Below are 57236 nucleotides of genomic sequence, written 5' to 3' on the forward strand. Positions count from 1 at the left end.
CAGCTACTACCTGGACGCCTTCTGGACGACGATCAGGTTCAGCGCGCTGGTCACCGTCAGCGGCCTTGTTGCCTCGCTGTTTTTCGCCGCGCTGGTGGACTATGTGGTGCGCGGCAGCCGCCTGTATCAGACCCTGATGCTGCTGCCGTACGCCGTGGCACCCGCCGTCGCCGCCGTGCTGTGGATTTTCCTGTTTAACCCCGGTCGCGGGTTGATTACCCATTTCCTGGCAGAGTTCGGCTACGACTGGAACCACGCCCAGAACAGCGGTCAGGCCATGTTCCTGGTGGTATTCGCCTCGGTGTGGAAGCAGATCAGCTACAACTTCCTGTTCTTCTTTGCCGCGCTGCAGTCCATCCCGCGTTCGCTGGTGGAGGCCGCCGCCATTGACGGGGCAGGGCCGATTCGTCGCTTCTTCAGGCTGTCGCTGCCGCTGATCGCCCCGGTGAGCTTCTTCCTGCTGGTGGTTAACCTCGTCTACGCCTTCTTCGACACCTTCCCGGTGATCGATGCGGCCACCGCAGGTGGTCCGGTGCAGGCGACCACCACGCTTATCTATAAGATCTACCGCGAAGGCTTCGCCGGGCTGGATCTCTCGGCCTCCGCCGCGCAGTCGGTGGTGCTGATGTTCCTCGTCATCATCCTCACGGTGGTGCAGTTCCGCTATGTTGAAAGTAAGGTGCGCTACCAATGATTGAGAACCGTCGCGGGCTGACGATTTTCAGCCATACCATGCTGATTCTGGGGATTATCGTCATCCTCTTCCCGCTGTACGTGGCCTTTGTCGCCGCCACGCTGGACACCAAAGCGGTGTTCGATACGCCGATGACGCTGATCCCAGGCACGCATCTTTTCGAGAACATGAAGACCATCTGGACCCAGGGCGTGGGCGCCAACAGCGCGCCGTTCTGGCTGATGATGCTCAACAGCTTCATCATGGCGTTCGGCATTACGGTCGGCAAAATTACGGTGTCGATGCTCTCGGCCTTCGCCATCGTCTGGTTCCGCTTTCCGCTGCGCAACCTGTTTTTCTGGATGATTTTTATCACCCTGATGCTGCCGGTGGAGGTGCGTATCTTCCCGACGGTGGAAGTGATCGCCAACCTCAAGATGCTCGACAGCTACGCGGGCCTAACCCTGCCGCTGATGGCCTCGGCGACCGCCACCTTCCTGTTCCGCCAGTTCTTTATGACCCTGCCGGACGAGCTGATTGAAGCCGCGCGCATCGACGGCGCGTCGCCGATGCGCTTCTTCCGCGACATCGTGCTGCCGCTGTCGAAAACCAACCTTGCGGCGCTGTTTGTGATCACCTTTATCTACGGCTGGAACCAGTATCTGTGGCCGCTGCTGATTATTCAGGACGTCAACCTCGGCACCGCCGTGGCGGGCATCAAAGGCATGATTGCCACCGGCGAAGGCACCACCCTCTGGAACCAGGTGATGGCGGCGATGCTGCTCACCCTAATCCCACCCGTAGTCATTGTTTTAGCCATGCAGCGCGCGTTTGTCCGCGGCCTGGTCGATAGCGAGAAATAAGATGGCAGGTTTAAAACTTCAGGCAGTAACCAAAAGCTGGGACGGCAAAACCCAGGTGATTCAGCCGCTCACGCTCGACGTGGCGGACGGGGAGTTTATCGTGATGGTCGGCCCGTCCGGCTGCGGCAAATCTACGCTGCTGCGCATGGTGGCGGGGCTGGAGCGCGTAACGTCCGGGGATATCTGGATTGACCGCCAGCGCGTCACCGAGATGGAGCCGAAAGACAGGGGCATCGCGATGGTGTTCCAGAACTACGCTCTCTACCCGCACATGAGCGTGGAGGAGAACATGGCCTGGGGGCTGAAAATCCGCGGCATGGGCAAAGGCCATATTGAGGAGCGCGTGAAAGAAGCGGCGCGCATTCTGGAGCTGGACGGCCTGCTCAAGCGCCGCCCGCGCGAGCTCTCCGGCGGCCAGCGCCAGCGCGTGGCGATGGGGCGCGCCATCGTGCGCGATCCGGCGGTATTCCTCTTCGACGAGCCGCTCTCTAACCTCGACGCCAAGCTGCGCGTGCAGATGCGTCTTGAGCTGCAGCAGCTGCACCGTCGCCTGAAAACCACGTCACTGTACGTTACCCACGATCAGGTTGAGGCCATGACCCTCGCTCAGCGCGTGATGGTGATGAACAAAGGCGTTGCCGAGCAGATTGGTACCCCCGTGGAAGTCTACGAGAAACCGGCCACCCGCTTTGTGGCGAGCTTTATCGGCAGCCCGGCGATGAACCTGCTCGAAGGGCGCATCAGCAGCACGGGCACGCACTTTGAGCTGGAAAGCGGGATGGCATTGCCGATCAACTGGTACTATCGTGGCTACGCCGGGCGTAAGATGACGCTCGGTATCCGCCCGGAACATATCGGTTTAACCTCTCAGGCGGAAGGCGGCGTTCCGCTGGTGATGGACACGCTGGAGATGTTGGGTGCAGATAACCTGGCGCACGGGCGCTGGGGCGAGCAAAAGATGGTAGTGCGTCTGGCGCATCAGGAGCGCCCGAAAGCAGGCAGCACGCTGTGGCTGCACCTGCCGGAAAATCATCTGCACCTTTTTGACGGTGAAACAGGACAACGAGTATGAGCAACTGGCCTTATCCCCACGTCGTCGCCCACCGCGGCGGCGGTAAACTGGCGCCGGAGAACACCCTGGCGGCGATTGATGTTGGCGCGCGTTACGGCCACACCATGATCGAGTTCGACGCCAAGCTGTCGAAAGACGGCGAGATTTTCCTGCTGCATGACGATAACCTCGAACGCACCAGCAACGGCTGGGGCGTGGCGGGCGAGCTGCCGTGGCGCGATCTGCTGAAAGTCGACGCCGGAAGCTGGTACAGCGGCGAATTCAAAGGCGAACCGCTGCCGCTGCTGGCGGAAGTGGCCGATCGCTGTCGCCAGCACGGCATGATGGCCAATATCGAAATCAAACCGACCACCGGCACCGGGCCGCTGACCGGCAAAGTCATTGCCCTGGCCGCGCGCGAGCTGTGGGAAGGGATGACCGCGCCGCTGCTCTCCTCGTTTGAAATTGACGCCCTGGAGGCGGCGCAGGCGGCCGTGCCGGAATTGCCGCGCGGGCTATTGCTGGACGAGTGGCGCGAGGACTGGCGCGAGCTGACGACGCGCTTAGCGTGTGTCTCTATTCATCTTAATCACAAGCTGCTGGATGAGGCGCGGGTGAAGATGCTAAAAGACGCGGGACTGCATATTCTGGTTTACACCGTCAATAAACCCCAGCGTGCGGCCGAACTGCTGCGCTGGGGCGTGGACAGCATCTGTACCGATGCGATTGACCTGATCGGCCCGGACTTTAGTTCTGCGGATTAAGCATACTGCCATTCGACTGCGGCGGCAGCATATGCTGCTGTCCGCTGCCTGACGAGGTCATTCCACCTAACATTCCGCCGTTTCTGTTCGGCAGCGGCTGCTCGCGAACCTGCCCCTGCTGCACGCGCTGGGTGTTGGCGTTCATCTGATTTTGCAGGCTTTGCTGCTGCATCTGGGTCTGCGTTCTCAGCTGCTGATTCAGCATCCCTTTTTGCTGCTGTTGCTGGCTCATCATCTCGGTCTGCATACGCTGCTGGCTCGGGATAACGTAACCCTGCTGGTTAGGGTTATTCATCGTATTGAGTGGCTGTGCGAGCGCGGCAAACGGGATCAGCGCCGTAAGAATCAATAAGCGTTTCATTGTCATTTCCTCCTTTTGAGGTCTCTCTTAAGTTTACCCTGATTTCACCATGACGATGATTTTTTAGGAGTTGTGAACCAGGCTTAAGCGGGGAATATGGATCCCTTCACCTGGAGAACAATAATGATGAAACCAACGTTTTTGCGCTGGGTCGCCCTCGCCGCGCTGATGGCAGGCGGTACATTTAGCGTGGCGGCCAACCCGCCCGCGGCGCCTCCGGTCTCTTACGGCGTGGAGGAAGATGTCTTTCATCCCGTGCGGGCAACCCACGGCATGGTGGCATCCGTGGATGCGCTAGCGACCCGCGTGGGCGTCGATATTCTCAGGCAGGGCGGTAACGCGGTGGATGCGGCGGTCGCCGTCGGCTATGCGCTGGCGGTGACGCACCCGCAGGCGGGGAACCTGGGCGGCGGCGGCTTTATGATGCTGCGCACCAAAGACGGGAAAACCGCCGCCATCGACTTCCGTGAAATGGCGCCTTCTCAGGCGTCACGGGACATGTTCCTCGATGACCAGGGCAACCCGGACAGTAAAAAATCCCTGACCTCGCACCTGGCCTCCGGCACGCCGGGCACCGTTGCGGGCTTCTCGCTGGCGCTGGAAAAATACGGCACGATGCCGCTGAACAAGGTGGTGCAGCCTGCTATCAAGCTGGCGCGGGAGGGCTTTGTGGTGAATGACGCCCTGGCAGACGACCTCAAAACCTACGGCAGCGAAGTCATCCCGAATCACGAAAACAGTAAGGCGATCTTCTGGAAAGACGGTGAACCGCTGAAGAAGGGCGATAAGCTGGTGCAGAAGAATCTCGCCAAAAGCCTGGAGCTGATTGCGGAGCACGGTCCGGACGCTTTCTACAAAGGGGCGATTGCCGACCAGATTGCACAAGAGATGCAGAAGAACGGCGGGCTCATCACCAAAGCGGATCTGGCGGACTACAAGGCGGTGGAGCGCGAGCCGATTAGCGGCACCTACCGCGGGTACGAGGTCTTCTCCATGCCGCCGCCGTCTTCCGGGGGCATTCACATCGTGCAGATCCTCAACATTCTCGAAAACTTCGATATGCACAAGTTCGGCTTCGGCAGCGCGGATGCCATGCAGATAATGGCGGAAGCGGAAAAACGCGCCTACGCTGACCGCTCGGAATATCTCGGCGACCCGGACTTCGTGAAGGTGCCGTGGCAGGCGCTGACCAACAAGGCGTACGCCAAATCCATTGCCGATCAGATTGATATCAACAAGGCCAAGCCGTCGAGCGAGATCCGTCCCGGCAAGCTGGCACCGTATGAAAGCAACCAGACCACCCACTTCTCGGTGGTGGATAAAGACGGTAACGCGGTGGCGGTGACCTATACGCTCAACACCACCTTCGGCACCGGGATTGTGGCGGGCAATAGCGGCATTCTGCTGAACAACGAGATGGATGACTTCTCTGCCAAGCCGGGCGTGCCGAACGTCTACGGGCTGGTCGGCGGCGATGCGAACGCGGTAGGGCCGAAGAAACGTCCGCTGTCGTCCATGTCGCCCACCATCGTGGTAAAAGAGGGCAAAACCTGGCTGGTAACCGGTAGCCCGGGCGGCAGCCGGATTATCACCACCGTATTGCAGATGGTGGTGAACAGCATCGACTTTGGGATGAACGTCGCCGAAGCGACTAACGCCCCGCGTTTCCACCACCAGTGGCTGCCGGACGAGCTGCGCGTCGAGAAGGGCTTTAGCCCGGACACCATTAAACTGCTTGAGCAGCGTGGGCAGAAGGTGGCGGTGAAAGAGGCGATGGGCAGCACCCAGAGCATTATGGTGGGGCCGGACGGAGCGCTGTTTGGCGCATCAGACCCGCGTTCGGTGGATGATTTGACGGCGGGGTATTGATGTGTTGCCCGGTGGCGCTGCGCTTACCGGGCCTACAACTGCACGAACGTAGGCCGGATAAGGCGAAGCCGCCACCCGGCAAATCACTACTTCATTCTCGCCATATAATACGCGTCCACATATTCGCCGTTGCGCAGGGCAAATTTCTTGCCGGTCCCTTCGATTTCAAAACCAAAATTTTTATAGAGGGCAACAGCCGCGGGGTTATCGGCAAAGACCGTCAGTTCGATACGTTCAATGCGCAACCAGTTGTCACACAGGTTGATCATCTCGCTCATGAGCCTGCGGCCTACGCCGCGTCCCTGCATATCCGCAGCCACGCTGATGCCGAATGTGGCAACATGGCTGCGACGCGGGTTTTCCATCACGTCCAGCGCCATATGCCCGATAACGCGCTGGTCCAGACAGGCAACGAGATGGCGCCGGCCTGGTTTTGTCGCAACGCGTTCGTGCCACATTTCCATAGAAGGATGAGGGAGCTGTAGCGTGTCGTGATACACATCAGGATGCGACATGATGTCACGTAAAGCTTCTGCATCGCTGGGTTCGATGTGGCGTATCACTATCTCACTCATTCCTTGTTCCTCAGTCAGTTAAAAGGCCCTACCAACATCAATGACTTTAAAATTTGAGTCAACCGCTATTTTTTGCAAAAAGTATTGGACAAGTGCGAATGAGAATGATTATTATTGCTCTGCATTCAGGAAGACCGCTACGGGAACCTGAAAGCACGACATTGCTCACATTGCTTCCAGTATTACTTTAGCCAGCTTTTAGCTGGCTTTTTTTTTGTTATGGTTAGACTCAGTAACCTTCCAAAAGGACTGAGCCATGACACTACACTGTGCATTTATTGGATTTGGCAAAAGCACCACCCGCTATCACCTGCCGTATGTCCTCAACCGTAAAGATACCTGGCATGTGGCCCATATCTACCGCCGCCGCGCGAAGCCGGAGGAGCAGTCTCCGCAGTACTCCCACATCCATTTCACCAGCGATCTCGATGAGGTGCTTAACGATCCGCAGGTCACGCTGGTGGTTGTCTGCACCCACGCCGACAGCCATTTTGACTATGCGAAACGCGCGCTGGAAGCGGGCAAAAACGTGCTGGTAGAAAAGCCGTTCACCCCGACTATTGCCGAAGCGAAAGCGCTGTTCGCGCTGGCGAAAAGTAAAGGGTTGACCGTCACGCCGTATCAGAACCGTCGCTTTGACAGCTGCTTCCTGACGGCAAAAAAAGCGATTGAAAGCGGCAAGCTCGGCGACATTGTGGAGATAGAAAGCCACTTCGATTACTACCGCCCGGTGGCGGAAACGCAACCCGGACTGCCGCAGGATGGTTCATTCTATGGTCTGGGGGTGCATACCATGGACCAGATCATCTCCCTGTTTGGCCGCCCGGACCACGTGGCGTATGACATTCGCAGCCTGCGCAATAAAGCCAACCCGGACGATACCTTCGAAGCCCAGCTGTTCTACGGCGACCTGAAGGCCATCGTCAAAACCAGCCACCTGGTGAAGATCGATTACCCGAAATTTATCGTTCACGGCACTAAAGGTTCGTTTATCAAATACGGTATCGACCAGCAGGAGACCAGCCTGAAGGCCAATATCATGCCCGGTGAACCTGGCTTTGCGGAGGACGATTCCGTGGGCGTGCTGGAGTATGTGAACGACGAGGGCGTGACGGTCAAAGAAACGCTGAAGCCGGAAACCGGCGACTATGGCCGCGTCTATGATGCGCTATTTGAGACCCTCACAAACGGCACGGCGAATTACGTCAAGGAATCTGACGTTCTGACCAACCTCGAAATCCTTGAGCGGGCCTTCGAACAGGCTTCTCCTGCCACGGTAACCCTCGCGAAATAAGCAAAAACGGCTCCTCTGCACTTGTTCACAATTTTTGAACAGAGGAGTCAATTTTCACCCCCTATGATCCCAGGCCGTTTGCGTCCACACTTACTCCATCGAAACGAACTGAGGGTGAAAACAATGATCTACTTACGCAAAGCAAACGAACGTGGTCACGCGAATCATGGCTGGCTGGACTCATGGCATTCATTCTCGTTTGCCGACTACTACGACCCGAACTTCATGGGCTTCTCCGCACTGCGCGTGATTAACGACGACGTGATTGATGCAGGCCAGGGCTTTGGTACCCACCCGCACAAAGACATGGAAATCCTGACCTATGTGCTGGAAGGCGCGGTTGAGCACCAGGACAGCATGGGCAACAAAGAGCAGGTTCCGGCGGGCGAGTTCCAGATTATGAGCGCGGGTACCGGGGTGCGTCACTCCGAGTACAACCCAAGCAAAACGGAAAAACTGCACCTGTATCAAATCTGGATCATTCCAGAAGAGACCGGCATCACGCCGCGCTACGAGCAGCGCCGCTTCGACGCCAAACAGGGTAAACAGCTGGTGCTCTCCCCGGATGCGCGTGAAGGTTCCCTGAAAGTGCATCAGGATATGGAGCTGTACCGCTGGGCGCTGGCGAAAGATGAACAGTCCGTGCATCAGATTGCCGCTAACCGCCGCGTCTGGATCCAGGTGGTGAAAGGCGACGTGTCCATCAACGGCACCAAAGCGACAACCGCCGATGGTCTGGCTATCTGGGATGAGCAGGCGATCTCCGTGCATGCCGACAGCGAAAGCGAAATTCTGCTGTTTGACCTGCCGCCGGTGTAATAAAACATAAATAAATCCCCATCCTTCCCTTTGACAGGGGAAGGATGGGCTTTGTCCGTGGTAAACTGAGCAAATCTCTCACTTCAAGATTTCTCAGGACGATGAAAAAGAAACGCCCCGTACTTCAGGATGTCGCCGATCGCGTCGGTGTGACCAAAATGACGGTCAGCCGTTTTTTACGTAACCCGGAACAGGTTTCCGTGGCGTTACGTGGCAAGATTGCCGCTGCCCTTGATGAACTGGGTTATATCCCCAACCGTGCACCCGATATTCTCTCGAATGCGACCAGCCGCGCGGTGGGCGTTCTGCTTCCTTCTTTGACCAACCAGGTTTTCGCCGAAGTTTTGCGCGGCATTGAAAGCGTCACCGATGCGTTTGGCTACCAGACCATGCTCGCCCACTACGGGTACAAGCCGGAACTCGAAGAGGAACGTCTTGAATCGATGCTTTCCTGGAACATTGACGGCCTGATTTTAACCGAACGAACCCACACTGCCCGCACGCTCAAAATGATTGAAGTGGCCGGTATCCCAGTCGTGGAGCTGATGGACAGCCAGTCGCCGTGCCTCGACATCGCCGTGGGGTTTGATAACTTCGAAGCGGCGCGCCAGATGACGGCGGCCATTATCGCCCGCGGGCATCGTCATATCGCCTATCTGGGTGCGCGTCTTGATGAACGTACTATCATCAAACAGAAGGGATACGAGCAGGCGATGCTCGACGCGAACTTAACCCCGTACAGCGTGATGGTGGAGCAGTCCTCTTCCTATACGTCGGGTATTGAGCTGATGCGTCAGGCGCGACGCGAGTATCCGCAACTGGACGGTATTTTCTGTACCAACGATGACCTTGCGGTCGGCGCAGCGTTTGAGTGCCAGCGTCTGGGGCTGAAGATCCCTGATGATATGGCGATCGCCGGTTTCCACGGCCATGACATCGGTCAGGTGATGGAGCCGCGTCTGGCGAGCGTCCTGACGCCGCGTGAACGTATGGGCCGCATTGGCGCAGAACGCCTGCTGGCGCGCATTCGTGGCGAGACGGTTACGCCGAAAATGTTAGATTTAGGTTTCACCTTGTCACCGGGTGGATCTATTTGAACTGACAAATTTGAAGTAGCTCACACTTATTCACTTCGCGCACGTTTGGATATTGCTTCTCTTTTGCCCCGGCAGGACAATGTTACCGATAACTGTTACCCGTAACAATTGACTGAGGGACACCCTTTGAGCACGACTAATCACGATCACCACGTCTACGTCCTGATGGGCGTTTCCGGTAGCGGGAAATCAGCCGTGGCCAGCGAAGTGGCGCATCAACTCCAGGCTGCGTTTCTTGATGGCGACTTCCTCCATCCGCGCAGCAACATCATGAAAATGGCCTCCGGCGAGCCGCTGAACGACGACGACCGTAAACCGTGGTTGCAGGCGCTGAACGACGCCGCGTTCGCGATGCAGCGCACCAATAAAGTCTCCCTGATCGTCTGCTCCGCGCTGAAAAAAACCTACCGCGATCTGCTGCGTGACGGCAATCCGAACCTCTCTTTCATCTACCTGAAAGGGGATTTCGAGGTGATTGAAAGCCGCCTGAAGGCGCGTAAAGGTCACTTCTTCAAAACCCAGATGCTGGTGACGCAGTTTGAAGCGCTGCAGGAGCCGGGTGAAGACGAGAAAGACGTCTTAGTGGTTGATATCGATCAGTCACTGGAGGGTGTTGTTGCCAGCACCATCGAGGTCATTAATAAAAGGCAGTAAGTTTTGAGTACATTAACGCTAGTTTTGACAGCAGTGGGTTCGGTATTGCTGCTGCTGTTTTTAGTGATGAAGGCGCGCATGCACGCCTTTGTTGCTTTGATGGTGGTTTCTATTGGTGCTGGTCTCTTTTCCGGTATGCCGCTCGACAAGATCGCCGCGACGATGGAAAAAGGGATGGGCGGTACGCTGGGCTTCCTGGCGATTGTGGTCGCGCTGGGCGCGATGTTTGGCAAGATTTTGCACGAGACGGGCGCGGTCGACCAGATTGCCGTCAAGATGCTGAAGTCCTTCGGCCGCAGCCGTGCGCATTACGCGATTGGTCTGGCCGGTCTGATTTGCGCGCTGCCGCTGTTCTTCGAAGTGGCCGTTGTGCTGCTCATCAGCGTCGCGTTTTCTATGGCGCGCCATACCGGCACTAACCTCGTCAAGCTGGTCATTCCGCTGTTTGCGGGCGTGGCGGCAGCCGCAGCGTTTCTGCTGCCGGGGCCTGCCCCGATGCTGCTGGCCTCCCAGATGCACGCCGACTTTGGCTGGATGATCCTGATTGGCCTGTGCGCGGCAATCCCGGGGATGATTATTGCCGGTCCGCTGTGGGGCAACTTCATCAGCCGTTACGTTGAGCTGCACATTCCGGACGACATTACCGAGCCGCACCTGGGCGAGGGCAAAATGCCATCCTTCGGCTTCAGCCTGTCGCTGATCCTGCTGCCTCTGGTGCTGGTGGGCCTGAAAACCATCGCCGCGCGCTTTGTGCCGGTCGGTTCTACCGCCTACGAATGGTTTGAGTTCATTGGTCATCCGTTCACGGCGATCCTGGTGGCGTGCCTGGTGGCGATTTACGGCCTGGCGATGCGTCAGGGGATGCCAAAAGACCGGGTGATGGAGATCTGCGGTGCGGCGCTGCAGCCTGCGGGGATTATCCTGCTGGTGATCGGTGCAGGCGGCGTGTTCAAGCAGGTGCTGGTGGATTCCGGCGTGGGCCCGGCTCTGGGCGAAGCGCTGACCGGGATGGGCTTGCCGATTGCGGTCACCTGCTTTGTGCTGGCTGCGGCGGTGCGTATCATCCAGGGTTCCGCCACCGTGGCGTGTTTAACCGCCGTGGGTCTGGTGATGCCGGTGATTGAACAGCTGAACTACTCCGGTGCCCAGATGGCCGCGCTTTCTATTTGTATCGCGGGCGGTTCGATTGTGGTCTCTCACGTTAACGACGCCGGCTTCTGGCTGTTCGGTAAGTTTACCGGCGCCACCGAAGCGCAAACCCTGAAAACCTGGACGCTGATGGAAACTATCCTCGGCACGACGGGGGCTATTGTCGGGATGATTGCCTTTACGCTGCTCAGCTAAATGCAATGATTTAACAAGGCAAAAAAAGGCCCGGTAGCGTCAGCGCTTACCGGGCCTTTTTATTATCCAGGGCGTCAGGCCGGGCCATAACCCGGCATTGTGTTACTCGCCCTGCGTGGCGCTCTCAATCGTTAAGCGCACGTCCGAGGTAATCAGCTCTGCCAGCATCTGGTACACCTTCAACGTCTCTTCTGGCTCGGCATCACCCGTATCGCTGATGAAGCCTTCATCGCGCAGCGTCAGCACCAGAGAACTGAAGACCGCTTTGTCGAAGAATTCAGGGGCGTTAATGCCGTGCAGAACGGACAGGCGCTGGGCCAGCGTCCGGCTCTCTTTCTCCAGCGTACCGCGGTTGATGGACGGGTTCGCGCTCAGCAGCCAGAACGTGATGGCGTAGCGCTGCAGCGTTTCGCGCGCACCGGCCGCCAGCAGCTGCAGGGTGCGGGAGCGTGACGGATTGATGTGCAGCTCGTCGTTGTTCAGGGTAATCAGCCCCTGGCGACGCATCTCTTCCGTCATCTTATCCAGTTCTGTCGCCAGCTCATCCTTACTCCAGCGCAGGAACAGCTCCGCTTTCAGCATCGGATAGAGGGTCTCAAGATGGCGCAATAGCTCCTGACGGGAGATATGACGATGCTGGGTAATAATGGCGGCCATGAGCGACGGCAGCATCAGCATATGCGTGATGTTGTTGCGGTAGTAGGTCATCAGAACGGCCTGCTCGCGCGGCAGAATGATGATGTCGCCGATCGTGTCCTTCTCCACTTCAAACTTGTTCATCTGCAACGCGTGATCGATAAGTTCACTGGCGGTTGCAGAAGGCACGGTCGAGTCAACCGAATACGGCACGTTACGCATCATGTCCAGATAGCAATCCAGCTGCTCCGTAAGCTGTTCACGGGTCAGCGAGCGCTGACGCGAAGCCAGAAGTGCCGTACAGCACAGGTTCATGGCGTTAGCCGCACCGGCGTTGTTAATGCGCACCATCAGCTCGGATGCGATGCCGTTAACCGTTGGCGTCAGCCAGGCCGGACGCACCGCTTCGATAGGATCGATGGACTCGCGCCATTCCGGCACATGATGGTTCAGGTAGGTCATCAGCGGCATCGGCTCGCCGAAGTTCACGTAGCCCTGACCGAGATTACGCAGCTTGCTCAAGCCGCGCAGCATCTGCGGCAGGCTCTCTTTCTCTTTGGTCGCGCCACGCAGCTCTTTCGCGTACGTGCCCACTTCCATCACGTGCTCATAGCCAATGTAAATTGGCACCAGCGTGATCGGACGGGTACCGCCGCGCAGCATGGCCTGGATGGTCATCGACAGCGTGCCGGTCTTCGGATCGAGCAGACGACCGGTACGGGAACGACCGCCCTCCACGAAGTACTCCACGGAATAGCCGCGGCTGAACAGCTCGCCCAGATACTCGCGGAACACGGTGGAGTAGAGCTTGTTGCCCTTGAAGGTACGACGAATAAAGAACGCGCCCAGGCGGCGGAAAATCGGGCCCGCGGGCCAGAAGTTCAGGTTGATACCGGCTGCGATGTGCGGTGGCACCAGCCCCTGGTGATAGAGCACGTAGGAAAGGAGCAGGTAGTCCATGTGGCTGCGGTGGCAGGGGACATAGACAATCTCATGGCCATCGTGCGCCAGCTGACGCACGCGCTCGGCGTTATGGACGTTGATACCCTGATACAGGCGGTTCCAGGTAAAGCCGAGAATACGATCGGACAGGCGAATCATCTCGTAAGAGAAGTTCGCTGCGATCTCTTCCATCAGCGCAATGGCGTTCTGCTGAGCTTTCTCATGCGAAATTTTCTTGCTGCGCGCTTCATCTTCAACGGCGCGGGCAATCGCTTTTGAAGCCAATAGCTTGTTGAACAGGTCCTGACGCGCCGGGAGGCGTGGCCCTACGGCAGCCAGGCGCTGACGGGCGAAGTGCATACGCGCCACGCGCGCCAGTTTTTGCGCGATGATCTTGTCGGTGCCGTGCTCGTCCGCCATGCGACGCAGCGAAACGGACGGGGAGAAACGCACGAAGCTGTCGCGTCCCAGCCAGGAGACCGCGAAGAACTTCTGGATGCCGTTAAGCATGCGCAGCGGCGGATTCTCTTCGCCTTTTTCACGACCCGGACGACGACCAAACATCACCGATACCGGCACCATCTGCACATCCAGATCGGGGTTGCTGCGGTGCAGGTCGAGATAGTCATGGAACAGCTTGATGGACTCTTCTTTCGGCGTGTAATAGGTAAACACGCGCGGCCCGCCGTGGATGAAGACGTAGCGCGGCAGCAGCGTACCGTCAACTTCCAGCGGTTCAAGCGGGTCAGGTAAGTCATGCGCCAGACACTGGGCGCGAAGCGTCAGTAAGTCTGCCTTCGAGTTATAAGGCAAAACGTACATAATAGGGCGCGACGTATCGAGCCCCAGTTCCAGCGCGGGTTCTGCTGGGATAGACTTGCTTTTTACCAGGATGCTTAATGGTAAATTAAGTAATTTGTAGTAAATTCGTGGCCAGCCGGACATAAACGATGTAAAGCCTCTGGTTAATAATGCAATTGCGGCGCAAGGATAACAGAAAGCGCGCAAAATTTCTGTTGTTACCCGTCATACTTCAGGTTGTAGCGAAACGCGCTCCGCCTCATGTTAATGACGCTCTTTTTAAAAAAGGTTCTTTTAATGGCCAATAATACCACTGGGTTAACGCGTATCATCAAAGCCGCCGGCTATTCATGGAAAGGTTTCCGTGCCGCATGGGTCAACGAAGCCGCTTTTCGCCAGGAGGGCGTCGCCGCAATCATCGCGGTGATCGTCGCCTGTTTCCTTGATGTTGATGCGATTACCCGCGTACTGCTTATCGGTTCCGTACTTCTGGTGATGATAGTGGAAATTCTTAATAGCGCTATTGAGGCCGTTGTTGATCGCATTGGTTCCGATTTCCATGAGCTTTCTGGCCGTGCAAAAGACATGGGCTCTGCTGCCGTGTTGCTGGCGATTATCACTGCCGTTATCACCTGGGTCACCCTGCTTTGGTCACATTTCCGATGAGCCTCGAGGAATAATTAAGTCCCTGGTTTTTTGTGCAGTTTTTGGTTCCAAAATCGCCTTTGACTGTATATACTCACAGCATAACTGTATATACACCCAGGGGGCGGAATGAAAGCGTTAACGACCAGGCAGCAAGAGGTGTTTGATCTCATTCGGGATCATATCGGCCAGACGGGTATGCCACCCACGCGTGCGGAAATCGCGCAGCGTCTGGGCTTCCGTTCTCCGAATGCTGCCGAGGAACACCTGAAAGCGCTGGCGCGTAAGGGTGTGATTGAGATTGTGTCAGGCGCGTCGCGTGGTATCCGCCTGCTGGTGGAAGAAGAGACGGGCATTCCGCTGATAGGCCGCGTTGCTGCAGGTGAGCCGCTGCTGGCACAACAGCATATTGAAGGTCACTACCAGGTCGATCCCGGCATGTTCAAACCGAGCGCTGATTTCCTGCTGCGCGTCAGTGGCATGTCGATGAAAGACATCGGCATTCTTGATGGCGATCTGCTTGCGGTGCATAAAACCCAGGACGTGCGAAACGGCCAGGTCGTGGTCGCACGCATTGATGACGAAGTGACCGTTAAGCGTCTGAAAAAGCAGGGTAACACTGTTCAGTTGCTGCCCGAAAACAGCGAGTTCACCCCGATTGTGGTCGACCTCCGCGAACAGAGCTTCTCTATTGAAGGTCTGGCGGTAGGCGTGATTCGCAACGGTGAATGGCTGTAATCACTTCCTGACAGGCTACGCTTCTGCTGTAGCCTGCTTCATACTCCTTTCCCGGTATTTCGCATGTCACTGCTGACGGCATCAGATAAGGCATTGTGGCGTCTTGCCCTGCCGATGATTTTCTCCAATATTACCGTGCCCTTGCTGGGGCTGGTTGATACTGCCGTTATAGGCCATCTTGATTCACCGGTTTATCTTGGCGGCGTGGCGATTGGCGCGACGGCAACCAGCTTCCTGTTTATGCTGCTGCTCTTTTTGCGCATGAGTACCACCGGTCTTACCGCACAGGCTTATGGCGCGAAAGATCCGCTGCGTCTGGCGCGCGCACTGGTGCAGCCGCTGATCCTCGCGCTTGGCGCGGGTGCGTTAATCGTTGTATTGCGGGCCCCCCTGATCGATCTTGCGCTTCATATCGTCGGTGGCAGCGAAGCGGTACTGGCGCAGGCGCGACGGTTCCTGGAAATCCGCTGGCTCAGCGCACCCGCCTCGCTGGCAAACCTGGTTCTGCTGGGGTGGCTACTGGGCGTGCAGTACGCCCGCGCGCCCGTGATTTTGCTGGTGGTGGGTAATCTGCTCAACATTGTTCTGGACGTCTGGCTGGTCATGGGTCTGCATATGAACGTGCAGGGCGCGGCGCTGGCGACGGCGATTGCCGAATACGGGACCTTTATCATTGGCTTGTGGATGGTCCGGCGTGTGCTGGCCATGCGCGGGATCTCCCTGGCGCTGCTCAAAACCGCATGGCGCGGCAATATCCGTAAGCTGCTGGCGCTCAACCGTGACATCATGTTGCGCTCGCTTCTTCTTCAGCTCTGCTTTGGTGCGCTGACGGTTTTCGGGGCTCGACTGGGGCCGGAAATCGTTGCGGTGAATGCGGTATTGATGACGCTTCTGACCTTTACCGCCTATGCGCTGGACGGCTTTGCCTACGCGGTTGAAGCGCATTCCGGACAGGCGTACGGCGCGCGCGAAAGCGGGCAGCTACGGGAGGTGTGGCGGGCTGCCTGCCGTCAGTCGGGGCTGGTGGCGCTGGCCTTTGGTCTGGTTTACGCCTGCTTCGGTGAGCAGATCGTTGCATTGCTTACCTCTCTCCCTGCGCTGCGCGAGCTGGCGAGCCACTATCTGATCTGGCAAGTCGTCTTACCGGTGGTTGGCGTCTGGTGTTATCTGCTGGACGGCATGTTTATTGGGGCGACGCGCGGAGCCGAAATGCGCAACAGTATGGCTGTCGCGGCGGCCGGATTTGGCCTGACGCTGCTGACGCTCCCCTGGCTGGGTAATCATGGCCTGTGGCTGGCCCTGGCCGTCTTCCTCTCGCTGCGCGGGTTATCGCTGGCGTTTATCTGGCACCGGCACTGGCAAAACAATACCTGGTTTCCCTCGCGCTCCGATATATCGTGACGGTTAAAGATTCCGAATATGAAATTAACAACGGAATCCTTAACTACAATAATTATCACGTCCAGCAGAAAAGAACGTAACGGACGTTACGACCCGACGCTTAACGAAGAGGACACGATGATGAATAAAGACGAAATCGGCGGCAACTGGAAGCAGTTCAAAGGTAAAGCGAAAGAACAGTGGGGTAAGCTGACGGATGACGACATGACCGTCATCGAAGGTAAACGCGATCAGCTTGTCGGTAAAATCCAGGAGCGTTACGGCTACGCAAAAGACCAGGCGGAAAAAGAAGTGGGCGACTGGGAAAAACGCAACGACTACCGCTGGTAACCGGGCTACACCCGAAAGTACAAGGAAGTACACCCTGAGGGCGGCCATGAGCCGCCTTTTCTTTTGCCGCTAACGCGGCTTTTTCTTCACCAGGATAGAGTGGTCGTGCTGACACGCGTCCTGATGGCGACAGGCTTCCACCTCCACGCACGCGGAACAGAGCCCGTGCGCTTCAATCACGTTATGACGAAGGGCAAAGCCCATTTTCGCTGCCAGCGTATGCATAATATCTTCCACGCCTTCCGCAGCCTCTTCTTTCACCACGCCGCAGCGGTCACAGATAAACATCGCCGATGTGTGGGTGGGCTGATCGAACAGATGGCATAGCACATAGCTGTTGGTGGATTCCACCTTGTGCACGAACCCTTGTTCAAGCAGGAAATCCAGCGCGCGATAGACCGTCGGCGGCTTTGCCTGCGGCTCGCTTTCGCGGAGTAGATCCAGCAGATCGTAGGCGCTGATGGCACCCTGCTGCAGGCTCATCAGACGTAATACTTCAAGGCGCTGCGGAGTCAGGCGCACATTGCGTTGCGCACACAGCTTTTCGGCCTGCGCTAACAGCTCTTTTGTGGACTTATCCATGTAGCACCCCGGATGTTATAGGACGGAAAACCTTCACTTTATCATGTTCTGCTAAAAACACCGAGATCCGCCAGTCTGTGCTATACCTGACCCATCGAAAACCGGGAGAACCAGAATGAAAAGACCTGACTGCATTCGACACTGGCGCGACGTGGAAGGCGCGGATGACTCGACCTACCCCGACAGCGATGAGCTGTTTTCCATTGGTGCACCGCTGGCTCGCAAGCTTGGGCTCGGGCGTATTGGCATCCATCATGAGCGCCTGCCGCCTGGGCGCAGAACGTCCTATCCGCATGCGGAGAGCGACGAAGAAGAGTTTGTTTACGTGCTCGAAGGCTACCCTGAAGCCTGGATTAACGGCCACTTGTGGAAACTGGAGCCTGGCGACAGCGTAGGTTTTCCCGCCGGAACCGGCATCTGTCATACCTTTATCAACAACACGGACGATGAGGTTCGGCTCCTGGTCGTTGGCGAGGCCAACAAGAAGCACAACCGCATCTACTACCCGCTCAACCCCGTGTATGCCGCCACGCGGGAAGATCGCTGGGTAGATCATCCCCCGCAGTTTTTTGGACCGCATGATGGAAAACCTGGGAAAAAATAATTTCCTCTTCTATAAATATTGAGGGCCGTCACAAAATATAACAGGCCGTAAGGGAGTTTTACTTAGGGAAAGAAATAGCGGGTCTTTTACTACTTATTCACAGCAATAGTTCGTTCCTGTTTGGGTGATAACAGACAGGGGTTATTTCATAACAGACTATAACGGGCATACTGTGAAAAAAAATTTTAAATTTTCGGTGGTTAGCATTGCTGTCTCCTTGTTTATGGCAAATCAGGCGGGAGCAGCCAATACCTGGACAGAATCACGCAGCGACGCAATGGGTGGCACCGGCGTGGCTTCGGGAAGCTATGGTAGTGGGGCGTTAATCAACCCCGCGCTGCTGGCAAAGGCAAAACCGGACGATGATGTGACGGTCATATTGCCTTCGGTTGGCGCGCAAATCACGGATGAAGACAATCTTCAGGACGAGATTGATAACATCAACGACAAAATTAATCACTACAAGGATGTGGTTGATAATCTCACGCCACGAGAAATTATCACCAATCCATTAGGTTCCATTAATCAATTCCAGGGCGCGGCCAAAGATCTGGCCGATGAGCTGGACTATCTCAAAGGCAAAACCGCACGCGCAACGGCAGGGGCAGGGCTTGCGGTGAGTATCCCTAACGATGTCCTTTCGGTAGCCTTCATGGCGAAAGGCTATGCCCATGGCCGGGTGAGCTCGTCTATCGATCAGCAAGATATTGATTACCTTCGCCGTATTCAACGAAGCAATGTCGTGGCTGCCGGTGTCGCGCTGGACGCTGCGCTGAATGGTACGGATCAGATCACCAAAAACCTCAACTCAACGGCATCCGGCCGGGCGGCGATAGTCTCCGATTACGGTGTTGCTGTTGCCCGTCAGTTCGATCTGGGTGGCGTCCCGGTTTCCGTGGGGGTTACGCCAAAACTGCAAAAAACCTGGGTCTATAACTACACCACGTCAATCTACGATTACGACAGTAACAAGTGGAACGACAGCCGCTACCGCACTGACGATACGGGCTTCAACGTGGATGCCGGTATTGCGGCCGATTTCGGCGAACACTGGACCGTGGGCGTGAGCGGACAAAACCTGATGTCGCGTGATATCGACACCAAAGACATCCGTATCCGCAACGGCCGTACGGGAGAAGTGGTGAGCTATAAAGACACCTATCAGATCCGTCCGCTGGTGACCGCCGGTGCTGCCTGGCACAACGACCTGGTGACGCTGACCGCCGATGGCGATCTGACCGAAACCAAAGGCTTCAAGAGCGAAGATACGTCGCAGTACGTGGGTGTCGGTGCCGAGGTGACGCCGCTGAGCTGGCTGGCGGTGCGTGCGGGTTATCGTGCCGACGTGAAGGGTAACGACAGCAATGTCTTTACCGGCGGTGTCGGTTTCGCGCCGTTTAGCACCGTGCATGTTGACCTGATGGGCCTGTACGGTGAAGACGAAACCTGGGGCGCAGGGGCTCAGCTGAGCATGACGTTCTAAAGTCCACCGGAGGCGCTGCGCCTCCGGCTTTTCTTTGTGCTATAGTAGCGCCCCTTTTCCACCAGATGCTTAAAACTTCGCCATGTCGTCAGAATTACAGACCGCTTTCCCTGCACACCGTTTTTCCATTGCGCCAATGCTCGACTGGACGGACAGACACTGCCGCTATTTCCTGCGCCAGCTCTCCCGCCATACGCTGCTGTACACCGAAATGGTGACCACAGGCGCAATCATTCACGGCAAGGGCGACTATCTGGCCTATAGCGAAGAAGAGCATCCGGTTGCCCTGCAATTGGGCGGCAGCGATCCGGCCGCCCTGGCGCAGTGCGCGAAGCTGGCTGAAGCGCGCGGCTACGACGAGATCAACCTCAACGTTGGCTGCCCGTCCGATCGCGTGCAAAACGGTATGTTCGGTGCCTGCCTGATGGGAAATGCCCAGCTGGTGGCGGACTGTATCAAGGCGATGCGCGACGTCGTTTCCATTCCGGTGACGGTCAAAACCCGTATCGGGATTGACGACCAGGACAGCTACGAATTCCTGTGCGATTTCATCAATACGGTCTCCGGCAAGGGCGAATGCGAGATGTTCATCATCCATGCGCGAAAAGCCTGGCTCTCAGGCCTGAGCCCGAAAGAGAACCGTGAAATCCCGCCGCTGGACTACCCGCGCGTGTACCAGCTGAAGCGTGACTTCCCGCACCTGACCATGTCCATTAACGGCGGCATCAAGTCGCTGGAAGAGGCCAAAGCGCATCTTGAACATATGGATGGGGTGATGGTCGGGCGCGAGGCGTATCAGAACCCGGGCATTCTGGCGACGGTCGATCGCGAAATCTTTGGCATCGAAGGTGCAGACACCGATCCGGTTGGCGTCGTGCGTGCGATGTATCCTTACATTGAGCGCGAGCTGAGCAACGGTACGTATCTCGGCCATATCACTCGCCATATGCTTGGGCTGTTCCAGGGCATTCCGGGCGCGCGTCAGTGGCGTCGCTACCTGAGCGAAAACGCCCATAAAGCCGGGGCCGATATTGAGGTGCTGGAACATGCGTTGCGCCTGGTGGCGGACAAGCGATAACTTTCGCTAAAAGTTCGTCAAATTCACCACGCCCTGCGAATTCTCGCGGGGCGTTTTGCTTTAAGAACAACACGTTATGTCTGGCATGATTCTTGTAATGTTTGCTGCATCGTTCGGGAACTCGTGGGAGAGCACCATGCTGGAACTACTTTTTGTGATTGGCTTTTTTGTCATGCTTTTAGCAACGGGCATTTCGCTGCTCGGCATTCTGGCGGCTATCGTGGTGGCGACGGTCGTCATGTTTATTGGCGGATTGTTTGCCCTGACGATCAAACTGCTGCCGTGGTTACTGCTGGCCGTCGCGGCGGTGTGGGTGATACGGGCGATTAAATCGCCAAAAGTGCCCAGTTATCAGCGCAATAACCGCTTCCGTTACTAAGGTATTGAGGGGTTCGTCACAGAGTTGTAACTTTTCCGGCAGCCTGGCTTAGAACAGAATAGGATTTACTTATCGAATCTGTCACTATGACTGCCGTTAAAGAATTCATCGCGCTGTACCCTACATACAGCCGAACTAAAAAAAGAAAGGGCTTCCCACGGGAAGCCCAATTTCTTTTTGGGGCTCAGGGAATCAATAAACTCGACCCCTGCGTTGCCCGGCTCTCCAGCACCTCATGCGCACGCTGCGCATCGGCTAGCGGGTATTTCTGCGCTTCTGCCACATCCACCTTAATGACGCCGCTGGCGATCAGCGAGAACAGCTCGTTGCTGGCTTCCTCAAGTTCTTCCCGGTTGGTGATGTAGCCTTGCAGGGAAGGGCGCGTGACGTACAGCGAGCCTTTCTGGTTCAGGATGCCGAGATTCACGCCGGTGACAGCACCTGACGCATTCCCGAAGCTCACCATCAGCCCACGACGCTGCAGGCAGTCCAGCGACGCTTCCCAGGTGTCTTTCCCTACCGAGTCATACACCACGCGCACCTTTTTGCCGCTGGTGATCTCCTTCAGCCGTTCGACAATGCTCTCTTCACGGTAGTTAATCACCTGCCAGGCGCCCGCCTGCAGCGCGCGCTGGGCTTTTTGGGCATTGCCCACGGTGCCGATCAGTTTTGCGCCCAGCGCTTTTGCCCACTGACAGGCGATGAGCCCGACGCCACCCGCCGCGGCATGAAACAGAAACTGCTCGTCGGGTTTAATTTCATAGGTTTTGCGCAGCAGGTAGTAAACGGTTAAACCTTTCAGAAAGGAGGCCGCCGCCTGCTCAAAGGAGATGGCGTTGGGCAGCAGGGCGGCTTTATCCGCCGGGACGTTGTGGACGGAGCTGTAAGCGCCCAGCGGAGATTGCGCGTACACCACGCGGTCGCCTTCTTTAATATGCTTAACCGCGCTGCCCACTTTGACGACGACGCCGGCCGCCTCGGTGCCCAGTCCGCTCGGCATCGACGGAGGCGGGTAGAGCCCGCCGCGAATATAGGTGTCGATGTAGTTTATGCCGATGGCTTTGTTTTCAACCTGCACTTCGTTTTCGCCAGGCGCGGTGGGGGTGAACTCCACCGCGTTGAGTACGTCAGGGCCACCATGCTTGTGAAATTCAATACGTGTTGCCATGCTTCCTCCAGAATGTGGTAATCTTTCGACCCACTCTTTATCTCGGTAACTCCATTCACTATGGCAGGAAACAAACCCTTCAACAAACAGACTGAACCTCGCGAGCGTGATTTCCAGGTCGCAGGGTTAAAAGTCCCGCCGCACTCGATTGAAGCGGAACAGTCGGTGTTGGGCGGTTTAATGCTGGATAACGAGCGCTGGGACGACGTCGCCGAGCGCGTGGTGTCTGAGGATTTCTACACCCGTCCGCACCGTCATATCTTTACCGAAATGGCGCGCCTGCAGGAGTCGGGTAGCCCGATTGACCTGATCACGCTCGCGGAATCGCTGGAGCGTCAGGGACAGCTGGACAGCGTCGGCGGGTTTGCCTATCTGGCAGAACTGTCAAAAAACACGCCAAGTGCGGCGAACATCAGCGCTTATGCTGACATCGTGCGTGAACGCGCCGTTGTCCGCGAGATGATCTCGGTGGCGAATGAGATCGCCGAAGCGGGTTTTGATCCGCAGGGTCGCACCAGTGAAGACCTGCTCGACCTTGCCGAGTCCCGCGTCTTCAAAATCGCCGAAAGCCGCGCCAACAAAGACGAAGGCCCCAAAAATATCGCCGACGTCCTCGACGCCACCGTCGCCCGTATCGAACAGCTGTTCCAGCAGCCGCACGACGGTGTGACCGGGGTGAACACCGGCTATGACGATCTCAACAAAAAAACCGCCGGTCTGCAGCCGTCGGATTTGATTATCGTCGCCGCGCGTCCGTCGATGGGTAAAACGACATTTGCGATGAACCTCGTCGAAAATGCGGCGATGTTGCAGGATAAGCCGGTACTGATTTTCAGCCTTGAGATGCCCTCCGAGCAGATCATGATGCGTTCTCTGGCATCGCTGTCGCGCGTGGACCAGACCCGCATCCGTACCGGTCAGCTCGACGATGAGGACTGGGCGCGCATCTCCGGCACCATGGGCATTCTGCTGGAAAAACGTAACATCTATATTGATGACTCCTCCGGCCTGACGCCGACGGAAGTCCGTTCCCGCGCGCGTCGTATCGCCCGCGAACACGGCGGTATCGGCCTTATCATGATCGACTACCTTCAGCTGATGCGCGTCCCGTCGCTCTCCGACAACCGTACGCTGGAGATCGCCGAAATTTCCCGCTCGCTCAAGGCGTTAGCCAAAGAGCTGCACGTGCCGGTGGTGGCGCTGTCGCAGCTTAACCGCTCTCTGGAACAACGTGCCGACAAGCGCCCGGTCAACTCTGACCTGCGTGAATCCGGCTCCATCGAGCAGGATGCCGACTTAATCATGTTTATCTACCGTGATGAGGTTTATCACGAGAACAGCGACCTGAAAGGGATCGCCGAAATTATTATTGGTAAACAACGTAACGGCCCGATCGGGACGGTGCGTCTGACCTTTAACGGCCAGTGGTCGCGTTTCGACAACTATGCCGGTCCTCAATATGATGATGAGTAATTTCTAAGGAATTCAAATGCAAGCGGCAACTGTTGTCATTAACCGCCGCGCTCTGCGACACAACCTGCAACGTCTGCGTGAACTGGCACCCGCCAGCAAGCTCGTTGCAGTCGTGAAAGCGAACGCTTACGGACACGGTCTTCTTGAGACCGCGCGAACGCTCCCCGATGCCGACGCCTTTGGCGTCGCCCGTCTTGAAGAAGCCCTCCGCCTGCGCGCGGGGGGGATTACCCAGCCGATTCTGCTCCTCGAAGGCTTTTTCGAAGCCACCGATCTGCCAACCATCGCAGATCAGCATCTGCACACGGCGGTACACAACGAAGAACAGCTGGCCGCACTGGAAACCGCCGAGCTGAGCGAGCCGGTGACCGTGTGGATGAAGCTTGATACGGGCATGCACCGTCTGGGCGTGCGTCCGGAAAGCGCCGAAGCGTTTTATCAGCGTTTATGCCGGTGCAAAAACGTGCGCCAGCCGGTGAATATTGTCAGCCACTTCGCCCGTGCCGATGAGCCCGAGTGCGGTGCGACCGAGCGACAGCTGGATATCTTTAATACCTTCTGCGAAGGCAAGCCGGGGATGCGCTCGATCGCCGCATCCGGCGGTATTCTGCTGTGGCCGCAGTCGCATTTCGACTGGGCGCGACCGGGCATCATTCTTTACGGTGTGTCGCCGCTGGAGAATAAACCCTGGGGGCCGGACATGGGTTTCCAGCCAGTCATGTCTCTGGTGTCTACTCTGATTGCCGTGCGTGAACACAAAGCCGGTGAACCGGTGGGCTATGGTGGCACCTGGACCAGCGAGCGCGACACGCGTCTCGGCGTGGTGGCGATGGGCTACGGCGACGGCTATCCGCGCGCTGCACCAACGGGTACGCCGGTGCTGGTTAACGGTCGCGAGGTGAAGATCGTTGGCCGCGTGGCGATGGACATGATTTGCGTCGATCTGGGGCCAGAAGCGCAGGATAAACCCGGCGACGATGTGGTGATGTGGGGGGAAGGTTTACCCGTTGAACGTATTGCTGAAATCACTAAAGTGAGTGCTTACGAACTTATCACCCGCCTGACGTCGCGGGTGGCGATGAAGTACATCGACTAACATTTCATTCCAGGGAAGGATAATGTCCCCTTCAGAAATCGCTGCATGTCTGGCCTATGCTCTCTCCGTCTGGCTGGCCGCCAGAAACAATATCCATACGTGGTGGATAGGCATCATCGGTAGCGGGCTTTATGCCTGGGTCTTCTATTCTGTGCAGCTTTATGCTGACGTTACCCTTCAGTTCTTTTTCATCATAACGAGCATAACCGGCTGGCTGCATTGGCTTAAAGGCAATCATGGAGAGGTCTTGCCTGTTCGTCGTACCAGACCGGGTCATTTTTTTATGCTTTTAGCCTGCGCCGTAAGCGTAGCAGCGGCGTACGGGTGGATATTGCATCTCTATACCAATGCATGGGCCCCCTGGCTGGACTCCATCATTTTGACATTCAGCATTCTTGCTCAGTTTATGTTGATGGGACGGCGTCTGGAAAACTGGTACATCTGGCTTGCCGTTAACACGCTGGCAGTACCGCTGTACGCGACGAGAGAACTGTACCTGACCGCCGGTTTATATCTGGTGTTTTGGTTTAATGCGTGGCACGGACTGTATCAGTGGCGCAAGGAGATCCGTGCGCAATGACGCTGTATGCCAACGGCCTGGTGGTAGGCAAATTCGCACCATTACATGCAGGCCATGAAGCGCTTATCAATACGGCACTTGAGCAGTGCGAGACGGTCTGTATCATCAGCTATTCGTCGCCGGAAATACGCGGTTACGAACCTGAAAAGCGGCTTAACTGGTTAACAACGCGCTTTCCGCAATGTCGCCACCTCGTGCTTTCGCCGCATGTGTTGGCTGCATTTGGCCTTGCGCCACCGCCACCGAATGACGCTGATGACGATCTTCACCGGCATTATGTTGCAACGCTGTGTGAGGACATTTTGCACTGTCAGCCAGAGGCGGTATTTACTGCCGAAGACTATGGAGACGGGTTTGCCGCTGTCCTGAGCCAGCGTTTCGGACGACCGGTTGCGCACGTGCGTCTCCAGCGTCAACGGGGACCAGAGGCCCCTTCGGGAACGCTCATCCGTTCTGATGTTCATCGTTATCGTAAGATGATGTCCCCAGAGGTGTACCGCAGCTTTGTTTTTCGTATCTGCTTATTAGGTGGAGAATCGACGGGCAAAAGCACGCTAGCAAAGGCTCTGGCGCAGACGCTAAACGTTCCGTACGTTGCAGAGTATGGCCGTGAACACTGGGAAGCGAAGAACGGTATCCTGGATCGGGAGGATTTGCTGCATATTGCCCGCGAGCAAGTACGTCGGGAGGCATTAGCCTGCACGGCGCCTTATCTGGTCTGTGATACCTCACCTTTAACGACCCTGTTTTACGCACTCGATCAGTTTGGCAGCGCGCCGCAGGCGTTAAAGGAGTTAGCTGAACGAGACTATGCGCTGGTCGTACTTTGCGGAGATGAATTTCCGTTTGTGCAGGATGGCACCCGGCAGGGCGAGGCGTTTCGCCACCGACAGCAAGTATGGTATGAAGCAGAGCTGTCGGCACGAAATATTCCTTTTCTGCGCGTGCGGGGCTCACTGCCTGAGCGAATCGATCACATTTGCCGATATATCCAGGGACCGATCTGATATCGCTCTCGACCTTCATCTGCTTCCGGTTTATTGTTGAAATCCCTGCCTCATCGAATTCCGGAGAACCATCGCGTGTTTCAGAAAGTTGACGCCTATGCCGGCGACCCTATCCTCTCCTTAATGGAGCGTTTCAAAGAAGATCCTCGCAGCGACAAAGTGAACCTCAGCATCGGTCTGTATTACAACGAGGATGGCATTATTCCTCAATTAAAAGCCGTTGCCGAAGCCGAAGCGCGTCTGAACGCGGTTCCACACGGCGCGTCTCTTTATCTGCCGATGGAAGGGCTAAACGCTTATCGCAACACCATTGCACCGCTGCTGTTCGGCGCCGATCACGCTGTGCTCGCGCAAAAACGCGTGGCGACCATCCAGACGCTGGGCGGCTCGGGTGCGCTAAAAGTCGGCGCAGACTTTCTGAAAAAATATTTCCCGGATTCAGGCGTGTGGGTCAGCGACCCGACGTGGGAAAACCACGTTGCGATCTTCGAGGGCGCGGGCTTTAAGGTGGCGACCTATCCGTGGTTCGACAGCGAAACGAACGGCGTGCGCGTTGACGCGCTGCTGGAAAAGCTGAACACGCTGCCAGCGCGCAGTATTGTGCTGCTGCACCCATGCTGCCATAACCCAACCGGGGCGGATCTCACCAATGCCCAGTGGGATGCGGTGATCGAGGTGCTGAAGACCCGCGACCTGATTCCGTTCCTCGACATTGCCTACCAGGGCTTTGGCGCGGGTATGGAAGAAGACGCCTATGCCATCCGTGCCGCTGCCAGCGCCGGGCTGCCTGTACTGGTGAGTAACTCCTTCTCTAAGATCTTCTCCCTGTACGGTGAACGCGTTGGTGGCCTGTCCGTGGTGTGTGAAGACGCCGAAGCGGCGGGCCGCGTGCTGGGCCAGCTGAAAGCGACGGTGCGCCGTATCTACTCCAGCCCGCCAAACTTTGGTGCTCAGGTGGTGGCGACGGTTCTCGGTGACGAAACGCTGAAAGCCTCCTGGCTTGCCGAAGTGGAAGCGATGCGTAAGCGCATCCTGTCGATGCGTCAGGAGCTGGTTAACGTCCTGAAAGAGGCCGTGCCAGGGCATAACTTTGATTATCTGCTCAAGCAGCGCGGGATGTTCAGCTATACCGGACTGAGCGCGGCGCAGGTCGATCGCCTGCGCGAAGAGTTCGGCGTCTACCTGATCGCCAGCGGCCGTATGTGCGTGGCGGGCCTGAATGCCGGCAACGTTCATCGCGTGGCGCAGGCGTTTGCCTCCGTAATGTAAGTATTCACTTACTTGCATGCTATATGTAGGCCGGGTAAGGCGCAGCCGCCACCCGGCTTTTTTGTTCGCGCCGGTGCCAGTCATTGCCCGGTGGCGCTGCGCTTTGTGATCGTCTTCTTTTTATTCCGCTTCATAAGCAAAAACTCCTTCCCTTCACCTCCCGCTGGGGTTATGGTCGGATAGTTTTTTGACCATTCACTCAAAATAAAACGATAACAAGCTGAATATTCAGGGGAAAATATGCGCAAGATCACACTGGCGCTCAGCGCCGCCTGCTTATTGTTCTCACTTAACAGCGCCGTCGTCGCGCGAGCTTCCGCCCCGACGCCGCTTTACACCGGCACTACCGCCGCCATTCTCGCCGAGCAGGCGCCCATTCACTGGGTTTCCGTGGCCCAAATCGAAAACAGCCTGATGGGGCGCCCACCAATGGCCGTGGGCTTCGATATTGACGATACCGTGTTGTTCTCAAGCCCGGGATTCTGGCGCGGCAAAAAAATGTATTCTCCCGACAGCGAAGCGTATCTGAAGAACCCGGAGTTCTGGGAAAAGATGAATAACGGCTGGGACGAGTACAGCATTCCGAAAGAGGTCGCCCGGGCGGTAATTGCTATGCATGTTAAGCGTGGCGACAGTATTTATTTCGTCACCGGTCGTAGCCAGACCAAAACGGAAACCGTCTCCAGAACACTGCAGGACGATTTCCAGATCCCGGCTGCCAATATGAATCCGGTCATTTTTGCGGGTGACAAAGAGGGGCAAAACACCAAAATCCAGTGGCTGGAAAAGAAAAACATCAAAGTGTTTTATGGCGATTCGGATAACGACATTACCGCCGCGCAGGATGCTGGTGCCAGAGGGATCAGGGTGTTACGCGCGTCTAACTCGACCTATCGACCGCTGCCGATGGCCGGAAAGTTTGGTGAAGAGGTGATCGTCAACTCGGAGTATTAAGCCTCTGGCAGCGAGTTTGACTCTTTTTTAATCAAATCTCGCTGCTGCGGGTTTTACCTTTCGCCTTCTTGCTGCACACTTAGAAAGATTCATCTTTCATTACGGAGCAGCAGATGTGGTACCAACAGACCCTGACCTTAAGCGCAAAACCACGCGGTTTTCACCTGGTGACGGATGAAGTCATCGGGCAGCTCCGCGACCTGCCGCGGGTCAAAACGGGTTTGCTGCATCTGCTGCTTCAGCACACGTCAGCCTCTCTCACGCTGAATGAAAATTGCGATCCCACCGTCCGGTCTGACATGGAGCGTCATTTTCTGAAGAGCGTCCCGGACAACGCGCCCTACGAGCATGACTATGAGGGGGCGGACGATATGCCTTCGCATATCAAATCTTCCCTGCTGGGCGTATCGCTGATGCTGCCGGTCCACAACGGACGGCTGCTGTTGGGCACGTGGCAGGGGATCTGGCTGGGAGAGCATCGCATTCACGGTGGTTCGCGTAAAATTATCGCCACGCTACAAGGGGAATAAAGATGACAATTTCGGAGATACTTCAGTACTGCATGAGCAAGCCCGGCGCGGAGCAGAGCGTCCATAGCGACTGGAAAGCCACGCAGGTTAAGGTGGGGGATGTGCTGTTTGCGATGGTGAAAGAGGTGGAGGGCCGTCCGGCGGCGTCGCTGAAAACCAGCCCTGAACTGGCGGATTTACTGCGTCAGCAGCATGATGACGTGAGGCCGAGCCAGCACCTCAATAAGGCGCACTGGAGCACCGTCTATCTGGATGGATCGATTCCAGGCTCGCAAATTTACTACCTGGTGGACGCGTCCTATCAGCAGGCGGTTGAGCTGCTGCCGGAAACGACCCGACAGCAACTCTCCGTGTGACAATTACAGCAACGGTTTAAGGAAGCGCGCGGTGTGCGAGGCTTCGCACTCTGCAACGGTCTCTGGCGTACCGGAGACGAGGATTTCACCGCCGCCGCTGCCGCCTTCCGGGCCAAGATCGACAATCCAGTCCGCGGTTTTAATCACGTCCAGGTTATGCTCGATGACCACGATGGTGTTGCCCTGATCGCGCAGCTGATGCAGCACGTCCAGCAGCTGCTGGATGTCGGCAAAGTGCAGACCGGTGGTCGGCTCATCCAGGATATACAGCGTCTGGCCGGTGCCGCGTTTTGACAGCTCGCGCGCCAGCTTCACGCGCTGCGCTTCACCGCCGGACAGCGTCGTGGCGGACTGCCCCAGACGAATGTAGGTCAGGCCGACGTCCATCAGCGTCTGCAGCTTACGCGCCAGCGCAGGGACGGCATCAAAGAACTCACGCGCCTCTTCGATGGTCATATCCAGCACTTCGTGGATGGTCTTGCCCTTGTACTTAATCTCCAGCGTTTCGCGGTTATAGCGCTTGCCTTTGCACTGGTCGCACGGCACGTAGATATCCGGCAGGAAGTGCATCTCAACCTTGATCACGCCGTCGCCCTGGCACGCTTCACAGCGACCGCCGCGCACGTTAAAGCTGAAACGTCCCGGCGTGTAGCCGCGTGAACGCGCTTCCGGCACGCCGGCAAACAGTTCACGTACGGGCGTGAAAACACCGGTATAGGTTGCCGGGTTAGAGCGTGGCGTACGGCCAATCGGGCTCTGGTCGATATCGATAACCTTATCGAAATGTTCCAGCCCCTGAATGTCACGGTACGGTGCAGGTTCGGCCAGCGTCGCGCCGTTCAGCGCCGTCTGCGCAATCGGGAACAGCGTATCGTTGATCAGCGTCGACTTACCGGAACCGGACACGCCGGTAATGCAGGTAAACAGGCCCACCGGCAGCGTCAGGGTAACGTCTTTCAGGTTGTTGCCGCGCGCGCCGGTCAGCTTCAGCACTTTTCCCGGGTTCGCCGCCACGCGCTGTTTTGGTACTTCAATCTTGCGCTTGCCGCTCATGTACTGGCCGGTCAGCGACTCGGGCACCGCCATAATGTCCTTCAGCGTGCCTTCCGCCACCACCTGGCCGCCGTGCACGCCAGCGCCCGGGCCGATGTCGATCACGTGGTCTGCGGCGCGGATCGCGTCTTCGTCGTGCTCCACCACGATCACCGTGTTGCCGAGGTTACGCAGGTGAACCAGGGTGCCGAGCAGACGTTCGTTATCGCGCTGGTGCAGGCCGATGGACGGCTCATCGAGCACGTACATCACGCCCACCAGGCCCGCACCAATCTGGCTCGCCAGACGAATACGCTGGGCTTCACCGCCGGAGAGCGTTTCTGCCGAGCGTGAAAGCGTCAGGTAGTTCAGGCCGACGTTCACGAGGAACTTCAGGCGATCGCCAATCTCTTTCAAGACTTTTTCGGCAATTTTGGCGCGCTGGCCGGACAGCTTCAGGTTATTGAAGAAGTCCATCGCGTGGCCGATGCTCATGTCTGAGATGGTCGGCAGCGCCGTATTTTCCACAAACACGTGGCGCGCTTCGCGACGCAGGCGCGTGCCCTCGCAGGTGGCGCAGGAGCGGTTGCTGATGAACTTCGCCAGCTCCTCGCGCACCGCGCTGGATTCGGTCTCTTTGTAGCGGCGCTCCATATTGTGCAGCACCCCTTCGAACGGGTGGCGACGCACGGAGGTATCGCCGCGATCGTTCATATACTTGAACTCGATGTTCTCTTTGCCAGAACCGAACAGGATCACTTTGTGTACGTTCGGGCTCAGGCTCGCCCACGGCGCTTCCACGTCGAACTTGTAGTGCTCCGCCAGCGACTTCAGCATCTGGAAGTAATAGAAGTTACGCTTGTCCCAGCCGCGAATGGCGCCACCCGCCAGCGACAGCTCCGGATTCTGGATCACGCGGTCCGGGTCGAAATACTGCTGGACGCCCAGACCGTCACACGTCGGGCAGGCGCCCGCCGGGTTGTTAAACGAGAACAGGCGCGGTTCCAGCTCGCGCATGCTGTAGCCGCAAATCGGGCAGGCAAAGTTGGCGGAGAAGAGCAGCTCTTCCGCCTGCGGGTCGTCCATGTCGGAAACCACGGCCGTGCCGCCGGAGAGCTCCAGCGCCGTTTCAAACGATTCTGCGAGACGCGTGGCGAGATCGTCACGCACCTTAAAGCGGTCAATCACCACCTCGATGGTGTGCTTCTTCTGCAGTTCCAGCTTGGGCGGGTCGGACAGGTCACACACTTCGCCGTCAATACGGGCGCGGATATAGCCCTGGCTTGCCAGGTTTTCCAGCGTTTTGGTGTGCTCACCCTTACGCTCTTTAATGATTGGTGCCAGCAGCATCAGGCGTTTGCCTTCCGGCTGCGACAGCACGTTATCCACCATCTGGCTCACGGTCTGTGCCGCCAGCGGGACGTCGTGGTCCGGGCAGCGCGGCTCACCCACGCGGGCATACAGCAGACGCAGGTAGTCATGAATTTCAGTAATGGTACCGACCGTGGAGCGCGGGTTATGCGACGTGGACTTCTGCTCGATAGAGATAGCAGGAGACAACCCTTCAATGTGGTCGACATCCGGTTTTTCCATCAGCGACAGGAACTGACGCGCGTACGCCGAGAGCGATTCAACGTAACGACGCTGTCCTTCGGCATACAGAGTGTCGAAAGCCAGTGAGGATTTGCCAGACCCCGAAAGCCCGGTCACGACAATGAGTTTGTCGCGAGGGATTATGAGGTTGATATTCTTGAGATTGTGGGTGCGGGCGCCCCGAACTTCGATCTTATCCATTCACCTTTCCCGGTTGGAACACGGATTGCCTGGTTTGTTTGAAGGACAAACGGCTGTCAGAAACGGCTAATTATGACACAATTTGACCTGTTTGAATATACAGTATTGGAATGCATTTTCTGACGGACTGTGTAACAATGTTATGTTCGCACGAGAACTCTGGAATCCATCTCGCAGCTATCAAAATGCAGCGTGGAAATGGTACACTCGCGCGTTTACACTATTAAGAAACGTATTCAGGAGACACGAACATGGCCAGCAGAGGCGTAAACAAGGTGATTCTCGTCGGTAATCTGGGCCAGGACCCGGAAGTACGCTACATGCCGAGTGGTGGCGCAGTTGCCAACATTACGCTGGCTACTTCCGAATCCTGGCGTGATAAAGCGACCGGTGAGATGAAAGAGCAGACCGAATGGCACCGCGTTGTGCTGTTTGGCAAACTGGCAGAAGTGGCCGGTGAGTATCTGCGTAAAGGTTCTCAGGTCTATATCGAAGGCCAGCTGCGTACCCGCAAATGGACCGATCAGTCCGGTGCTGAGAAGTACACCACGGAAGTCGTGGTTAACGTCGGCGGCACCATGCAGATGCTGGGTGGCCGTCAGGGCGGTGGCGCACCAGCAGGTGGCGGCCAGCAGCAGGGCGGTTGGGGTCAGCCTCAGCAGCCACAGGGCGGCAACCAGTTCAGCGGCGGCGCGCAGTCTCGTCCGCAGCAGCAGTCTGCTCCGGCGCCGTCTAACGAACCGCCAATGGATTTCGACGACGACATTCCGTTCTGATTTGTACGTCCTTGAAACAAAAAACCCAGACATCGTCTGGGTTTTTTTATTCCATAAAGGGATCAGGTAATCACCATTGGCCAGTCTGGTGGCGTGTGGCTCATCGCTTCAACCATCACCACTTTGATATTTTCCCAGACGGCGGCGATATCCAGCAGGGTAATGCCAAGCAGCCCCGTTGCAAACCAACATGCTGCACCCAGCCCCAACAGCGTGCTGATGACAGCGAGACCCGCGTAGTCAGATTTGCGAAACTGAATGTTCAGCGTGCTGGCCAAAAACATCAGTACCGCACTCAACAAAGGCCAGCGCAGGAGAACCATGCTGGTAGTAATGGTTGCCATAAACCCATCCTCTACAAAACAGACGACCTGAATGAAACGGTGTTTCTCGTTACAGAATATGTGTGAACTATATCACATTTGTTGATTTATTCGCCAGTGTCTGTGCGATCAAAAAACGGTTTTTATTCCTCAGGTAAAGAGTGTGTGCAGGCTGGCCCTGCCTTCGGCGCGCGAGGAGGCGCCCCCCAGCGTGCCGGAAACGTCCATCGGGTTAGTGGTGATACCTCAAATTCGGTTTTTATAAGAGGGGGCTCAGTCGAATCATAAAATAGTGCGGCGAAGACTGATTATTTATAAATCAACGCACACAATGCCCCACAGTAAATAGCATAAAACGTCATGATAAAGGTGCGCTTTTTTCATGCTGCCAGAAGTTTGGCTTAATCAACGATCGTCTGTTGTGTTATCTTCCCTCCGCCCTCGAGGGCTGGATAATTATTTTCCTTAATTGAAACGGAACGAATACTTACAGTTTCACTTACGGGAAAATATTATCGTCATAACGAAATTTAAGATTTTTAATACGAAAAGTCAGTTGCTAACTTCGCATGATTCATGCAACGTAATCACCTGTTTAACACAGCATCCGGCCTTCATTACTACAGGCGTACAACATGCAGGGATATAGGGCGGGAAATGAATCGTAGCGCGCGGCGCAAGATGCTCAGGGTGGTAGGGATCATCATGGTAGTTATGCTGCCGGTGATGCTTGCGCTATGGTTTGCCCAGCTAAGAGCCGTGTCTGAAACAAGCGCCCAGCTACGGACATTTGCTGAACTGGCTTTAGACAAAACTGAGCTGGTTATACAACAGGTTGATCTGGCCCGGGACGAGGCAGAAAAATATCGGGGCGAGCTCTGTACCCCGGGACACCGTCAATATATGTTGAACGTTGTTCGTGGTCGCCTGTTTGTTGCCGATTTAATTTACGCTGAAGGTCAGAATTTTCTTTGTTCGACCGTTTTTACACCGGATCAACCCTACGCCATACCCGTCGCTAATTACACGCGAAAACCTGACGTCGCTATCTATTATTATCGCGACACCCCATTTTATACTGGCTATAAAATGACATATATGCAGCGCGGAAATTATGTAGTGGTCGTTAATCCACTTTCATACAGCGAAGTCATGTCCGCGGATCATTCTCTCTCGTGGGGGGTTTACGACACGGTAACCAATGCTTTCTTTTCCGTCAGTCAGAAAGCCAACGTTTCGTTATTAAATTCGCTGATTCGGGATAAGGAATCGGTATTTCAAAAAGATAACCGCTTTTATACGATCGTCACATCCTCTAAAAGACCGATTGCGGCCATCGTGTCGACATCGAATAAACGCTTTTATGAAACGCTTTATCATCAGGCGACATTAACGCTGCCGCTGGGCATGATCTGCAGCATTATTATTTTGTTGGTCTGGTCCCGTACTCATCGTGAGCTTAATTCGCCGGGGCGTTTACTGCACCGGGCGCTGAACAAACGCCAGCTTTGCGTGCACTATCAACCGATTATTGATATTAAGAACAACCGGTGTGTCGGCGCGGAGGCGTTGTTACGATGGCCGGGTTTTAACGGGCAGGTGATGAGCCCGGCTGAGTTTATTCCGCTGGCTGAAAATGAGGGGATGAGCGAGCGGATTACGGATTACGTCGTTGAGGAAGTGTTCAGCGATTTGGGCCATTTCCTGGCCGAGCATCCGCATCTCTATATTTCGATTAACCTGTCGGCCACGGATTTCCACTCCTCGCGGCTGATCGCCATGATTTCTGAGAAGGCTCGCCACTACGCCGTCCGCGCGCAGCAAATCAAAATTGAAGTGACGGAACGCGGTTTTATCGATGTGCCTAAAACCACGCCGGTGATTCAGGCTTTCCGTCAGGCGGGGTATGAAGTGGCGATCGATGATTTCGGTACCGGCTATTCGAACCTGCACAACCTCTACTCGCTGAACGTCGATATTCTGAAAATCGATAAATCGTTTATCGATACCTTAACGACCAACAGCACCAGCCACCTGATCGCCGAGCATATTATCGAGATGGCGCAAAGCCTGCGGCTGAAAACCATTGCGGAAGGGGTCGAGACGGCAGAGCAGGTGAGCTGGCTGTTGAAGCGCGGCGTCCAGTTTTGTCAGGGATGGCACTTCGCGAAAGCGATGCCGCCCCAGGAATTTATGACCTGGCAGCAGCAACCTTTGCACTGAGAGTAATTAATTCAACTGGTGGCGATAGTCGCTCGGCGTGCGGTCAAACTCGCGGCGAAACACGCGGGAAAAGGTTTGTTGCGACACATAGCCAAGATCCATCGCGATATCAAAAATCGGCCGCTGCGTTGAGCGTAGCGCCTGCGCCGCCAGCAGCAGCCTGCGCTGACGAATGTACTCACCCAGCGTCTGATGCATGACCGTGCGGAACATTCTCTGTAAATACCATTTCGAATAGCCCGACTTTTTCGCGACCACATCAATGTTCAACGGTTGGTCGATATGATCGTCAATCCATTCAATAAGCGTCTGAATAATCTGCTGATGCGACATAAGGTTGCCCCTCTGTAGATACAACTTTCTCGGTTGATTCGTCGTTTTCTCTGCGGGGGAGTATAATTCCTCAAGTTAACTTGAGGTAAAGAGGTTTTATGGAAAAGAGATTGCCGCGCATTAAAGCGCTGTTAACCCCCGGCGAAGTGGCAAAGCGAAGCGGCGTTGCGGTGTCGGCGCTCCACTTCTATGAAAGCAAAGGGTTAATTAAAAGCATCCGCAACGGCGGCAACCAGCGTCGCTATACCCGCGACGTGCTCCGCTACGTGGCGATTATCAAAATTGCGCAACGAATCGGCATTCCCCTGGCTACCATTGGCGAGGCATTTGGCGTGCTGCCGGAAGGGCATACGCTGAGCCCGAAAGAGTGGAAAGAGCTTTCATCCCAGTGGCGAGAAGAGCTGGACAGGCGTATCCATACGCTGGTCGCGCTGCGTGATGAGCTGGACGGTTGTATCGGCTGCGGCTGCCTGTCGCGCAGCGACTGCCCGTTGCGTAACCCCGGCGACAAACTGGGCGAACAGGGGACGGGGGCACGGCTGCTGGAAGAGGATTGAGATCGGTTTGCCGGGTGGCGGCTGCGCCTTACCCGGCCTACAAAACCGAGAACGTAGGCCGGGTAAGCGAAGCGCCACCCGGCAAAACCCCACATACATAAAGAACTAAAGCGCCACAAAGGGCGCTTTAGTTTTTCCCGGTCTTTGTCTTTCTCTCTATCCCGCTGGTTCACGGGAGGGTTTCCCCCGACGTCAGCACCCCTCATGTCGAGCTGGTTGGGGAGGTTCCGGATTGTGCTGACACTTTAATTCTATGCAAGACCCGTTTTTTCGCCAGCGTCGCTGACCGGTTTTTAGCCGAATTTTTTTCGCGGTGTTGTTCGATTTTCTATAGTTAAAAAGTATGAATAACAGGAGAAAACCATGCTCACGGTACACCACCTTAACCAGTCGCGCTCGCACCGCGTGATCTGGGCGCTGGAAGAACTCGGTCTGCCTTATGAGATCGTTCACTATCAGCGCGAAAAGAACATGCTGGCGCCGGAGGCTCTCAAAAAGGTGCATCCGTTGGGCAAATCGCCGGTCATTGAAGATAACGGGCTGATCCTCGCGGAGTCTGGCGCCATTCTGGAGTATCTGCAGGAAACATACGATGCCGAGTCGCGGCTTAAGCCTTTAGATCCGGCGCATAAGGTGCAGTATCGCTTCTGGCTGCACTACGCGGAAGGATCGCTGATGCCGCTGCTGCTAATGAAGCTGGTCTTCAGCAGTCTCGGCAAGCCGCCGGTGCCGTTTGGTATCCGAACCCTGGGCAAAGCGCTTGGGCAGGGGGTGCAGAAAGCGTACCTTAACCGCCAGCTGGAAACCCATGCGCGCTTTATTGAGTCGCACCTTGCTAAAAACAGCTGGTTTGCCGGGGATTCGCTCAGCATGGCCGACATTCAAATGAGCTTCCCGATCTTTGCCCTGCTGGCGCGCGGCGGTATCGACAACCTGCCGCATAGTCAGGCATGGAAAACGAAAGTTGAAAACAGCCCCGGCTGGCAACGAACCCTGGCACAAGGGGGACCGTTATCCATCCCGGGTGAGGATTGAAATGTAAACAAATTGCGCATAGACGATAACGTTTGCGCATCCTCTGTTTATTTCTTCAGCGTCATAAGGGAATTTTAGCGAAAAACGATAAAGTTCAGTTGAAAAGGGCGGGGATTAGGCTAGATAATCGTTTGCCTTAATTTGACCACCCGTTTGTAAGCGCGGAGCTAAACGTTTGCTTTTTCTGTGACGCCCTTTCGTCGCAAACGCAACACAAGGATTTGACGTTTAGCTGGCAGTGGCGTCTCCACCTCGCTTACGGACTTCCTAAAAAACTCTCAGGGGATGTTTTCTATGTCTACGCCATCTGCGCGTACTGGCGGTTCACTTGACGCCATGTTTAAAATTTCGGCCCGCGGCAGCACCGTGCGCCAGGAAATCGTTGCCGGTTTGACAACGTTTCTGGCGATGGTTTATTCCGTCATCGTTGTGCCGGGTATGCTGGGCAAAGCGGGCTTCCCGCCAGCGGCTGTCTTTGTGGCGACCTGCCTTGTGGCCGGCGTGGGCTCTATCGTGATGGGCCTGTGGGCGAACCTGCCGCTGGCGATTGGTTGCGCCATCTCTCTGACCGCGTTTACCGCGTTCAGCCTGGTACTGGGCCAGCACATCAGCGTACCGGTTGCGCTGGGCGCCGTGTTCCTGATGGGTGTGCTGTTTACCGTTATTTCAGCGACCGGCATCCGTAGCTGGATCTTGCGCAACCTGCCGCAGGGCGTGGCGCACGGTACCGGCATCGGCATCGGCCTGTTCCTGCTGCTGATCGCCGCCAATGGCGTCGGTCTGGTTATCAAGAACCCGCTGGACGGCCTGCCGGTTGCGCTGGGCCACTTCGCCAGCTTCCCGGTGATCATGTCGCTGATCGGCCTGGCGGTGATTATCGGTCTGGAAAAACTGAAAGTCCCGGGCGGCATTCTGCTGACTATTATCGGCGTGTCCATTGTGGGCCTGATTTTCGATCCGAACGTCCACTTCTCCGGCATTTTCGCCATGCCGTCGCTGAGCGATGACAAAGGCAACTCTCTGATTGGCAGCCTGGATATCGTTGGCGCGCTCAACCCGGTGATCCTGCCAAGCGTGCTGGCGCTGGTGATGACCGCCGTGTTTGACGCGACCGGTACCATTCGTGCGGTGGCCGGTCAGGCGAACCTGCTGGATAAAGACGGTCAGATTATTGACGGCGGCAAAGCGCTGACTACGGACTCCCTGAGCAGCGTCTTCTCGGGCCTGGTGGGCGCAGCGCCTGCGGCGGTGTACATCGAGTCCGCAGCGGGTACGGCGGCGGGCGGTAAAACCGGCCTGACGGCGATCACCGTGGGCGTGCTGTTCATGCTGATCCTGTTCCTCTCCCCGCTCTCCTATCTGGTTCCGGCGTACGCGACCGCGCCAGCGCTGATGTACGTTGGCCTGCTGATGCTGAGCAACGTGGCGAAAATCGACTTTGCGGATTTCGTTGACGCGATGTCTGGACTGATTACCGCGGTCTTCATCGTACTGACCTGCAACATCGTGACCGGCATTATGATCGGCTTCGCGTCGCTGGTGATTGGTCGTCTGGTCTCCGGTGAATGGCGCAAGCTGAACGTTGGCACCGTTGTGATTGCCGTTGCGCTGGTGGCGTTTTACGCGGGCGGCTGGGCAATCTGAGTTGTCCTTTGATGCGAAAACGGGTGGCTCAGGCCGCCCGTTTTTATTTTCAGGACTCATCCTGTTGCCTTTTGCGTTACTCTGGGGAAGATAGAATAAAAGGCACGACGCCTTCCGGAGTACATAAGCAACACAGCAAACAGGGAACGCATGGAAATCTTCTTCACAATACTCATCATGACCCTTGTGGTCTCGCTATCCGGGGTGGTTACACGCGTACTGCCCTTTCAGGTCCCCCTGCCATTAATGCAAATTGCCATCGGCGCGCTGCTGGCGTGGCCGACGTTTGGCCTGCACGTGGAATTTGACCCCGAACTGTTCCTCGTGCTGTTCATCCCGCCACTGCTGTTTGCCGATGGCTGGAAAACGCCCACGCGCGAGTTCCTTGAGCACGGGCGAGAGATCTTCGGCCTGGCGCTTGCGCTGGTGGTGGTTACCGTCGTCGGGATTGGTTTCCTGATCTACTGGACGGTACCGGGTATCCCGTTAATTCCTGCCTTTGCGCTGGCCGCCGTGCTGTCGCCAACCGATGCCGTGGCGCTGTCCGGCATTGTGGGCGAAGGCCGCATTCCGAAGAAAATCATGGGGATTTTACAGGGTGAGGCGCTGATGAATGACGCCTCCGGCCTGGTTGCCCTGAAGTTTGCCGTGGCCGTTGCGATGGGCACGATGGTCTTTACCGTCGGCGGCGCGACGCTGGAGTTCTTTAAGGTAGCCATCGGCGGTATTCTCGCGGGCTTCGTGGTGAGCTGGCTGTACGGCCGCTCATTGCGCTTCCTCAGCCGCTGGGGCGGCGATGAACCCGCGACGCAGATCGTGCTGCTGTTCCTGCTGCCGTTCGCCTCTTATCTGATTGCCGAACATATCGGCGTGTCGGGCATTCTGGCCGCGGTCGCGGCAGGGATGACCATCACCCGCTCCGGCGTGATGCGCCGCGCGCCGCTGGCGATGCGCCTGCGTGCCAACAGCACCTGGGCGATGCTGGAGTTTGTCTTTAACGGCATGGTGTTCCTGCTGTTGGGCCTGCAGCTGCCGGGCATTATGGAATCCTCGCTGGTGGCGGCGGAGGCCGATCCGAACGTTGAAGTCTGGATGCTGTTTACCGACATCGTGCTGATCTACCTGGCGCTGATGCTGGTGCGTTTCGGCTGGCTGTGGACGATGAAAAACTTCAGCGTCCGCTTCCTGAAGAAAAAGCCGATGGAGTTTGGTTCGTGGACAACGCGTGAACTGCTGATTGCCTCTTTTGCGGGCGTACGCGGGGCGATCACCCTTGCCGGTGTCCTCTCCATTCCGCTGCTGCTGCCGACGGGCGATGTCTTCCCGGCGCGTTACGAACTGGTGTTCCTGGCGGCGGGGGTGATTCTGTTCTCCCTGTTCGTCGGCGTGATTACGCTGCCGATTTTGCTCCAGCATATTGATGTTGGCGATTCGACCCAGCAGCACAAGGAAGAGCGTATTGCGCGTGCTGCGACCGCCGAAGTGGCGATTGTCGCCATCCAGAAAATGGAAGAGCGCCTGGCCGCGGATGCGGAAGAGAACATCGACAATCAGCTGCTGACGGAGGTGAGTTCCCGCGTAATTGGTAACCTGCGTCGCCGCGCGGACGGGCGTAACGATGTAGAAAGCTCGCTGCAGGAGGAGAACCTGGAACGCCGGTTCCGTCTGGCCGCGCTGCGCTCAGAGCGTGCCGAACTGTATCACCTGCGCGCCACGCGCCAGATCAGCAACGAGACGCTGCAAAAGCTACTGCACGATCTGGACCTGCTGGAAGCGCTGTTGATAGAGAATCAGTAGCGCTGTTTTGCCGGGTGGCGGCTTCGCCTTACCCGGCCTACGGTTCGAACGTAGGCCCGGTAAGCGCAGCGCCACCGGGCACTATTCAGACCGCACCCAAAACCCCTCACAACACTGCAGCCACGCCTGCGCGCTCTGCGACAAATAGACCCCTTCACGCCAGATCATCCCTAACTGCCAGTGCAGATCGCTCTCCAGCGGGATCCAGCGCAGCGTGTTTTTATCCAGACGCTCGCAAATCGGCTGCGGCAGAATGGCAATCCCCACGCCCGCCTGCACCATCGCGGCCAGGAAATCCCACTGACCGCTGCGCACCGCAATGCGTGGCTTGACGTTATGTTGGTTAAACAGCGTCATCAGCTGGCGGCTTAAGGCGAAGTCTTCGTTGTAGATCAGCAGAGGGTGTTCGCCGAGCAGCTCAGGCTTCACCGCGTCCCTTTTCAGCCAGTCGCCGGAGCGGGGAACCAGCACGCACAGCGGGTGGCTAAAGAGCGGAAGCGTCGCCAGGCCGCTCTCTTCCTCAACGGGGAGGGCGGTCATGGCCACGTCGAGCTCGCCGTTAGTGACGGCCTGCTGGACGGTTAAGCCACCAAACTCCGAAATCTTTAGCTCTACGCCAGGATAGCGCTGGCGAAACAGGCCGATCGGCCCGGCCATCATCATCCCCACCATCGGTGGAATGCCGAGGCGAAGCACCCCTTTGGTCAGATGATTAATATCGTCCAGCTCCGCTTCCAGCTGGCGGAACTCCGCCAGAATGGCCAGCCCGCGTTCGAACACCACGCGTCCGGTGTCGGTCAGCAGCAGCTTGCGACCATCGCGGATCAGCAGGGTACAGTTAAGTTCATCTTCGAGGTTTTTCAGCATCTTGCTGATGGTGGGCTGGGTAACAAACAACTTCTCCGCTGCGCGGGTAAAACTTTGCTGGCGAACCACTTCGACAAAATAGCGCAGCGTTCTTATGTCCATGATTATTCCTCGAAACTATACCTGTGATGATTTTAATTCATTTCAGTCCATACCGTGCGCTCACTATACTGGCGCCTCGTCTCATTTTTGAGGAAAACCCCCATGGCCGTGGCGTTAAGCCGTGTTACGCCTGCCGTTGTGCGACGACTCCAGGTCCCGGTTCAGGTACTGCTTTACGCGGGACTGTTTGTTTTCGCCGAATATCTTGTCGGCTGGCTGCACCTGCCGCTGCCTGCCAACCTGGTGGGGATGCTGCTGATGTTGACGCTCATCCTCTGTCGCGTGATCCCCCTTAACTGGGTGCGTGCCGGGGCGCGCTGGCTGCTGGCTGAGATGCTGCTGTTCTTTGTTCCTGCCGTGGTGGCGGTGGTGAACTATGCGCAGCTGTTGATGGTGGATGGCTGGCGCATCTTCGCGGTGATCGCGCTGAGTACGCTGATGGTGCTGGGAGCGACCGCCTGGGTGGTGGATAAAGTGTATCGCTTTGAAATCAGCAGGCACAAACATGACTAACTTTCAGATCAGCGTCTTGTGCCTGATCGCGACGCTGGCGATCTACTTTGCCAACAAGCGGCTGTATCGCCGGTTTCATGCGCTGCCGCTGATGCCGCTGGTCTTCACGCCGATCCTGCTGGTGCTGATGCTGGTCTTCGGCCATATCTCCTGGCAGAACTACATTGGTGAATCCCACTGGCTGCTGTGGCTGCTCGGCCCGGCGACCATCGCCTTTGCCGTGCCCGTTTACGACAACCTGGCGATTATCAGGCGCCACTGGATGTCGCTCAGCGCAGGCGTGATCACCGCTACGGTGGTCGCGGTCTGTAGCTCCGTCTGGCTGGCGAGACTGTTTACGCTGCCCGATGAAATTCAGCGCAGCCTGGCCGTGCGCTCGGTGACCACGCCGTTTGCGCTCGCGGCGGCGAAACCCCTCGGCGGACAGCCGGACCTGGTGGCGCTGTTTGTGGTGGTGACGGGCGTCTTTGGGATGGCGGTGGGCGATATGCTCTTTCTGCGGCTTTCTATTCGGGAAGGGATGGCCAAAGGCGCGGGGTTTGGCGCGGCGTCGCACGGCGCGGGCACGGCACGTTCCTATGAGCTGGGCCAGCAGGAGGGGGTTGTCGCGAGCCTGGTGATGATGCTGTCGGGCGTGGTGATGGTGCTGATTGCGCCGCTGGTGGCGTGGGTGATGTTTTAAGCTCCCCGGCCAGAATGGCCGGGGAGAAAGGTTTAGTGCGCGCGGCCCTGCTCAACGCCAAGACCGGTTTGTGAACGAATAAACTGGGCGCGGAATTTCTCGCGCTCCAGGTTACCCTCCGGCGAATTGTCGGTAGCCGAGAAGACCCAGATACCGATAAACGCCACGGCAATGGAGAACAGCGCCGGATATTCATACGGGAAGATGGCGCTTGCGTGACCGAGGATCTGCACCCAAATCGTCGGGCCCAGAATCATCAGGATCACCGCCGTCAGCAGCCCCAGCCAGCCGCCAATCATCGCGCCACGGGTGGTCAGCTTCGACCAGTACATGGAGAGCAGGATGATCGGGAAGTTACAGCTTGCCGCGATGGAGAAGGCCAGCCCCACCATAAAGGCGATGTTTTGCTTCTCGAACAGAATGCCCAGCAGGATCGCCACGACGCCCAGCACCAGCACGGTGATTTTAGAAACCTTCAGCTCATCGCGCTCGCTCGCGCCTTTGCGGAAGACGTTGGCGTAGAGGTCATGCGAAACCGCCGACGCCCCGGCCAGCGTTAAACCCGCAACCACCGCAAGAATGGTGGCGAAGGCCACGGCTGAGATAAAGCCGAGGAACAGGTTGCCGCCAACCGCGTCGGCCAGATGCACCGCCGCCATGTTGTTACCGCCAATCAGCGCGCCTGCCGCATCTTTAAACGCCGGGTTCGCCCCCACCAGCATGATCGCGCCAAAGCCGATAATAAAGGTCAGGATATAGAAGTAACCCATGAAGCCGGTCGCGTAGAAGACGCTCTTGCGCGCTTCACGCGCGTCGCTCACGGTGAAGAAGCGCATCAGGATGTGCGGTAAGCCTGCGGTACCAAACATCAGGCCCAGACCGAGCGACAGGGCCGATATCGGGTCTTTCACCAGCCCGCCCGGGCTCATGATGGCTTCCCCTTTCGGGTGGACCGCCATGGCTTCGGTAAACAGGTTATTGAAGCTGAACCCGACGTGCTTCATCACCATAAAGGCCATAAAGCTGGCGCCGAACAGCAGCAGCACGGCTTTGATGATCTGCACCCAGGTCGTCGCCAGCATGCCGCCGAACAGCACGTACATCACCATTAGTACGCCCACCAGCACCACCGCGATGTGGTAGTTCAGGCCGAACAGCAGTTGGATCAATTTACCCGCGCCCACCATCTGCGCAATCAGATACAGCGCCACCACCACCAGCGAACCGCAGGCGGAGAGGGTGCGAATCGGTCCCTGCTTCAGGCGATACGAGGCCACGTCGGCGAAGGTGTAGCGGCCCAGATTGCGCAGGCGCTCGGCAATCAGGAACAGAATGATCGGCCAGCCGACGAGGAAGCCGAGGGAGTAAATCAGGCCGTCATAGCCGGAGGTGTAGACCAGCGCGGAGATCCCGAGGAACGAGGCGGCGGACATAAAGTCACCCGCAATCGCCAGCCCGTTCTGGAAGCCGGTAATGTTGCCGCCGGCGGTGTAGTAATCGTTACGGGAGCGCACGCGTTTCGACGCCCAGTAAGTGATGTACAGCGTCAGCACCACGAAAATCAGGAACATCACAATCGCCTGCCAGTTGGTTGGCTGGCGCTGTACCTCGCCGGTAATCGCATCTGCCGCGTGGGCGGCAAAGGGAAGCGTGGCGGCGAGCGCCGTCAGAATTCTCTTCATGATGCTTTTACCTCTTGCAGTACCGCTTTATTAAGGCGATCGAATTCACCGTTCGCGCGCCAGACGTAGACGCCGGTCAGCACAAATGAAATCACGATGACGCCAATGCCAATCGGAATACCGCGCGTCACGCTGGTGCCCTCGTGCAGCGGGGTGCCCAGCCAGTGCGGCGCAAAGGCGATCAGCAGAATAAAGCCGACATAGATAATCAGCATGATGATGGAAAGGGTGAAGGCAAACCGTTGCCGCTTATCGACGAGCTCCCTGTAGTGCGCACTATTCTCTATCTGCTGACAAATATGGTCATTCATCACAGAGTCTCCAAAGGTAAGGTTGGTTTGTTTTTATCCCCTCTCCCCTATGGGGAGAGGGTGAGGGGAGAGGGAGAAAACACTAGGAAGGCATTGCGATGGCCTGCTTCTCTTCGAGCAGTTTTTCCACCACGCCAGGATCCGCGAGCGTTGAGGTATCACCGAGGTTGCTGGTGTCCCCTGCCGCGATTTTGCGCAAGATACGGCGCATGATTTTGCCGGAGCGGGTTTTCGGCAGCGAGTCGGTCCAGTGCAGCACGTCTGGCGTCGCCAGCGGGCCAATCTCTTTACGCACCCAGTTGCGCACCTCAGCATAGAGCTCTGGCGACGGCTCTTCCCCGTGGTTCAGGGTGACGTAAGCGTAAATTGCCTGGCCCTTGATGTTGTGCGGAATGCCGACAACGGCGGCTTCGGCAATCTTCGGATGCGACACCAGCGCCGATTCAATCTCCGCGGTGCCCAGACGGTGGCCGGAGACGTTCAGCACGTCGTCCACGCGTCCGGTGATCCAGTAATAGCCATCTTCATCACGACGCGCGCCGTCGCCGCTGAAGTACATGTTTTTAAAGGTCGAGAAGTAGGTCTGCTCGAAGCGATCGTGATCGCCGAACAGGGTACGTGCCTGACCCGGCCACGAGTCCGTGATCACCAGGTTGCCTTCGGTGGCCCCTTCCAGCGGGTTGCCTTCGTTATCCACCAGCGCAGGCTGTACGCCGAAGAACGGACGCGTTGCCGAGCCCGCTTTCAGCTGCGTGGCGCCCGGCATCGGGGTGATCATAAAGCCGCCGGTTTCGGTCTGCCACCAGGTGTCCATGACCGGGCATTTCTCGTTGCCGATTTTCTTCCAGTACCACTCCCAGGCTTCCGGGTTAATGGGCTCACCCACGGAACCGAGAATGCGCAATGAAGAGCGGTCGGTGCCTTCGATGGCTTTGTCGCCTTCCGCCATTAACGCGCGGATGGCCGTTGGTGCGGTGTAGAGAATGTTGACCTGGTGTTTGTCGACCACCTGGCACATACGCGCCGGGGTCGGCCAGTTTGGCACGCCTTCAAACATCAGCGTTGTTGCGCCGCAGGCCAGCGGACCGTACAGCAGGTAGCTGTGCCCGGTGACCCAGCCCACGTCGGCGGTACACCAGTAGATGTCGCCCGGGTGGTAGTCGAAGACGTATTTGAAGGTAGTGGCCGCGTAGACCAGATAACCGCCGGTGGTGTGCAGCACGCCTTTCGGTTTGCCGGTTGAGCCAGAGGTATAAAGAATGAAGAGCGGATCTTCCGCGTTCATCTCTTCCGGCTGATGCTGGTCGCTCGCCTTTTCAATCAGGTCGCTCCACCACAGGTCGCGCCCCTCGTGCCAGTCGATTTTGCCGCCGGTACGCTTAAGGACGATGACGTTGCTGACCGTGTTGACGTTCGGGTTTTTCAGCGCTTCGTCGACGTTTTTCTTCAGGGGGATACTGCGTCCTGCGCGCACGCCTTCATCGGCGGTGATCACCAGTTTTGAGCTTGAATCGACAATACGACCCGCAACCGCCTCTGGCGAGAACCCACCGAAAATAACGGAATGAATCGCGCCGATACGCGCACAGGCCAGCATGGCCACCGCCGCTTCCGGCACCATCGGCATATAGATAGCGACCACGTCGCCTTTTTTAATGCCTTTATCCAGCAGGACGTTGGCAAAGCGGCACACGTCGCGGTGCAGTTCTTTATAGGTAATGTGTTTGCTCTGCGAGGCATCATCGCCTTCCCAGATAATCGCCGTCTCGTTCCCGCGCGCGGCAAGGTGACGGTCCAGACAGTTTGCCGCCAGGTTCAGCGTGCCATCTTCATACCATTTAATGGAGACGTTACCGGGCGCAAAGGAGGTGTTCTTTACCTTCTGATAAGGTTTGATCCAGTCAAGGATATGGCCCTGCTCACCCCAGAAGGTGTCCGGGGCGGTAATAGATTGCTGATATTTCTCGTGGTACTGCTCCGGGTTGATCAGGCAACGGTCCGCAATGTTTGCGGGAATGTCATGTTTGTGTATTTGGCTCATGGCTTTTTTTCTCCTTGTAAGATGTTAATAATATGTCGCAAAAACGTTAATAGTAGGGGCTTTACAAGCTTTGTTTATTATTTGGGCGACAGATCACGCATTGTTTGAACAGGTTGAAAAATGAGCGAATGAAACTTTGAAGGAAAATAATTTATGCTGACGATTATTCACATTTATGTTTAAAAAAGGTTTTTTATAACAAAAGGTTATTTATTAGAATCAGGAGAAACTCCCGTCACAGACGCTTTTACGAGTGAAATGCGTCGTTCTTTAAGGCTTGCGCAACAGGCCGCGCAAATGATACTCATACGCCGCGTTAAAAAATCCCATAAATCGACGCAACACAATTCATACCCTTTCAGTATGTCCCCATATTCATGCAGTTTAAGTGAATAAGGCGCTTCATTGAGGAAGTCAGTTTCTATGAAAAACGTTAAAGTCAGCCTGGCCTGGCAGATCTTAATCGCCCTTGTGCTGGGCATCCTGCTGGGCAGTTACCTCCACTATCACAGCGACAGCCGCGACTGGCTGATTGCGAACCTGCTTTCACCGGCAGGGGATATCTTTATTCACCTGATCAAGATGATCGTAGTACCGATTGTGATCTCGACGCTGGTGGTGGGTATTGCAGGCGTCGGCGATGCGAAGCAGTTAGGCCGTATTGGTGCGAAAACCATTATCTATTTCGAAGTGATCACTACGGTTGCGATCATTCTCGGTATCACCCTGGCGAACGTTTTCCAGCCGGGTTCCGGGATTGATATGTCGCAGCTGGCGACGGTGGATATTTCGAAATACCAAAGTACGACCGCTGACGTGCAAAGCCATGCACACGGCCTGATGGGCACGATCCTTTCTCTGGTGCCGACCAACATCGTGGCGTCGATGGCGAAGGGCGAGATGCTGCCTATTATCTTCTTCTCGGTCCTGTTTGGTCTGGGGCTCTCTTCACTGCCCGCGACGCACCGCGAACCGCTGGTGACCGTGTTCCGCTCGATCTCCGAAACCATGTTTAAAGTGACCCACATGGTGATGCGTTACGCGCCGGTAGGGGTGTTTGCGCTTATCGCCGTCACCGTGGCGAACTTCGGTTTTGCCTCCCTCTGGCCGCTGGCGAAGCTGGTGCTCCTGGTGCACTTTGCCATCCTGTTCTTTGCGCTGGTGGTGCTGGGAATTGTGGCGCGTCTGTGTGGGCTGAGTATCTGGATCCTGATTCGTATCCTGAAAGATGAGCTGATTCTGGCCTACTCCACGGCAAGCTCTGAGAGCGTGCTGCCGCGTATTATTGAGAAGATGGAAGCCTACGGCGCGCCAGCGTCGATCACCAGCTTCGTGGTGCCGACGGGTTACTCCTTTAACCTGGATGGTTCCACGCTGTACCAGAGTATCGCCGCTATCTTTATTGCGCAGCTGTATGGCATTGACCTGTCGCTGTGGCAGGAGATCGTCCTGGTGCTGACCCTGATGGTGACGTCTAAAGGCATCGCAGGCGTACCGGGCGTTTCGTTCGTGGTACTGCTGGCGACGCTGGGCAGCGTAGGCATTCCGCTGGAAGGCCTGGCCTTTATCGCGGGTGTGGACCGTATCCTCGACATGGCGCGTACGGCGCTGAACGTGGTGGGGAATGCGCTGGCGGTGCTGGTTATCGCCAAGTGGGAACACAAATTCGATCGTAAAAAGGCGCTGGCGTATGAACGCGAGGTGCTGGGTCGTTTTGATAAGACGGCTGACCAGTGATGTAAAAAGCCGGGTGGCGGCTTCGCCTTACCCGGCCTACACAAGCCGTAGGCCCGGTAAGCGCAGCGCCACCGGGCAATGGTTTACTCCCCGCTCAACGCATCAAACTCTTCGCACCCCGTATCAAACCCTTCCGTACAGCTCAGGTTTAACCAGTACAGCGCTTTCTGTTTATTGGGCGCGATAAAGCCTTTCTCACCCTGCCTGAACAACATCCCAGCCCAGTACTCGGCGTAGCCGGTGCGCGAAAGGGCTGAACTCCGCTTGAACCACGAGGCGGCCTGCACGTCATCCTGCGCTACCTCGACGCCGTTGGCATAAATCAGCCCCAGCAGCAGCTGTGCATCGACCGCAGAGTCGCTGTCGATATCTTCGGTTGCCGTGTGCAGCAGTCTGATGGCCTGGGGATAGTCCGTTTTTCCCGCCTGAGTATTCACCAGAATGCGCGCCAGCATGATCGCGCCGCGTTTGCTGCCAGCAATGTTTGCCTGTTGGGCCAGGGCTTTGGCCTGTGTGTAATCGCCCTGCGTAAAGAGGATTTGCGAGAGCAACCCCATGGCGTCGACATCGCCGCCTTTCGCGGCTTTCTCGGCCCACAGCGCGGCCTGCTTGCTGTCGCCGGAGCTGAAGTACGTATCGGCAAGATAATACTGGGCACGCGCATCACCGGCTTCCGCCTGTTTCCGATACTGGCTGCCTATCTCATCGGCGCGGGCGAAGGACGTTAAAAACACTAACAACAGAAAAATGGCTTTCATGGATTCTTATCATCTGGGTACACGCCGCGCAGTATAATCGCGGGCGCAAAAGAAAAAAATGGGTGCATTAAGACCTCAGCATCCTACAAGCCGGGCGGAACCGTTGTTCCGCCCGTAGAGGTTAGCCTGGGTTGCAGGCTAATTTAGCCGCCACCTCCTGATGCTCACTCTTTATTGAAAACTCGCAGAGCCTGCCGCGAGTAATAAAGGTAAAGATCACTATCGTCAGGCAAACAATAAAGACGATGCCTAACGCAGTTTTTAATGGCGTCATGCCTTTTACTCCTTGTGTAAAAAAGAATAAGAGGCTACTCTCAACCTGTTGGGTGTTGAGGGGTCGCCTCGGGTGAATGCAAATTTCCCGGGGCTTTCCACTTTCTGTCCCTCAACAATGCTCAAGACAGAAAGTCTTAAGCACCCGCCGCACATCTTATCCCTCTGAATTAAAATGCAAAGATGTAATTCCTTTTCGCGAAAATTACATTATTTCTGCGAGCCGCTTTCCAGAATGATAATTTCTATTTCTTATGAATTAATAGAAAATAAAAAGGGAGTGAATATTTCACTCCCTTTATTCAACGATAAATTAACGGTTTCAACCCATTGCGCTTTCGCGCAGTCGGGCTTTCAGCTTGTTATATTCGTCGATCACGTACTGTTCCGCTGCGTGCTGATCCGCAATCGGCTCAACGTTGACGGCGCAGTATTTATACTCCGGCGTTTTGGTTATCGGGCTTAAGTTCTCCGTTACCAGCTCGTTGCAGGCACCAATCCACCACTGATAGGTCATATAGACCGCCCCTTTGTTTGGACGATCGCTGACCTGCGCACGGGTGATGATCCGCCCTTTGCGCGAATTCACCCACACCAGCGCCTCGTCCTCAATACCAAGGCGTTCCGCATCGGCGGTGTTGATTTGCGCATAGCCGGGCTCGTCCGCCAGCGCCGCCAGCGCGGCGCAGTTTCCGGTCATCGAACGACAGGAGTAATGGCCCACTTCGCGTACGGTGGAGAGCACCATCGGATACTCATCGGTGAGTTTATCGATCGGCGCGACCCAGTCGCAGGTGAAGAACTGCGCCAGCCCGTTCGGGGTGTCGAATTTCTCCTTAAAGAGATAGGACGTCCCCTGATCGGCCTCCGACTCGTCCCGGCACGGCCACTGGATGTATCCCAGCTCACCCATTTTTTCATAGGTGGCGCCGTAGAAGTCCGGACACAGGCTGCGCAACTCATCCCAGATCTCCTGGGTGTTGTTGTAGTGCATCGGGTAGCCCATGCGGGTGGCGATTTCACTGATGATCTGCCAGTCCGTTTTCAGATCCCACTTCGGCTCGACCGCCTTGAAGAAGCGCTGGAAGCCGCGGTCGGCCGCCGTGTAGACGCCTTCATGCTCGCCCCAGGAGGTCGACGGTAAAATGACATCCGCCGCCGCCGCGGTTTTGGTCATGAAGATATCCTGGACAATCACCAGCTCCAGATCCTCAAACCCTTTACGCACTGCAGAGAGCTCGGCGTCGGTCTGAAGCGGATCTTCACCCATGATATAGGCCGCACGCACTTCGCCATGCGCCGCGCGGTGCGGCAGCTCGCTGATGCGATACCCGGTATGTTCCGGCAGGCTTTCCACGCCCCACGCCTTCGCGAACTTGGCGCGGTTTTCCGGGAACTTCACGTACTGGTAGCCCGGATAAGTATCCGGCAGCGCGCCCATATCGCAGGCGCCCTGCACGTTATTCTGACCACGCACCGGGTTCACGCCAACGTGGGCTTTACCCAGATTACCGGTCAGCATCGCGAGGCTGGTGAGCGAGCGCACGGTTTCCACGCCCTGGTAGAACTGGGTCACGCCCATACCCCAGAGAATGGCGGCGGTTTTTGCCCCGGCATACATTCTGGCCGCCTGACGAATCTCCTGCGCGCTGACGCCGGTTATCGCTTCGACGGATTCAGGCGTATAGCCCTCGACTATTTTCTTATACTCTTCAAAGCCTTCTGTACGGGTCGCGACAAACGCCTGGTCGTACAGGTTCTCCTCAATAATGACGTGCCCCATTGCGTTCAACAGCGCGATGTTTGAACCGTTTTTCAATGCAATGTGCATATCCGCAATGCGCGCGGTTTCAATTTTGCGCGGATCGCAGACGATGATTTTCGCCCCATTCTGTTTAGCGCGAATAACGTGGTTCGCGACGATAGGGTGAGAATCCGCCGGGTTATAACCAAAGATGAAAACGAGATCGGTATTATCTATCTCGTTGATGGCATTACTCATTGCGCCGTTACCGACCGACTGGTGCAGACCTGCAACCGATGGGCCGTGTCAGACGCGAGCGCAGCAGTCGACGTTATTGGTACCAATAACGGCGCGCGCGAATTTTTGCATCACATAGTTGGTTTCATTTCCCGTCCCGCGGGAAGAGCCGGTGGTCTGGATGGCATCCGGGCCATACTTGGCCTTAATGGCACTCAGGCGCGTGGCGACATAATCCAGCGCCTCGTTCCAGGTGACGGCTTCCAGCTTGCCGCCGCGCTCGCGGCGGATCATAGGGGTTTTCAGGCGCGGGGTAAGAATTTGGGTATCGTTAATAAAATCCCAGCCGTAGTAACCTTTCAGGCACAGCGTGCCCTGGTTGGTTTTCCCCTGCGCGGCCTCCGCCCGGACGATTTTGCCGTTATCGACCACCAGGTGGATCTTGCAACCTGAGGCACAATAAGGGCAAACCGTGACGACTTTTTTCATCAGTCTGCTCCAGTTAATCGAATCGTTCGCACCCACTATGCAGCTTCTATGCCATGTTTTTTGTATGGGTATCCCCTGACTTTACGGCCCATCCGGGGTGAAAACCCTGACAAAAAGCAGTCAATCGTCAAAATTGACGTGTCGACAGGGCAGCGGATGTGACATGGGTTGAATTTCCGTCACTGAAAAAACCTTTTGACTGGAGCCGACGGCAGAATAGTTCAGACTTAACATAATCCCCTGACGGAAGCATACGATGAAACCGGCGATTCTGGTGGTTGATGACGATACGGCAGTCTGCGAACTGCTTCAGGACGTGCTGAGCGAGCACGTCTTTAGCGTGCTTGTCTGCCATAACGGCCAGGATGCGCTGCGCCAGGTTCAGCAGGAGCCGAATATCGCGCTTGTGCTGCTGGATATGATGCTGCCGGATATCAACGGCCTGCAGGTTCTGCTGCAGCTGCAAAAGCAGCGTCCGGCGCTACCGGTTGTGATGTTAACCGGCCTGGGCAGTGAGTCAGACGTGGTGGTGGGGCTGGAGATGGGGGCCGACGATTATATTGGCAAACCGTTCAACCCGCGCGTGGTGGTCGCCCGGGTGAAAGCGGTGTTGCGCCGAACGGGCGCGCTGGCGGCAGAAGCCCCCGCAGCGCCCGTCGCGGGCATTGCGTTTAACGGATGGACGCTTGATACCACCCGCTGTGAGCTGATTGATCCGCAGCGTAATACCGTGCCCTTAACCCAGGGCGAGTACGGCCTGCTGCTGGCGCTCACGCAAAATGCCCGCCGGGTGCTGAGCCGCGATCGGCTGCTTGAGCTGACCCACAGCGAAAGCGCCGACGTGTTCGACCGCACGATTGACGTGCTGATCATGCGCCTGCGCCGGAAAATAGAGGCTAACCCGCATCAGCCTGCGCTCATCAAAACCATCCGCGGGTTGGGTTATGTGTTTGCCACTGACGTGAGCCGGCCCGAACAGGCGGCATAAGGCTTACGTTATCGCCGGAACAATGATGGCGGCAAAAATCGCAATGATGCACAAATACTTGAGGGCGTAATAGGCCTTACGGTTCCTTTTTTTCAGGCGCTGCCCCCGTTCGCGGCCCGCATGAACGTATTTAAAAATGCGGTTAATGCCGCCGGTGCTGTCATTCTCGTCATTCGGTGAGCTGGCCGCAGACATCAGCGTGGTTCCCACCCAATGGTTAACCGCCTGCGCCCAGCGCCATTTCATCGGACGCTCGATATCGCAGAAGAGAATAATGCGCGTTTGATCCGATTTATTTTCTGCCCAGTGGACGTAGGTCTCATCAAAAATAACGGCTTCACCATCCCGCCAGCTGTGGCGCTGCCCGTCGACTTCAATAAAGCAGCGATCGTCATTCGGGGTGAATAAGCCCAGATGGTAACGAACCGAGCCCGCATACGGATCCCGGTGCTTGCCAAGCTTTGCCCCCGCCGGCAGCTCGGCAAACATGGCCGCCTTCACCGAAGGGATTTCACTCACCAGCCGGGTCGTCACCGGGCATAAAGACTGCGCGGAGGGATGGGCATCGGCATACCACTTCAGATAAAAACGTTTCCAGCCGCGTTTAAAAAAGGTGTTAAAGCCGGCGTCGTTATTATTTTCCGCTGCCTTAATATGATGCTGCAAACGCAGCGCCTCTTCGCGAATAACCAGCCAGTTTTCCGTCAGCTTATTTAATTCCGAGAAGCGCTCTGTTTCAAAGAAAGGCTGCCTGGCGGGCAGGGAAGAAAACGCCGTCATAAACATATTGATGGGCGCCATAAACGTCGAATGGTCGAAGAGCTGACGGGAAAGCGTCTGTTTTTCTTTGCCGCGGGAATGCGCATAAATAACGCTGATAATGAAAATACCGATGATGATGACTGCGAACATTTTTCCCTTGTCCTCTTTCTATCTCATTTCGGAAAAGCGTGCGGACAGAGTGCTGCCCACGCCGAATATGCCAGATGGAAAGAGTGTAGTTCGGGAATATAAAATTCATAGAACTGTAATGAAAAATCGCAATTATTGTTAAATTAAATGCTCTCGCGAATAAACGCCTGCAGCTCGGCCAGCGTTTTTGCGCCGTCAATCGCATTGGCGGCCAGCAGGCTTGCCCGCGCGCAGGCGTGCGCCAGATAAATACTCTCTGTTAGCGGGAGCGATTCATGGCAGCCGTATAAAAAGCCCGCGCAAAAGGCATCGCCCGCGCCGACGCTGCCGATAATCTCTTCCTGCTCCAGCATCCATGACGGGATCCAGCGACCCTCTTCACCGCGAGCTTCTCCCCATGCGCCTTCCGGACAGTGGATCACCACCCGCTGGCGTACGCCGGCCGCCAGCAGCTGCGCCGCGGCGTCCGCGATATGGGCAATGTGCGGGGCGTCGTTTTCGTCACGCATTGTCAGGCCGCTAAACTCACCGGCCTCCAGCTCGTTAATCACCAGATAGTCGAGATGGCGAAGGGCAGGGAGCACCAGCGGCTGATAGCGCGGGTCGCCCTTACGGGAAACCAGATCGAGCGAGGTTTCATACCCCTGGTCACGCATCTGCGCCAGCAGCCGCGCGCTGCGGGTGCCAAATTCGTCATCGGGCATATCCAGGCTGTCGAGCAGCAGGAGATAGCCGAGATGGAAGATCTTCATCGATCCGTCTAAGCGATCGAAGGCGGGAAGATCCAGCAGGCGGTTGGCCCCCGGCGAGTGGAAAAAGGTGCGCTGTCCGCTGGGGTCGGTCATCACCTGCGACATGGAGGTTGGCGCAAAGGTGGTGCGCTGTACGCGCTGGCGGTTGACGTGGTACTGGTCGAGCATCGCCAGAATGTAGTCCCCGTCGCCGTCTTCGCCAATCAGCCCCACCGCCTGCAGCGGCAGGCCAACGTGCATTTTTGCCAGCGTCAGCAGGACGTTGAGCGGCGCGCCGCCGGTTGAGCGTTCGCTGTGGGTGATTTCCGCCAGCCAGCCGCGCTCCGGCCACTGCACGATCTGGTGGACGTGGTCCACCAGCATATTGCCTGCGGCGATGATGCCTTTGCGTTCCATCATGCCTGCCCCGCGCTGCCGAAGATGCGCATCTGTTCGGCGACCGTATCGGTAATCGCTTCTTCAATGCCGAGCAGTAGTTCGGCAAACTCGTCGTACAGCGGCTGGCGGTTCGCCATGCGCTGCTCCACGGCGGCGAGCGCGGCCTGCGACATGCCGGTATAGAAATTGATTTTATGAATGCCCAGCTCGATGGCGCGGCGGAAGTCGGCATCGCTAATCCCGGAGCCGCCGTGTAAAACCAGCGGCAGCCCCGTCTGCTGACGAATGGCGTCCAGACGCGGGAAATCGAGCTTCGGCTCGCCTTTATACTTGCCGTGTGCGTTGCCGATGGCGACGGCCAGCGCGTCGATGCCGGTTGAATCAACAAATTCGCGCGCCAGCTGCGGATCGGTGAAGAAGGCTTCATCCGCATGTCCGTAAAGCGCGCCCCCTTCATCCCCCCCGACCGCGCCCAGCTCTGCCTCCACGGAGACGCCCACCGCATGGCACATCTTCACCACTTCCCGCGTCTGGCGAACATTTTCCTCATAGCTCAGCGTAGAGCCATCGAACATCACGGAGCTGAACCCTAAGCGCAGGGCGCGCACGACGGCGTCAAAATGCAGGCCGTGGTCAAGGTTAAGCACCACGGGAATAGCGTGACGGGCGGCTTCGAACTTCACCGCTTCGACAAGGGAATCCAGTGACACGTACTTAAAATGCACTTCCGCGATGTTGATGATAAACGGCGAGCGTTCCTGCTTTGCGGCGGCGAATAGCGCGCGCAGGAAGTGGGAGTCGAGCACGTTAAACGCGCCCAGCGCATAGCGGTGTTGTCTGGCGTGCGCAAGACCGTCGGCAAGAGAAATCAATGGCATCATTCACCCCTTATATCCGAAACAGGTTGTACTCGTTGCACAGCACCAGCAGCGCCGGTTCGTCTTCTTCGATGTTGTTATAGCGGGCAACGGGCTGCAAAAAGTGGTTGTCGTGTTCATCGTCATTAACCGAGGAGACTTCGCCCACCAGCACGTCGCCGAAGCCGCGTTCGCCCCAGAAACTGTGGTAAAGAGTGGGCGTCAGGCAGATGCTTTCCCCTGGCGTGAGGCGCAGCTGGCTGCCGGGGGCGTGGGTCTGGCGGCAGCCGTCGACGGTGACGGTCACGTCGGTGTTTTCCGTCTCTTCATGCGCTCCCGCATTCCATAACTCAATGATCAGATTCCCGCCGCCCCGGTTGATGATGTCTTCGCGCTTGCGCCAGTGAAAATGCATCGGCGTCACCTGGCCGTCGCGCACGTGCATGATTTTTTCGGCATAGCTTTTTTCATAAGGCACGCCGTTGGGCGAGCCGTTGCGCAGGGTGAACAGCGTCAGGCCCTCAGCGGCAAAGTTGTTGTCGCCGAACGCCGTCACGTCCCAGCCGAGCTTGAGGTCGAACACTTCCTGCCATGCGGCCTGGTCTAGCTGCTGCCATTTCGTTGGCGGAAAGCTGGCAAAAGGCGGGAGATGAACGTCGTGCATGGAGAAAAACTGCCGCGTGTGGCCGAGGATTTCATTGATGTCGGAGCGTTTCATGGGGACTCCTTGAAAACAGTTCCCTCTCCCTGCGGGAGAGGGAAAAGGATCATTTAACCGTCCAACCCTTATAGGTACCGACGTTCTTTTTATCGATCATCGTCACCGGGATCAGCACGGGCGCTTTCGGCGCAGGTTTGCCCTGAAGAATGTCATAGCCAATCTCCACCGCTTTTGCCGCCATGACCTGCGGATCCTGCGCCGGGGTTGCGACAAACAGCGAGTTTTCACGCTTCAGCGCTTCCTCACCGTCCGGCGATCCATC

56 protein-coding genes (2 of these 56 cut by a window edge) are annotated in these 57236 nt (G+C 56.8%); 36 read left to right on the plus strand and 20 right to left on the minus strand.

Annotation, left to right across the window (positions count from 1 at the left end; all coding sequences use genetic code 11):
* The 4 genes in view from ugpA to ugpQ are tightly spaced (at most 1 nt apart) and all read left to right on the plus strand, a layout consistent with a single transcriptional unit that may run on beyond the window.
* Positions 1-694 carry the 3' portion of a sn-glycerol-3-phosphate ABC transporter permease UgpA gene (ugpA, locus tag LLF79_RS20045; protein WP_008503352.1) on the plus strand. Its footprint begins 194 nt before the window's first position, so only the last 694 of its 888 coding nucleotides appear in the window; its start codon lies beyond the left edge, outside the window; it ends in the stop codon at positions 692-694.
* Positions 691-1536 carry a sn-glycerol-3-phosphate ABC transporter permease UgpE gene (gene ugpE, locus LLF79_RS20050; RefSeq protein ID WP_013099125.1) on the plus strand — a complete coding sequence of 282 codons (846 nt, stop codon included), beginning with the start codon at positions 691-693 and terminating at the stop codon, positions 1534-1536. The genes ugpA and ugpE overlap by 4 nt, the downstream gene beginning before the upstream one ends.
* 1 nt (position 1537) lies before the next feature.
* Positions 1538-2608 (plus strand): sn-glycerol-3-phosphate import ATP-binding protein UgpC, encoded by a 1071-nt coding sequence (locus LLF79_RS20055; RefSeq protein WP_008503354.1) that lies wholly within the window; start codon positions 1538-1540, stop codon positions 2606-2608.
* Entirely contained in the window at positions 2605-3351 is a 747-nt protein-coding gene (ugpQ, locus tag LLF79_RS20060) for a glycerophosphodiester phosphodiesterase (protein ID WP_021242741.1), read from the plus strand. Before LLF79_RS20055 ends, ugpQ begins: the two co-directional genes overlap by 4 nt.
* Here ugpQ and LLF79_RS20065 read toward each other — a convergent pair.
* Complete coding sequence (locus tag LLF79_RS20065; protein WP_021242742.1) at positions 3335-3712, minus strand: DUF2756 family protein; 378 nt, start codon at positions 3710-3712, stop codon at positions 3335-3337. The genes ugpQ and LLF79_RS20065 overlap by 17 nt on opposite strands.
* A gap of 123 nt (positions 3713-3835) precedes the next feature.
* Here LLF79_RS20065 and ggt point away from each other — a divergent pair, with 123 nt between their 5' ends.
* Complete coding sequence (gene ggt, locus LLF79_RS20070; protein ID WP_227880258.1) at positions 3836-5581, plus strand: gamma-glutamyltransferase; 1746 nt, start codon at positions 3836-3838, stop codon at positions 5579-5581.
* Positions 5582-5667: 86 nt separating this feature from the next.
* Here the strand turns inward: ggt and yhhY are convergent, their stop codons facing one another.
* Positions 5668-6156: an N-acetyltransferase gene (gene yhhY, locus LLF79_RS20075; RefSeq protein ID WP_021242744.1), complete on the minus strand. Its 489-nt coding sequence runs from the start codon at positions 6154-6156 to the stop codon at positions 5668-5670.
* Between the two features lie 256 nt (positions 6157-6412).
* On the opposite strand from yhhY, the gene LLF79_RS20080 reads away from it, so the two are divergent.
* The 5 genes from LLF79_RS20080 (at position 6413) to gntU (ending at position 11364) form a co-directional block, all read left to right on the plus strand.
* Positions 6413-7450, plus strand: a complete 1038-nt coding sequence (locus LLF79_RS20080; protein WP_227880262.1) for an oxidoreductase — start codon at positions 6413-6415, stop codon at positions 7448-7450.
* Positions 7451-7573: 123 nt separating this feature from the next.
* Positions 7574-8269, plus strand: a complete 696-nt coding sequence (locus LLF79_RS20085) for a pirin family protein (protein WP_021242746.1) — start codon at positions 7574-7576, stop codon at positions 8267-8269.
* A 101-nt stretch (positions 8270-8370) separates the two neighbouring features.
* Positions 8371-9366: a gluconate operon transcriptional repressor GntR gene (gene gntR / locus LLF79_RS20090; protein ID WP_021242747.1), complete on the plus strand. Its 996-nt coding sequence runs from the start codon at positions 8371-8373 to the stop codon at positions 9364-9366.
* Between the two features lie 126 nt (positions 9367-9492).
* Positions 9493-10020, plus strand: coding sequence for a gluconokinase (gene gntK, locus LLF79_RS20095; RefSeq protein ID WP_008503362.1), 528 nt, complete (start codon positions 9493-9495; stop codon positions 10018-10020).
* 3 nt (positions 10021-10023) lie between these two features.
* The gene (gntU, locus tag LLF79_RS20100; RefSeq protein WP_227880263.1) at positions 10024-11364 is read left to right on the plus strand and encodes a gluconate transporter; all 1341 of its coding nucleotides are present in this window, start codon (positions 10024-10026) and stop codon (positions 11362-11364) included.
* A gap of 102 nt (positions 11365-11466) precedes the next feature.
* On the opposite strand, the gene plsB is transcribed toward gntU, so the two are convergent.
* Positions 11467-13887: a glycerol-3-phosphate 1-O-acyltransferase PlsB gene (plsB, locus tag LLF79_RS20105; RefSeq protein ID WP_032675776.1), complete on the minus strand. Its 2421-nt coding sequence runs from the start codon at positions 13885-13887 to the stop codon at positions 11467-11469.
* 153 nt (positions 13888-14040) lie between these two features.
* On the opposite strand from plsB, the gene LLF79_RS20110 reads away from it, so the two are divergent.
* The 4 genes from LLF79_RS20110 (at position 14041) to LLF79_RS20125 (ending at position 16857) form a co-directional block, all read left to right on the plus strand.
* Positions 14041-14409, plus strand: a complete 369-nt coding sequence (locus LLF79_RS20110) for a diacylglycerol kinase (RefSeq protein ID WP_021242750.1) — start codon at positions 14041-14043, stop codon at positions 14407-14409.
* A gap of 108 nt (positions 14410-14517) precedes the next feature.
* Positions 14518-15126 carry a transcriptional repressor LexA gene (gene lexA, locus LLF79_RS20115; RefSeq protein WP_008503366.1) on the plus strand — a complete coding sequence of 203 codons (609 nt, stop codon included), beginning with the start codon at positions 14518-14520 and terminating at the stop codon, positions 15124-15126.
* A gap of 63 nt (positions 15127-15189) precedes the next feature.
* A complete protein-coding gene (dinF, locus tag LLF79_RS20120; RefSeq protein WP_021242751.1) occupies positions 15190-16527 on the plus strand; it encodes an MATE family efflux transporter DinF in 1338 nt (445 codons plus the stop codon).
* Between the two features lie 120 nt (positions 16528-16647).
* Positions 16648-16857: a CsbD family protein gene (locus LLF79_RS20125; RefSeq protein WP_014830284.1), complete on the plus strand. Its 210-nt coding sequence runs from the start codon at positions 16648-16650 to the stop codon at positions 16855-16857.
* A gap of 69 nt (positions 16858-16926) precedes the next feature.
* Here the strand turns inward: LLF79_RS20125 and zur are convergent, their stop codons facing one another.
* The gene (gene zur / locus LLF79_RS20130; RefSeq protein WP_008503369.1) at positions 16927-17439 is read right to left on the minus strand and encodes a zinc uptake transcriptional repressor Zur; all 513 of its coding nucleotides are present in this window, start codon (positions 17437-17439) and stop codon (positions 16927-16929) included.
* A 115-nt stretch (positions 17440-17554) separates the two neighbouring features.
* On the opposite strand from zur, the gene LLF79_RS20135 reads away from it, so the two are divergent.
* From LLF79_RS20135 to pspG, 4 genes are all read left to right on the plus strand, one after another.
* The gene (locus LLF79_RS20135; protein ID WP_023293524.1) at positions 17555-18043 is read left to right on the plus strand and encodes a cupin domain-containing protein; all 489 of its coding nucleotides are present in this window, start codon (positions 17555-17557) and stop codon (positions 18041-18043) included.
* Positions 18044-18215: 172 nt separating this feature from the next.
* A complete protein-coding gene (locus LLF79_RS20140; protein ID WP_021242754.1) occupies positions 18216-19526 on the plus strand; it encodes a conjugal transfer protein TraF in 1311 nt (436 codons plus the stop codon).
* A gap of 82 nt (positions 19527-19608) precedes the next feature.
* Positions 19609-20604, plus strand: coding sequence for a tRNA dihydrouridine(20/20a) synthase DusA (gene dusA / locus LLF79_RS20145; RefSeq protein WP_023293522.1), 996 nt, complete (start codon positions 19609-19611; stop codon positions 20602-20604).
* 136 nt (positions 20605-20740) lie between these two features.
* Positions 20741-20983 carry an envelope stress response protein PspG gene (gene pspG / locus LLF79_RS20150; RefSeq protein ID WP_023293521.1) on the plus strand — a complete coding sequence of 81 codons (243 nt, stop codon included), beginning with the start codon at positions 20741-20743 and terminating at the stop codon, positions 20981-20983.
* Positions 20984-21167: 184 nt separating this feature from the next.
* Here the strand turns inward: pspG and LLF79_RS20155 are convergent, their stop codons facing one another.
* Positions 21168-22151 carry a quinone oxidoreductase gene (locus LLF79_RS20155; RefSeq protein ID WP_008503374.1) on the minus strand — a complete coding sequence of 328 codons (984 nt, stop codon included), beginning with the start codon at positions 22149-22151 and terminating at the stop codon, positions 21168-21170.
* A gap of 60 nt (positions 22152-22211) precedes the next feature.
* Between LLF79_RS20155 and dnaB the strand changes: the two genes are divergently transcribed.
* The 8 genes from dnaB (at position 22212) to LLF79_RS20195 (ending at position 29416) form a co-directional block, all read left to right on the plus strand.
* Complete coding sequence (dnaB, locus tag LLF79_RS20160; RefSeq protein ID WP_008503375.1) at positions 22212-23624, plus strand: replicative DNA helicase; 1413 nt, start codon at positions 22212-22214, stop codon at positions 23622-23624.
* A gap of 16 nt (positions 23625-23640) precedes the next feature.
* Positions 23641-24720 carry an alanine racemase gene (alr, locus tag LLF79_RS20165; protein ID WP_023326501.1) on the plus strand — a complete coding sequence of 360 codons (1080 nt, stop codon included), beginning with the start codon at positions 23641-23643 and terminating at the stop codon, positions 24718-24720.
* A gap of 22 nt (positions 24721-24742) precedes the next feature.
* Positions 24743-25300 (plus strand): nicotinamide riboside transporter PnuC, encoded by a 558-nt coding sequence (gene pnuC, locus LLF79_RS20170; protein ID WP_023293520.1) that lies wholly within the window; start codon positions 24743-24745, stop codon positions 25298-25300.
* Positions 25297-26307: an AAA family ATPase gene (locus LLF79_RS20175; protein WP_227880264.1), complete on the plus strand. Its 1011-nt coding sequence runs from the start codon at positions 25297-25299 to the stop codon at positions 26305-26307. The genes pnuC and LLF79_RS20175 overlap by 4 nt, the downstream gene beginning before the upstream one ends.
* Positions 26308-26382: 75 nt before the next feature.
* Entirely contained in the window at positions 26383-27576 is a 1194-nt protein-coding gene (tyrB, locus tag LLF79_RS20180; protein WP_227880265.1) for an aromatic amino acid transaminase, read from the plus strand.
* Positions 27577-27816: 240 nt separating this feature from the next.
* Positions 27817-28530 carry an acid phosphatase AphA gene (gene aphA / locus LLF79_RS20185; protein WP_045909173.1) on the plus strand — a complete coding sequence of 238 codons (714 nt, stop codon included), beginning with the start codon at positions 27817-27819 and terminating at the stop codon, positions 28528-28530.
* A 113-nt stretch (positions 28531-28643) separates the two neighbouring features.
* Positions 28644-29060 (plus strand): secondary thiamine-phosphate synthase enzyme YjbQ, encoded by a 417-nt coding sequence (locus LLF79_RS20190; protein ID WP_227880267.1) that lies wholly within the window; start codon positions 28644-28646, stop codon positions 29058-29060.
* Between the two features lie 2 nt (positions 29061-29062).
* Positions 29063-29416 (plus strand): MmcQ/YjbR family DNA-binding protein, encoded by a 354-nt coding sequence (locus tag LLF79_RS20195; protein ID WP_008503382.1) that lies wholly within the window; start codon positions 29063-29065, stop codon positions 29414-29416.
* A gap of 3 nt (positions 29417-29419) precedes the next feature.
* Here LLF79_RS20195 and uvrA read toward each other — a convergent pair whose 3' ends face one another.
* Positions 29420-32242, minus strand: coding sequence for an excinuclease ABC subunit UvrA (gene uvrA / locus LLF79_RS20200; RefSeq protein ID WP_069597764.1), 2823 nt, complete (start codon positions 32240-32242; stop codon positions 29420-29422).
* A gap of 251 nt (positions 32243-32493) precedes the next feature.
* Here uvrA and ssb1 point away from each other — a divergent pair, with 251 nt between their 5' ends.
* Entirely contained in the window at positions 32494-33018 is a 525-nt protein-coding gene (gene ssb1, locus LLF79_RS20205) for a single-stranded DNA-binding protein SSB1 (protein WP_008503384.1), read from the plus strand.
* Positions 33019-33080: 62 nt separating this feature from the next.
* Here the strand turns inward: ssb1 and LLF79_RS20210 are convergent, their stop codons facing one another.
* A complete protein-coding gene (locus LLF79_RS20210) occupies positions 33081-33362 on the minus strand; it encodes a YjcB family protein (protein ID WP_008503385.1) in 282 nt (93 codons plus the stop codon).
* Positions 33363-33998: 636 nt separating this feature from the next.
* On the opposite strand from LLF79_RS20210, the gene LLF79_RS20215 reads away from it, so the two are divergent.
* Positions 33999-35564 carry an EAL domain-containing protein gene (locus LLF79_RS20215; protein WP_065102820.1) on the plus strand — a complete coding sequence of 522 codons (1566 nt, stop codon included), beginning with the start codon at positions 33999-34001 and terminating at the stop codon, positions 35562-35564.
* 6 nt (positions 35565-35570) lie between these two features.
* Here LLF79_RS20215 and soxS read toward each other — a convergent pair whose 3' ends face one another.
* Complete coding sequence (gene soxS, locus LLF79_RS20220; protein ID WP_008503387.1) at positions 35571-35897, minus strand: superoxide response transcriptional regulator SoxS; 327 nt, start codon at positions 35895-35897, stop codon at positions 35571-35573.
* A gap of 98 nt (positions 35898-35995) precedes the next feature.
* Between soxS and soxR the strand changes: the two genes are divergently transcribed.
* From soxR to LLF79_RS20240, 4 genes are all read left to right on the plus strand, one after another.
* Positions 35996-36454, plus strand: coding sequence for a redox-sensitive transcriptional activator SoxR (gene soxR, locus LLF79_RS20225; RefSeq protein ID WP_008503388.1), 459 nt, complete (start codon positions 35996-35998; stop codon positions 36452-36454).
* Between the two features lie 363 nt (positions 36455-36817).
* Positions 36818-37489, plus strand: coding sequence for a glutathione S-transferase family protein (locus LLF79_RS20230; RefSeq protein ID WP_008503389.1), 672 nt, complete (start codon positions 36818-36820; stop codon positions 37487-37489).
* Between the two features lie 294 nt (positions 37490-37783).
* A complete protein-coding gene (gene ghxP / locus LLF79_RS20235; protein WP_008503390.1) occupies positions 37784-39133 on the plus strand; it encodes a guanine/hypoxanthine transporter GhxP in 1350 nt (449 codons plus the stop codon).
* A gap of 150 nt (positions 39134-39283) precedes the next feature.
* Entirely contained in the window at positions 39284-40930 is a 1647-nt protein-coding gene (locus tag LLF79_RS20240; protein ID WP_227880268.1) for a Na+/H+ antiporter, read from the plus strand.
* 81 nt (positions 40931-41011) lie between these two features.
* Here the strand turns inward: LLF79_RS20240 and LLF79_RS20245 are convergent, their stop codons facing one another.
* Positions 41012-41899 carry a LysR family transcriptional regulator gene (locus LLF79_RS20245; RefSeq protein ID WP_021242768.1) on the minus strand — a complete coding sequence of 296 codons (888 nt, stop codon included), beginning with the start codon at positions 41897-41899 and terminating at the stop codon, positions 41012-41014.
* 102 nt (positions 41900-42001) lie between these two features.
* Here LLF79_RS20245 and LLF79_RS20250 point away from each other — a divergent pair, with 102 nt between their 5' ends.
* Positions 42002-42412: a CidA/LrgA family protein gene (locus LLF79_RS20250; RefSeq protein ID WP_227880270.1), complete on the plus strand. Its 411-nt coding sequence runs from the start codon at positions 42002-42004 to the stop codon at positions 42410-42412.
* Positions 42405-43094, plus strand: a complete 690-nt coding sequence (locus LLF79_RS20255; protein WP_008503394.1) for an LrgB family protein — start codon at positions 42405-42407, stop codon at positions 43092-43094. Before LLF79_RS20250 ends, LLF79_RS20255 begins: the two co-directional genes overlap by 8 nt.
* 32 nt (positions 43095-43126) lie before the next feature.
* Here LLF79_RS20255 and actP read toward each other — a convergent pair whose 3' ends face one another.
* The 3 genes from actP to acs all read right to left on the minus strand — a co-directional run bounded on the left by actP (position 43127) and on the right by acs (position 47128).
* Positions 43127-44776, minus strand: a complete 1650-nt coding sequence (actP, locus tag LLF79_RS20260) for a cation/acetate symporter ActP (RefSeq protein ID WP_008503395.1) — start codon at positions 44774-44776, stop codon at positions 43127-43129.
* Positions 44773-45087, minus strand: a complete 315-nt coding sequence (locus tag LLF79_RS20265; RefSeq protein WP_008503396.1) for a DUF485 domain-containing protein — start codon at positions 45085-45087, stop codon at positions 44773-44775. Before LLF79_RS20265 ends, actP begins: the two co-directional genes overlap by 4 nt.
* Before the next feature lie 82 nt (positions 45088-45169).
* Positions 45170-47128, minus strand: coding sequence for an acetate--CoA ligase (gene acs / locus LLF79_RS20270; RefSeq protein WP_008503397.1), 1959 nt, complete (start codon positions 47126-47128; stop codon positions 45170-45172).
* Between the two features lie 423 nt (positions 47129-47551).
* On the opposite strand from acs, the gene gltP reads away from it, so the two are divergent.
* Positions 47552-48865 carry a glutamate/aspartate:proton symporter GltP gene (gltP, locus tag LLF79_RS20275; RefSeq protein ID WP_008503398.1) on the plus strand — a complete coding sequence of 438 codons (1314 nt, stop codon included), beginning with the start codon at positions 47552-47554 and terminating at the stop codon, positions 48863-48865.
* A gap of 83 nt (positions 48866-48948) precedes the next feature.
* Here the strand turns inward: gltP and LLF79_RS20280 are convergent, their stop codons facing one another.
* The 3 genes from LLF79_RS20280 to fdhF form a co-directional block, all read right to left on the minus strand.
* Positions 48949-49623: a tetratricopeptide repeat protein gene (locus LLF79_RS20280; protein ID WP_227880280.1), complete on the minus strand. Its 675-nt coding sequence runs from the start codon at positions 49621-49623 to the stop codon at positions 48949-48951.
* A 121-nt stretch (positions 49624-49744) separates the two neighbouring features.
* Entirely contained in the window at positions 49745-49897 is a 153-nt protein-coding gene (locus LLF79_RS20285; RefSeq protein ID WP_008500037.1) for a Hok/Gef family protein, read from the minus strand.
* 321 nt (positions 49898-50218) lie between these two features.
* Positions 50219-52366, minus strand: coding sequence for a formate dehydrogenase subunit alpha (gene fdhF / locus LLF79_RS20290; RefSeq protein ID WP_084832132.1), 2148 nt, complete (start codon positions 52364-52366; stop codon positions 50219-50221).
* A 256-nt stretch (positions 52367-52622) separates the two neighbouring features.
* Between fdhF and LLF79_RS20295 the strand changes: the two genes are divergently transcribed.
* Positions 52623-53354, plus strand: coding sequence for a response regulator (locus tag LLF79_RS20295; protein WP_021242940.1), 732 nt, complete (start codon positions 52623-52625; stop codon positions 53352-53354).
* A gap of 3 nt (positions 53355-53357) precedes the next feature.
* Here the strand turns inward: LLF79_RS20295 and lpxO are convergent, their stop codons facing one another.
* From lpxO to LLF79_RS20320, 5 genes are all read right to left on the minus strand, one after another.
* Entirely contained in the window at positions 53358-54266 is a 909-nt protein-coding gene (lpxO, locus tag LLF79_RS20300; RefSeq protein ID WP_227880281.1) for a lipid A hydroxylase LpxO, read from the minus strand.
* Positions 54267-54409: 143 nt separating this feature from the next.
* Positions 54410-55417: a carbohydrate kinase family protein gene (locus tag LLF79_RS20305; RefSeq protein ID WP_023293506.1), complete on the minus strand. Its 1008-nt coding sequence runs from the start codon at positions 55415-55417 to the stop codon at positions 54410-54412.
* Positions 55414-56274 carry a ketose 1,6-bisphosphate aldolase gene (locus LLF79_RS20310; protein ID WP_219984169.1) on the minus strand — a complete coding sequence of 287 codons (861 nt, stop codon included), beginning with the start codon at positions 56272-56274 and terminating at the stop codon, positions 55414-55416. The genes LLF79_RS20305 and LLF79_RS20310 overlap by 4 nt, the downstream gene beginning before the upstream one ends.
* Before the next feature lie 10 nt (positions 56275-56284).
* Entirely contained in the window at positions 56285-56971 is a 687-nt protein-coding gene (locus tag LLF79_RS20315) for a D-lyxose/D-mannose family sugar isomerase (RefSeq protein WP_139963250.1), read from the minus strand.
* A gap of 49 nt (positions 56972-57020) precedes the next feature.
* Positions 57021-57236: the end of an ABC transporter substrate-binding protein gene (locus LLF79_RS20320; RefSeq protein WP_021242935.1), read on the minus strand. Its footprint extends 726 nt past the window's final position; 216 of the gene's 942 nt are visible here — the last part of the coding sequence; its start codon lies beyond the right edge, outside the window; its stop codon occupies positions 57021-57023.

The organism is Enterobacter cloacae complex sp. 2021EL-01169 (assembly GCF_020733125.1).
Taxonomy (GTDB): domain Bacteria; phylum Pseudomonadota; class Gammaproteobacteria; order Enterobacterales; family Enterobacteriaceae; genus Enterobacter; species Enterobacter roggenkampii.

Coding starts and splice junctions, on each gene's coding strand:
- zur (WP_008503369.1), bottom strand. CDS start 17,439: ATGGATAAGTCCACAAAAGAGCTGTTAGCGCAGGCCGAAAAGCTGTGT.
- dnaB (WP_008503375.1), top strand. CDS start 22,212: ATGGCAGGAAACAAACCCTTCAACAAACAGACTGAACCTCGCGAGCGT.
- LLF79_RS20265 (WP_008503396.1), bottom strand. CDS start 45,087: ATGAATGACCATATTTGTCAGCAGATAGAGAATAGTGCGCACTACAGG.
- pspG (WP_023293521.1), top strand. CDS start 20,741: ATGCTGGAACTACTTTTTGTGATTGGCTTTTTTGTCATGCTTTTAGCA.
- gltP (WP_008503398.1), top strand. CDS start 47,552: ATGAAAAACGTTAAAGTCAGCCTGGCCTGGCAGATCTTAATCGCCCTT.
- LLF79_RS20175 (WP_227880264.1), top strand. CDS start 25,297: ATGACGCTGTATGCCAACGGCCTGGTGGTAGGCAAATTCGCACCATTA.
- actP (WP_008503395.1), bottom strand. CDS start 44,776: ATGAAGAGAATTCTGACGGCGCTCGCCGCCACGCTTCCCTTTGCCGCC.
- aphA (WP_045909173.1), top strand. CDS start 27,817: ATGCGCAAGATCACACTGGCGCTCAGCGCCGCCTGCTTATTGTTCTCA.
- ssb1 (WP_008503384.1), top strand. CDS start 32,494: ATGGCCAGCAGAGGCGTAAACAAGGTGATTCTCGTCGGTAATCTGGGC.
- plsB (WP_032675776.1), bottom strand. CDS start 13,887: ATGTCCGGCTGGCCACGAATTTACTACAAATTACTTAATTTACCATTA.
- LLF79_RS20065 (WP_021242742.1), bottom strand. CDS start 3,712: ATGAAACGCTTATTGATTCTTACGGCGCTGATCCCGTTTGCCGCGCTC.
- LLF79_RS20210 (WP_008503385.1), bottom strand. CDS start 33,362: ATGGCAACCATTACTACCAGCATGGTTCTCCTGCGCTGGCCTTTGTTG.
- LLF79_RS20110 (WP_021242750.1), top strand. CDS start 14,041: ATGGCCAATAATACCACTGGGTTAACGCGTATCATCAAAGCCGCCGGC.
- LLF79_RS20125 (WP_014830284.1), top strand. CDS start 16,648: ATGAATAAAGACGAAATCGGCGGCAACTGGAAGCAGTTCAAAGGTAAA.
- LLF79_RS20315 (WP_139963250.1), bottom strand. CDS start 56,971: ATGAAACGCTCCGACATCAATGAAATCCTCGGCCACACGCGGCAGTTT.
- LLF79_RS20280 (WP_227880280.1), bottom strand. CDS start 49,623: ATGAAAGCCATTTTTCTGTTGTTAGTGTTTTTAACGTCCTTCGCCCGC.
- LLF79_RS20240 (WP_227880268.1), top strand. CDS start 39,284: ATGGAAATCTTCTTCACAATACTCATCATGACCCTTGTGGTCTCGCTA.
- LLF79_RS20135 (WP_023293524.1), top strand. CDS start 17,555: ATGAAAAGACCTGACTGCATTCGACACTGGCGCGACGTGGAAGGCGCG.
- LLF79_RS20195 (WP_008503382.1), top strand. CDS start 29,063: ATGACAATTTCGGAGATACTTCAGTACTGCATGAGCAAGCCCGGCGCG.
- lpxO (WP_227880281.1), bottom strand. CDS start 54,266: ATGTTCGCAGTCATCATCATCGGTATTTTCATTATCAGCGTTATTTAT.
- gntR (WP_021242747.1), top strand. CDS start 8,371: ATGAAAAAGAAACGCCCCGTACTTCAGGATGTCGCCGATCGCGTCGGT.
- pnuC (WP_023293520.1), top strand. CDS start 24,743: ATGTCCCCTTCAGAAATCGCTGCATGTCTGGCCTATGCTCTCTCCGTC.
- LLF79_RS20305 (WP_023293506.1), bottom strand. CDS start 55,417: ATGATGGAACGCAAAGGCATCATCGCCGCAGGCAATATGCTGGTGGAC.
- ggt (WP_227880258.1), top strand. CDS start 3,836: ATGATGAAACCAACGTTTTTGCGCTGGGTCGCCCTCGCCGCGCTGATG.
- LLF79_RS20250 (WP_227880270.1), top strand. CDS start 42,002: ATGGCCGTGGCGTTAAGCCGTGTTACGCCTGCCGTTGTGCGACGACTC.
- ugpQ (WP_021242741.1), top strand. CDS start 2,605: ATGAGCAACTGGCCTTATCCCCACGTCGTCGCCCACCGCGGCGGCGGT.
- dinF (WP_021242751.1), top strand. CDS start 15,190: ATGTCACTGCTGACGGCATCAGATAAGGCATTGTGGCGTCTTGCCCTG.
- acs (WP_008503397.1), bottom strand. CDS start 47,128: ATGAGCCAAATACACAAACATGACATTCCCGCAAACATTGCGGACCGT.
- ghxP (WP_008503390.1), top strand. CDS start 37,784: ATGTCTACGCCATCTGCGCGTACTGGCGGTTCACTTGACGCCATGTTT.
- LLF79_RS20245 (WP_021242768.1), bottom strand. CDS start 41,899: ATGGACATAAGAACGCTGCGCTATTTTGTCGAAGTGGTTCGCCAGCAA.
- LLF79_RS20295 (WP_021242940.1), top strand. CDS start 52,623: ATGAAACCGGCGATTCTGGTGGTTGATGACGATACGGCAGTCTGCGAA.
- LLF79_RS20080 (WP_227880262.1), top strand. CDS start 6,413: ATGACACTACACTGTGCATTTATTGGATTTGGCAAAAGCACCACCCGC.
- LLF79_RS20155 (WP_008503374.1), bottom strand. CDS start 22,151: ATGGCAACACGTATTGAATTTCACAAGCATGGTGGCCCTGACGTACTC.
- LLF79_RS20285 (WP_008500037.1), bottom strand. CDS start 49,897: ATGACGCCATTAAAAACTGCGTTAGGCATCGTCTTTATTGTTTGCCTG.
- LLF79_RS20215 (WP_065102820.1), top strand. CDS start 33,999: ATGAATCGTAGCGCGCGGCGCAAGATGCTCAGGGTGGTAGGGATCATC.
- soxR (WP_008503388.1), top strand. CDS start 35,996: ATGGAAAAGAGATTGCCGCGCATTAAAGCGCTGTTAACCCCCGGCGAA.
- LLF79_RS20085 (WP_021242746.1), top strand. CDS start 7,574: ATGATCTACTTACGCAAAGCAAACGAACGTGGTCACGCGAATCATGGC.
- alr (WP_023326501.1), top strand. CDS start 23,641: ATGCAAGCGGCAACTGTTGTCATTAACCGCCGCGCTCTGCGACACAAC.
- LLF79_RS20055 (WP_008503354.1), top strand. CDS start 1,538: ATGGCAGGTTTAAAACTTCAGGCAGTAACCAAAAGCTGGGACGGCAAA.
- yhhY (WP_021242744.1), bottom strand. CDS start 6,156: ATGAGTGAGATAGTGATACGCCACATCGAACCCAGCGATGCAGAAGCT.
- LLF79_RS20255 (WP_008503394.1), top strand. CDS start 42,405: ATGACTAACTTTCAGATCAGCGTCTTGTGCCTGATCGCGACGCTGGCG.
- lexA (WP_008503366.1), top strand. CDS start 14,518: ATGAAAGCGTTAACGACCAGGCAGCAAGAGGTGTTTGATCTCATTCGG.
- LLF79_RS20190 (WP_227880267.1), top strand. CDS start 28,644: ATGTGGTACCAACAGACCCTGACCTTAAGCGCAAAACCACGCGGTTTT.
- soxS (WP_008503387.1), bottom strand. CDS start 35,897: ATGTCGCATCAGCAGATTATTCAGACGCTTATTGAATGGATTGACGAT.
- LLF79_RS20310 (WP_219984169.1), bottom strand. CDS start 56,274: ATGCCATTGATTTCTCTTGCCGACGGTCTTGCGCACGCCAGACAACAC.
- dusA (WP_023293522.1), top strand. CDS start 19,609: ATGTCGTCAGAATTACAGACCGCTTTCCCTGCACACCGTTTTTCCATT.
- LLF79_RS20230 (WP_008503389.1), top strand. CDS start 36,818: ATGCTCACGGTACACCACCTTAACCAGTCGCGCTCGCACCGCGTGATC.
- ugpE (WP_013099125.1), top strand. CDS start 691: ATGATTGAGAACCGTCGCGGGCTGACGATTTTCAGCCATACCATGCTG.
- uvrA (WP_069597764.1), bottom strand. CDS start 32,242: ATGGATAAGATCGAAGTTCGGGGCGCCCGCACCCACAATCTCAAGAAT.